This is a genomic window from Mycolicibacterium vulneris (assembly GCF_002104765.1).
Lineage (GTDB): Bacteria > Actinomycetota > Actinomycetes > Mycobacteriales > Mycobacteriaceae > Mycobacterium > Mycobacterium vulneris.
Window position 1 is genome coordinate 172,079 of the sequence record NZ_NCXM01000003.1, and the last position, 57,671, is coordinate 229,749.

Genomic DNA, 57,671 nt, shown 5'->3' on the forward strand with positions numbered 1-57,671 from the left:
GCCACGGTGATCGGGCGCATCACCTGATCGACGGAGTCGCTTCGCGTTGTACTCACCGCGTCGCCCGCCTCGACGAGCACCAGATCGTCCCCGACCGGAATGAGGAACAGATCGGCGTCTCGCTCCCCGAGGGTCGCGATTGCGTCAGCCGCGACTGCCGATCCGCTCAGCGCGGCATCACTGGTGGTGCCGACCGCGGCCACGACGTCGCCGGACACCAGCTTCGGGAGCCAATGTTGTCGTTGCTCCTCGGTGCCGACCTCGGCGATGACTGCCGAGACGGCCACCGTGGGCAAAAACGGTCCCGCAATCGCGGCGCGGCCGAGTTGTTCGAGCACAATGGTCAGCTCGGGTAGTCCGAAGCCCTGACCCCCGTAGCGTTCGTCGATGTGCAAACCAAGCCAGCCGGTGGAGACGATCTCCTTCCACAGGCCGTCGTTCTGCCACCAGCGCCCGCTGTCGTCCGCGTCGAGCAGGATGCGGCGCGCGGCTGCGGTTCCGCCGCGACCGGCGACCAGTGATTTGGCGACGTCGGCGAGTGCACCGTGGTCTTCGGTCAACGCCAAGGGCATGATGCGGCCTCACTCATCGGGACGAACAGCGAAAGGTCGTGAGTTCGAGCGGATCTCGCCCGCACGCGTGTCGCGTGGAACGGGGACCCAGCCGTCATGTCGCTACCCGGCGTTCGCCGCGGGGGGTCCAGCCGGTCAATGACACGGTGCTCAGGTCCAACGTCTCGCCCAGCGTCAACGTGCCCGCCATGACCCGCTTGAGGAACTCCGCCATGACGGCGTCGGGCTCGCGATCGAGTTCGTAGACCACGAGATAGCGGTGCGTCGGCGGCGGTAGCTGTGCGGGCAGGTCCTCGTCCTCAGGCACCTTGACCTCGGACAGGTCATAGCGCTGGGCGGCCACGACACCGGGAACGTCGAGAACCTCCGGCACGTGCGTGGAGTCGTACCACGCATTGAATGCGTCGTCTTGACCCTCGATGGGGTTGCTCAACACAAGGAACACGTTCTCCGCCACGCACACGCCTTTCGGGCCGATGGATTCGAAGCCTGGCTTCGTTAGCGAGAGTATGGCAGAGGACTGTCATAGTCAATGTACGGCTGCGGGCTCGGCGTCCGATCGACAGCGACCTGCGTCGCCAACCGTCGTGCGCGCCCCGGCGCGCGTGGCCTCCCTGCGCGCGTCGATGCCAGCGCACGGCTTGCGCGATGATGCGCGCGCTTCCCGGGATTGGTGGCGCCAAGCCGGTGAATAGCCTGTTAGGAACCGTTATTTGAATGCCTGGACCGGCCTGCATAGGGTTGCTTCGTCGCTACGCGCCGGCACGGCGCGATCACATTCTCCGATACCCCGCCCGCCGCCGGCACCGACAGCTGCGTGCAGTGCTTGTGATCCGGCTATCACCGCCAACCGTAGAGGATTTTGACAGTTCACTGTCATACTGTCGGAATAGACGAGGGCTTGCCCGTGGTGCGGGGATCCTTCGAGGCCACTGTCACCCAGACCCGCACATCGGCTTGAGGAGGTGCGCAGCGATGGTGCGCGGTGAACGCTCGCCCCGTGGCGATCACGCCGATCGGGTGCGTAGCACGCTGGTCGACGTCGCACTCGATCTCTTCAGCGCGCAGGGATACGACGCAACGACCACCGACGAGATCGCCAAGGCGGCCGGCGTGTCCACGCGAACGTTCTTCCGTTACTTCCCCACCAAGCAGTCCATCTTGTTCTTCGGAGCCTATGACTTCATCCAAGGATTCCGGGGGGTCTATCTCGCCCAACCGACGTCGGTGTCAGACCTCGACGCCATGACCGAGTCGTTCGCGTCGCTGGCAATCGGCCTGAAACGGATCCGCCGCCGCGTCTCGCTCTATCAGAAAGCGGTCGCCACCTCTGTGGTCCTGCGCGGTCAGGAACGCCAGGACCAGGATGGCAATGCACAGATCGTCGCGATGGCGGTCGCAGAGCGCCGCGGGCTTCCGACGCCGGATGCCGCGGCGGAGGTACTCGCCGGGGTCGGGCTGCTGCTGCTCGACCGTGCCGTCAAGCGGTGGGTATCGGGCCCCGATCACACCGTCGACGACCTCGTCCGGCACGAGTTCGCCGCGTTATCGGCCGCCTTGCGCTAGTTTCCTCGATGCCCCGAGGCCTGGCAGGTGACTGCCATATTGTCTTATCGGCGACGCGCTGGATTCAGCGTCGATTCGTGCCGTGGCGGTACGACGCCCGGCGATGCGGGTGATCAGTGAAGAACGTCGGACTGAAGACGTTGAACTGCGGCGATAATTCCTGTTTGGACAACGTGACAGGCCCGCCGCTCGATGGTGATCGGCGTCCTCGTGTTCTCTGCGGCTACCCGTGAGATTCGGCTGAGCTCCCGAGAAGCACCGTCTTGACCTTTGACACTTGGCTGCCATACTGTCGGTATCCCGCGGCGTGGGCTGCTGACAGCTGTCCACGCGGACCTCACTCCCAGCGAGGCGACATTGCGCGGCACAAGAGCGAAAAGGGTTGACGAGCATGGGTGTGTTGGACGGTCGGGTTGCTTTCATCACCGGCGCCGCGCGCGGGCAAGGACGTGCCCACGCGGTGCGGTTGGCTGCCGACGGCGCCGACATCATCGCGTTGGACATCTGTGCCGATATCGCGTCGATGGACTATCCCAACGCCACCCGGTCGGATTTGGACGAGACGGTCAAGCTGGTCGAGGGTGCCGGCCGGCGCATCGTGGCGCGTCAGGCCGATGTCCGCGACGGCGACGCGGTGGAGGCGGTCCTCGCCGACGGCCTCGCCGAATTCGGGCGCTTGGACATCGTGATCGCCAACGCCGGCATCATCCGGCTGTCCGGTGGTGGTGACGACCGGCAGGTGTTCCGTGACATCGTCGACGTCAACCTGACTGGGGTGTGGAACACCGTGCATGCCGCGATCCCGACCCTGATCGAGGGCGGGCGCGGCGGATCGATCGTCATCACCAGCTCCAGCGCCGGGCTCAAAGCCACCGGCACCGACCGGACCGGCGGTCAGGCCTATTCAGCCGCCAAGCGAGGACTCGTGGGTCTGATGCAGGTGTGGGCCAACGACCTGGGGAAACATTCCATCCGGGTGAACACCATCCACCCCACTGGGGTGGCGACCGGCATGGTCATGAACGAAGCGATGGGCAAACTGCTCGAGTCCGGGGACGTCGCGATCGAGGCGATGCAGAACGTGTTGCCGATCCCGATGCTGATGCCCGAAGACGTGGCGAACGCGGTGGCCTTCCTGGTCTCCGATGAAGCCAAGTTCATCACCGGAACGGCCTGGCCCCTTGATGCCGGCTTTGCCGTGCGCTGAACGCCGCGGCTACTCACTGAGCACGGCGCGACTGTTTTGGTGGCGCGTCGTGACTGATCTCTACGCCCTGACAGCGACCTTCGTCCGCGCCGGGCTTGTAACGGTCCTGCGCCCCGACAAATACCTTCGGATCCTCTCCGCGGTGCGGCGTGAAGGAATGTCGGCGACGGCGGGTTTTGCGATCGCCGCGGCGCGGTGTCCGCACCGGCCCGGTCTGATCGATGAACTCGGGACATTGAGCTGGCAAGAACTCGATCGGCGTTGCAGCGCGTTCGCGGCCGCCCTGCAAGCGCGGCGCAGCGGACCGCCGGCCACGATCGGCGTTATGTGCCGCAATCATCGTGGCTTCGTCGAAGCCGTCGTTGCGGCCAGCAGAATCGGCGCCGACGTTCTACTGCTGAATACGTCGTTCGCGGGCCCCGCCTTGGCTGAGGTCGTGGCGCGGGAACGCGTTGAGGTGGTTGTCTTCGACGAGGAGTTCACCGAGACGGTCGAGCACGCAATGGCGGCAGACCCCGACGTGCACCGCATCGTGGCGTGGACCGATGATCCCGCCGCTCACGAGGTGACGGTCGAGAAGATGATCACCGCCTATCGCGGGCAACGCCCCTGGCCGGCGACGCGCACCGGCAAACTGATCCTGCTGACCTCCGGGACGACGGGACTCCCCAAGGGCGCCAGGCATTCCGGTGGTGGGCTCCGGGCTGTCGAGGCGATCCTGAACCGGACGCCGTGGCGCGCTGAAGAGACGACCGTCGTGGCGGCACCGATGTTTCACGCCTGGGGTTTCGGGCAGTTGGTGCTCGCGGCGATGATGGCGTGCACCGTGGTTACGCGCCGCAAGTTCGATCCCGAGGCCACCCTGGACCTCGTCGACCGATACCGCGCCACCGGGCTGGCCGTGGTTCCGGTGATGTTGGACCGAATCATGGACCTGCCCGACGATGTCCGCAACCGCTACAGCGGGCGCTCGCTGCGGTTCGCTGCCGCATCCGGTTCACGGATGCGGCCTGATGTGGTGATCGCCTTCATGGACCAGTTCGGCGATGTCATCTACAACAACTACAACGCCACCGAAGCCGGCATGATCGCCACCGCCACCCCGGCGGATTTACGCGCGGCGCCCGATACCGCCGGCAGACCTGCTGAGGGCACCGAAATCCGGATCCTGGACGCCGATTTCACCGAATTGCCGACCGGTGAGGTGGGCGGCATCTACGTCCGCAACTCGACGCAGTTCGACGGCTACACCTCGGGGACCACCAAGGACTTTCATCAAGGATTCATGTCCTCCGGAGACGTCGGCTACCTCGACGAGGCAGGCCGGTTGTTCGTCGTCGGGCGCGACGACGAGATGATCGTCTCCGGAGGGGAGAACGTCTATCCGATCGAGGTGGAGCGAGCGTTGGCGCTACATCCCGCCGTGGAAGAGGTCTCGGTCATCGGTGTCGATGACGAGCAATACGGGCAACGTTTGGTCGCGTTCGTGGTGTTGGCCGAATCCGCGACAGTCACCACGGATGCACTCAAGCAGCACGTCCGCGACACCTTGGCCAACTACAAGGTGCCGCGTGAGATCGCTGTCCTGGCAGAGCTGCCGCGCAGCAGCACCGGCAAGATCCTGCGCGCCGAACTGCAAGCGCGCGTCTCCACCACCGACAGTGGGTGAACCCGACTCTGCAGCGGACCACCCTGCGGCAACCGTCACCCCGACACAGAACGGAACCCGTGGCAACGATCGAACGACGACTGAAGAGTTCTCGGCAACGACGTGACGGCACGCCATGGTGAAATATCCGTTGCCGACGGCGCCGCGACGCGACGCCGAAGGTGCCGAAATGATTTCGACCGACCGCGAGGGCACCACCCCGGGCCTGCGGTCAGTGGCCAAATGGGTCGTGCGCGCCCGCGCCACCGATTACATTGTGGCGCTGGCAACCTCGTATGGATCGATACCGATGATCGGCAGGTATTTTCAACCGTTCGGGGGCGCCGCCGCCGTGGGCGTGTGGGGGTATCGGCATGCCCCTGACTTCGTGTCCGCGGCGGTGCGGTCGCGGCTAGCGCCGGGGGCGGGCGAACTGCGCAAGCGGGAGCGCGATCAGACCAGAGAAGCCGCTGAAGCCGTCCTGGCCGACGTGACGCCCGACCGCACCTCCGTCGAGTGGCCCGCTCCCGAGCGAATTGCGCCGCTGTTCAAAGCCGGTCAGCAACGCAGAGATTATCTCTATCGACGGTCAGTCCCCTACGGCGAGAGCCCCGGCCAAGTCCTCGACGTGTGGCGGCGCCGCACCCTGCCGGCCGACCCTGCGCCGGTCCTGATCTTCGTGCCGGGCGGCGCATGGGTGTACGGCAGCCGCGTGATGCAGGGCTACGCACTGATGTCGCATCTGGCCGAACGGGGCTGGATCTGCCTATCGATCGATTACCGGGTTGCGCCCCAGCACCGCTGGCCAAGGCACCTACTCGACGTCAACGCCGCCGTGGCGTGGGCCCGCGCGAACGCCGACCAATTTGGCGGGGACACCGAGTTCGTCGCGATCGCAGGCTGTTCTGCCGGTGGTCACCTCTCGGCGCTGGCCGCCCTCAGCTGGGACGACCCCCGCTTTCGCGGTGACCTACCGCCGGGTGCCGAGACGTCGGTGGACGCGGTGGTGAGCATGTACGGCCGATACGATTGGGAGGACCGCTCGACACCGGAACGCGACAAGTTCGTGGACTTCCTTGAACGTGTGGTGGTGCGGCGTCGCTACACGCGCCACCGCAACATCTTCCGTAGCGCATCGCCGATCGCGCGCGTACGGCCCGACGCGCCGCCCTTCCTCGTGGTGCATGGCACGGCCGACACCGTGATCCCGGTCTGGCAGGCGCGGGCATTCGTCGACGCATTGCGCGCCACGTCACAAGCGGCTGTCGGCTACCTCGAGTTACCTGGCGGTCACCACGGATTCGACATGACCGACGCGACACGCACCGCCACAGCCGCAACCGTCATCGGCATCTTCCTCGACCAGGTCCGGCAAAGCCACGCCGAGCGGACAGCAAACCCGATATACAGGCACCACTGACCCTGCGATCGCCGCGGAGGTGTGAATTGTGAAGCGGCTCAACGGCTGGGATGCGCTGATGTTGTACAGCGAGACACCCAACATCCACATGCATACCCTCAAAGTCGCCGTCATCGACGCCTCCAACCATCCCGGCGACTACACCTTCGAACTGTTCCAACGGACACTGGGTCGCCGCCTGCACCTCCTGGAGCCACTGCGCTATCAGCTCGTCGACATGCCCTTCAAACTGCATCGCCCGATGTGGCTGGAAAACGCGCGAATCGACCTGGACTACCACGTGCGCCGCGCCCGGGTGGCAGCACCGGGAGGCCGCCGAGAACTCGACACCCTGATCGGCGAGATCACCGCTAGCCCCCTGGACCGCACCCGTCCGCTGTGGGAGTTCCACTTCGTCGAAGGCATGGCCGACAACCGCTTCGCGGTGATCGGCAAGGTGCACCACGCCCTGGCCGACGGGGTGGCCTCCGCCAACCTGATGGCACGGGCCATCGACACCCGCAGCACCAGCCGTAGCGAACGCGACAACGACGGCGGCAGCGTCCCACCATCCACGGGTGTCCTGCTGCGCGCCGCGGCCCGCGATCACCTCGACCAGATCCGTGAACTGCCCGCCCTGATCACCAGCACCGTTAACGGAATCACCCGCGTTCGCCGTCGATCTCGCGAACGCGATCACAACGCAACCATGGCCAAAAATTTCCGTCCTCCCCCGACATTCCTCAACCACCTCGTACCACCCGGCCGAACGTTCGCCAGCGCCACGCTGTCACTGGCTGACGTCAAGGCGACCAGTAAGCACTTCGGCGTCACGATCAACGATCTCGTTCTGGCGACCGCCGCGGGGGCACTGCGAGAACTGCTGCTGCGCTACGACGGTCGCGCTGCCGAGCCGATCATCGCGTCGGTGCCGGCCAGCCTCGACACCTCACCCGACCGCATCGTCGGCAACCAACTGGGGGCGATGCTGGTGTCGCTGCCAGTACACCTCGACGACCCGGTGGAACGGGTGACGCTCAGCCACGCCGCAGCCGGGATCGCCAAGGAGAACTTCCACCTGCTGGGGCCCGCGATCATGAGCCGGTGGTCGGCCTACCTGCCGCCGCCGGTCGCGCCCCGCGCATTCGCCTGGCTGGCCCGCCACGAAGCGCAGAACATGCTGATGAACGTGCCGATCTCCAACGTGCCCGGCCCCAGGGAACGGGGAACGATTGCTGGGGCACCGATGACAGAGATCTACTCCGTCGGACCAGTCATGAACGGCAGCGCAATGAACATGACGGTGTGGAGCTACGTCGACCAGTTCAACATCTCCGTGATCGCCGACGACCACACGTTTGCCGACACCCACGAGGTCACCGATGCAATGACTCGTTCCTTTGCCGAGATTCGCAGTGCTGCCGGGCTTTCCGGAGCGCTCACCGCAGTGGGTACGGCGATGGCTCATGTCACACCCGACGCTCAGCGACACCCTCGGTGAACTACCCGCTTTCCAGTGGCCTGCCGTGCTCATGGCCGGGCTCCTCGCTGAGCTGATCTGACCCTCGCGCCGAAGTGGTGCGTCCGTCGTCGGCACTGGGTGCCGGTGCTTAGCGCACCGCCGGCCGAGTGCCCCCGGCTGCAACGCGCTACTACATGGCGGTGTATCCGGCGTCGACGGGCAGGCACACCCCGGTGATGTAGCGGGCGTGGTCGCTGGCCAGCCACACCACTGCGTTGGTGACGTCCTGTGCCTCGATGAACGGGACCGGAAGCAGGTTGGTGGCCAGCTTCGCCGCCGACGGATGCTCGGTAAACACTTGCGCCATGTGCTCGTTGACCACCATTGGAGTGAAGACCCCGGTCGGGTGCACCGTGTTGACCCGAATGCTGTGCTCGGCGTAAGAGGTAGCCGCCACCCTCATCAGGCCGACGACACCATGCTTTGACGCGGCGTAGGCGAAGGCTGCCGCGCTGCCGTCCCCACCTCGGCCCACCAGTCCCTGCGTCGAACTGGTCAGGATGATGGAGCCGCCGCGTCCTTTTCGGATCATCGAGGGCACTGAGGCTACCAGGGTGTTCCAGACCCCGAACAGGTTCGTCTCCACGATGTCTCGGTAGAGGCCCTGGTCGGTGGGGTCGGTCTTGCCCGTGGCCACCACGCCGGCGTTGGCGACCACGATGTCGATGTCCCCGAGTTCGGTGATTCCGGTCTCGGCAGCCGCTCGCAGGTCGACTAGGTCGCGGACATCTACCACCGACGTGTGAATCCGCCTGCCCCGATCACGGACGAGTTGCGCGGTCTGCTCCAGATCGTCGCGGCTGGAAAAGGAGTAGGGGATGGAATCCATATCGGCGGCGCGGTCGACCGCGATGATGTCGGCGCCTTGCTCGGCCATCGCTACCGCGTGGCTGCGGCCTTGCCCACGCGCAGCACCGGTGATCAGTGCGACTTTGTTGTCGAGCAGTCCCATGTGTGCCCCTGTCCTAGTGTTCCGGCAGCGCGGTAGTGGCGGAGGGATCGAGTGCGCGGGCCCGCCTGGCCGCGCCCGGGAAGTCTATCTGACAGTGATGTGTCAATATTTTGTTCGCCAATGACAGAACGGCGGGCTCCGCATCGGTCAGGTTGCGGTGACCGGCGGACCCTGAACCAGGGATGTATTTCCTTGTGACAGTGCTATTGCCAACCCTCTGTTAGGCCACTGCGATACCTGTGCTCACGCCTCGAATCACGTGCGTTATCCGATGAAGTGGCACGGGACTGGCATATTTTGTCCCATCCCGGTCGCGAGCTGCCGCCGGATTTCGGGGAAGGACCTTGACCGCAGTTCCGCATCACCGCCGATGCCATCGTCGTGCACCTTCACGCACGGCCTTGGGGCGGGCGGCGCTGCTACGAGTGGGCGACGATGTCGCGGATACGTTTCTTGTCGATTTTGCCGCTGGGCAGTGCGGGCAGTTCGTCGACGATGGCCAGCCGGCGCGGCACTTTGTACCGGGCCAGGGTGTCGCGCAGGAAGTGCTGGATGCGATCCAGGGTCAGCTGCGCGCCGGGTCGCAGCACCACGACCGCGGTGACGGCTTCACCCCACCGGGGATCCGGTGTTCCGACGACCGCGCAGTCCGCGACCTCGTCGAGGCCGCGCAGCGCGAGCTCGACCTCTGGGGAGTACACGTTTTCCCCACCGCTGATGATCACGTCCTTCTTCCGGTCGACCAGATAGAGCAGCCCGTTTTTGTCGATGCGCCCGATATCGCCGGTGTGACACCATCCGTCGCGCAACGTCGCCAGCGTGGCGGCCTGGTCGTTCCAGTAGCCGCGAAACAGTGAGTCCGACTGAACGATGATCTCGCCCGGCTGGCCGGCGGGAACGTCGAGGCCGTCATCGTCGACGATGCGTATCGACACACCGGGAAAGGGGAATCCGACCGATCCGAGTCGGTGTGCCGCTGTGGGGTTGTCGAGGGTGTGCAGTTCCCGTGGTAGTCCCGACACGATGGCTTCGGTTTGCCCGTAGAGGTTGGTGAACCCGGCGTTGGGCATGGTCGTCAGCGCTTGGCGCAGGGTGTGCGGCGACATCGGCGCGGCGGAATAGACGACGGTGCGCACAGCGCCGAGGGCCTCGTGGGCGCCGGGTTCGTCCAGCAGGGCTTGGAGCATCACCGGGGCCAGATGCAGCAGGGTGATGCGTTCGGATGTAACCAACCGGAGGGCTTCTGCGGTGTCGAAATGTGCTTGGAGGACTGCGGTTCCGCCGCGAGCGTGCAGGGCGCTGATGATGGCCAAGGCGCCGAAGTGGAACATCGGCATGTTGATCAGCCCGCGGTCGTCGGAGCCGGTGCGCATCTCGACGTTGGCCGCGAAAGCGATTCGGCGCAGTTCGCGGTGTCCGAGCATGCAGCACTTCGAAGGACCCGTGGTGCCGCTGGTGAATAGCAGGCACGCAATGTCGTCGGGTCGTGCGGCGAACGGCAGCGCATCGGCGACACCCTGCGCAATGAAGGCGTCGAGCCGCGTCATTCCCGGCGGAGGGGACGTACCGAGGCAGACGATCTGCCGAACCCCGCTCAGCTGGGGCGCGAGTTTGCCCACGGTGGAAGCGAACTCGTCGTCGCAAAATATGATGGACGGCGTGACCCTGCGCAGGGCATCGAGGATTTCGGGTGCGGACAGCCGAAAGTTGATCGTTGCCATCATGATTCCGCTGAGCTGGGTGGCGGCCAACAACTCGCCGTATTCGATGCTGTTGCGACCGAGCACGGCGATGCGGTCTTGGCGGCGCAGTCCGCTCTGGGCCATCGCCGACGCCAACTTCACGCCGCGGTCACGCAACTGGCGATGGCTGATGACACGGGATCCGAGGCGGTAGGCCGCGACGTCAGGGAAGCGTTCGGCGTTGTCGATGACGATGTCACCCATCGTCATCGCCGCACCGCCGCCGGGGCGCGCAACAGTGGCCGATGCCCGTCGCGGCGGGGTGGTCGTGCCGTTATGCGGGGGTACCGGGGCAGTGTGGGGAGGTTGCGGCCGCGGCGTCTCCTCGGCGGGTCGCGTTGATTGAGTCGTGAGTGAGTCGTTGAGGATCGCCATGATCATGCCGGCGACGGTGGTGACCATGTCGTCGTCCTCCACCGGCAGGCCTTCCGGTCGCACGAAGTACCACGCGCGGTCCAGCAGGGCCAGCACCGCTAGCCCCAGAGTGTCGGTCGACGGAGTCGGCGATGATCGGCGTGCCTGCAGCGCGAGCCCCAGCGGGGCGGCCACGTGCATCTCCATCCGACGCGCGCCCTCCCGGAACGTGTCGCTGCTCGACGACCAACTGCTCGAGGACAGGACGAAAGCGCCGTGGACGTCCATGTAGGCGAAGTAGGCGCCCACCCATGACTTCACGTCATCCAGCGTCGGATGAGCGCCGAGCGTCTCCCACCCTCTGACCACGGTCTGGGCGTCGTGGTAGGCATTCTGACCAAGTGCGGCAAACACCTCGGCCTTGTCCTTGAAGTAGGTGTAAAAGCCGGCGCGGGAGATCCCGCACTTCTCGGTGATGTCGTTGATGCGGGTACCGGCGTAGCCGCGACTGAGGAACAGGCTGCGGGCCGCCTCCAATATTGAGTCCCGCGTCTGCATCGCGCGAGGACTCAATGGGATGTCGTTGTGCTGTTGGTCCACAGTCCCGTCGCGGTTTGGTAAGGCCCGTATCGTCGCCTGATGATACTGCACAAGGGCGGGCGACCTGGTCATGCAGATCGCTGAATCCGCGCCGTCGCACGGTATCGACGCAGTTCAAGACGCATTTACGAACTTGGCATTGTTGTCAACAATACTTGGCGTTTGCGTCAAGTAGCGCTAGGGTCGGGCCATGAGAAGCGGGTGTCACCCGCGTGGCGCCGCCGTGCACCTCGATCCGGTCGTGTGCCGTCGACACAATTAGGAGACCACTATGGCTGACGTCGTTGCCGATACGAGCCGAGCGGAGATGGTGGCGGCTCTGCTGCGTGACTTCTCCGGTGGTGACTTCGACACCGCGATGACGTTGTTCGCCGAGGAGATCGAGGTGCGGCTGCCGTTCCAGGATGAGCGCACCGGTTTTTGGTCTCACGTCAGGGGCAAGCGCGGTGTTCGGCAACTCTTCGAGGGGGTGGCCAAGCTGTTCGATCCGCACCCGCTACACCTCGACGAGGTGTTTTCCGCCACCGACGACAGGACTGTCGTGGCCCGCTATCACGGTGATTTCGTGGCCCGCGACACCGGAAAGCCCTACCAGAACACCTACATCGCCGTGTTCGAGTTCGACGGCCGCCTGATCAGGTCATGGACGGAATTTCACAACCCGATGGTGCTGGCCGAGGCGTTACGCCCCTAGATCAGCGCTCACCCTGCGCGCGCCTCGCGGGGCAACCCCAGGATCCGCTCGGCGATGATGTTGCGTTGAATCTCCGACGTGCCTGCGTAGATGGTGCCGGCCATCGCGTTGCACAGATGCACCGACAACCACGAGCTGGAATCGTTTGGCGCGCCGGCGTCATCGGCACGGAACCACCGCATGGGCATGTCACCGTCCCACGCCAGGGCATCCGTGCCCAGGATGTCGACGGCCAACCGCGTAGTGCTCTGGTGATACTCGCTCCAGTAGAGCTTGGCGACGGACGCCTCGGGCCCCAGCGACCCGTCGCGCATGTAGGCCGACAGGATCTTGTCGCCCAGCGCTTTCATCACCGCGACACCGAGATAGGCGCGTCCGAGCCGCTCACGGGTCACCGGTTGCCGGTCAGCGCCGCGATCCTTGGCCAGCGCGAAGACGCGTTCGAGTTCATGGGCGAACAGAATCGGGTTGACCGCCGCTTCCTCGCCCCGTTCGTGGCTGAGCAGCGAATTGGCAACCGCCCAGCCGTTGTTGACCTCCCCGACGACCAGACCGGCCTCGGTCCGGGCGTCATTGAGAAAGACCTCGCAAAAGTCTTCGGTGTTGTTGAGCATCGTGATCGGCCGGACGTCGACACCAGGCTGGTCCATCGGCATCAGCAGCATGCTGATGCCCTTGGACTTCGGCGCGTCCGGGTCGGTGCGGGCCAACAGGAACATCCAGTTGGCGTTTGTCGCGTTCGAGGTCCAGATCTTCTGGCCGTCGATGTGCCACTGGTCGCCTTCGCGTCGGGCACGGGTTCGCAGACCCGCGAGGTCTGAACCGGCCTCGGGCTCGGAGTAGCCCTGGCACCAGATGTCCTCGCCGCTGATGATGCGGGGCAGGAACCGCAGCTTCTGTTCGTGAGTTCCCCAGGCCGCCAACGTGTTCCCGAGCAGCTTCATCGACAGCGTGTCGCCCGGGCTGCCCACCGGCACCCTGGCGCGGGAGAACTCTTCGACCACCACCAGGTGGTCCAGTTTGGTCAGGCCCCGCCCGCCGTAGGCCACCGGCCACGTCACGCCGAGCATTCCGGCGTGCGCGCACAGGCGGCGCCACCGGTCGACGAACTCACGGCGCTGCGGCCCGGGCAGCGCGCCGGGACCCGACCAGTCGGCGGGGAGGTTGGCTCGAAGAAACGCCCTGACCTCATCACGGAACCCGGGCGTCTCGGCTGGTCCTGTCGCGGTCACAAGGCCACCCCCGGGCAATTGCCAAGAATCATATAGAGGATACTAATGTATTCGAAATCGAACTAATATGGTGCTTTGACTGGAGGGGGCCGAATGCCGTTGCTGACCGATGACGACCGGATGGAGTTCCGGATCTGGGTCCGCGACGGCCTGCAGCAGCACGCGCCATTGGCCCGGACGCGACAACTGGCCGAGTCGGGTCGCCGCGACGACCCGATTCTGTGCGGGAGCCTCGCGGAATTGGGGGTGTTCGGACTGGCGACGCCCGAGGAGTACGGCGGCGGTGACGTCGGTGCGGCAGGGTTGGCCATTTTCCTGATGGAGGCCGGCCGGTGCCTGTTGCCCGCGCCGTATCTGTCGACCGCCGTGCTGGCGCCGACAGCGATCCGGTGGGCCGGCGCCGAGGAACACTTCGCCGATCTACTCAAAGGCATCGTTCAGGGACAGGCGCGGGTGGCGCTGGCGTTGAGCCCGTTGGATGGCGCCGCGCCCCGCGCCACGCATGATGGACACACTTGGCGGGTCAGCGGCGCCGAACCGGCCGTGCTGGAAGCTGATGTGGCGGATTGGCTGATCGTGGCCGCCGAAACCGATACCGGGCCTGGGCTATTCGTGGTCGACGGGCACGACGCCGGGGTGTGCATCGAGGCGCTTCGCTCCGTCGATGCGACCCGGCCGGTTGCGGCTGTCACCTTCGACGCTGTACCGGCAGTCGCGCTGGGTGAGGTGGATGCCGCGGCGGCGCTGCGAGCCCGGCTGCAGGACCTCATTCGCTTGGCGATAGCCGCCGATGCGGTCGGGGGTGCTCAACGGCTGCTGGACATGTCGGTGGACTACGCCAAGACGCGGGTTCAGTTCGGCCGACCGATCGGCTCCTTTCAGGCGATCAAGCACCGCTGCGCCGACCTGTTCGTGGCGGTGCAGGCCGCCACCGCCGCGGTGGAGGCGGCGTTCGACCACCTCGATCAGCCACAGCCGATCCCGGTGTCGGCGGCGGTGGCCGCGGTCTGCGCGCACGAGGCGAACTGGCAGGCGGTCCGGACCGCCATGCAAATCCATGGTGGGCTCGCCTTGACGTGGGAGCACGAGGTGCAGCTCTATTTGAAACGCGCGACGGCATCCCAGCACCTGTTGGGCAATCCCGACCGGGAGCTGGCCCGGCTCACCGATCTGGTGCTCGCCGAGGGCTACGACGTGGCCCAAGAGATCATCGGATGAACCCCCGTCCAACGACCGTCACCTCAGAGGTGTACGCCGTCGGGTCAGCCGAGCATCTCCACCACCGTTTTGGCCAACGGGCGGGCGGTGTAGTGGTGCTCGATCTCGTCGAGGTGCTTGTTCCACAATTCAATCGCGGCATCGGTGTCGCGGCGTTCGATCAGCGTCACAAAATAAGCGTGCGTGCGATGCACTTCGCCGTACTCAACGCCCAACTCACCGGGCGCCAGCGCCTCGACGTAGCGGGTCCGCGCCGGCAGCAAGAGGTGGTACAGCACCTCCACGGTGGTGCGGACCGTCTCGTTGCCGGCGAGTTCGGCGACCAGCAGGTGAAAGTTGATGTCGTGGCGGGCATACTCGGCCGGGTTCGCGATGTGCGGTGTCGCCTCGGTGATCGCCTGGCTGAGCCGGGATACGTTCTGGCGACGTTTGTCTCGCGCGACCGCCTCGCCCAAGGGCCGTTCCAGCGCGCTACGCGCACGGTAGACATCAGCCATCGTGGTGCCGCGATATTGCAGCAGATATCCCAGATGACGCGCTGCCATGACGCCGTCGGGGGGCTTGACGCGTGCGCCGCCCAGGGCGCCGCGCCGCACGACGATCAACGCCTCGGACTCCAGGATGCGGAACGCTTCGCGCAGGGTGGGCCGGCTGACGTCGAACTGCTCCATCAATACGGCTTCGGCCGGCAGCAGCGCATCGGCCGGAAGTTCACCGGTGATGATCTGTCCGCGCAGACTGGCGGCGACCAGCTCGGCGGCCTTGGGAACCCGGACGGCACCAAAGGACGCTGCCGTCATCGTTTCCCCCTCCCGTGCGCTCTAGGTGTCGACATCGCGGCACCGGCGAGCGGTACCGCTCATCGTGTAGAACATTTTAATCCTCCAACTGTTTTATGGGATGGAGGCGCCCGGTGCACGTTCGGACCGTCACGGCCGCGCCGCCGCGCGTCCAATGACTGCACCCGCGCTGCGACATCGGTAACCCACATCAATTCAACGAAGGATGGATCGTGCGAAAGATAGAAGGCCCAGACGAATTGCGCGCACTGGTCGGCCAGGAGATCGGTGTCAGCGGCTGGAAGGCGGTGGATCAGGACCGCATCAACCTGTTCGCCGACGCCACCGACGACCACCAATGGATCCATGTCGACCCTGAGAAGGCCGCCCAGGGGCCCTTCGGGGCGCCGATCGCCCATGGATACCTCACCTTGTCGCTGCTGCCTCCGCTGATGAACGACGTCTTCGAAGTGGCCAACAAGCGCATGGGGATCAACTACGGCCTCAACAAGGTCCGCTTCCCCGCTCCCCTGCCGGTCGATTCCCGGGTGCGTGTTCGGCTCGGTATCGCCGCCGTGGACGACGTGCCGGACGGCGTCCAGGTGGTGTGGCTGGCCACGGTGGAGCGCGAGGGCGGTGACAAACCGGTCTGCGTCGCCGAGTCCATCACCCGCCTCTACTTCTGACGTGGCAGCGACGTTCGCGAACGGGAATGGACTGTGCTCAACGACAATGCTGGTGAGCGCTCAGCGCCGCGGTCGAGGGTGCGACAATGACGTGTCCGCGGACGCATTGATGTGCGCCGGGCACAATTCCGGGGCCGCTGACAGCGCGGAAGATCTTGCAGCCGTGCTACATCGCCGGCTCCGCGCCTACGGGTCGGCGCCCGTCATCGAGTTCGGCGGCACGTGGTTGCGCGGCGACGATCTCACCGGCTCCGTCGACGCCATCGACTCGCTCATCGGCGCGGCCGGCGTCGGCGAGCGCGACGCCATCGGACTGGTGGTCCGCAACCGACCCCACCACGCCGCCGCCATCGTCGGCCTGTTGGCGCGGCGGCGATCGTTTTCCCAGATCTACGCGTTCCAGTCCCCGGCCGCCATCGCTGCGGACATCGAGGCGCTGCGGCCCGGGATCGTCATCGCCGACCGCGACGACTGGACGGCGCCGGTGATCGCGGCCGCGGCGCGGGTCGGTTCGATCGGCATCGCCGTCCAATCGGCAGCGCCACACGTGGCGCTGCTGCCCGAACTGTCCGCCCGTGGCGAGCGCCGGTACGCCCAAGCGCCCCAAGACCCGGCGATCGGCGTGCTGACCAGCGGGACCACCGGCCCCCCCAAGCGCATCCACCTCCCCACCCCGGTATTGCAGCGTGCGGTGCTCAGCGCGACGGCGCTGTCGCCCGGGAATCCCGACGCTGCACCGGAACTCGTGTTCTGGCCGTTCGCCGGGATCGGCGGGATCGCCCAGCTTGTCGGTGCTATACACAGCGGCAAGCGGCTCGTCCTGCTGGAGAAGTTTACGGTCGATGACTGGGTCAGCGCGATCAAGCGGTACCAGATGCCCTACGTCGGTGTGCAGCCCGCCGTGGTGCGGATGGTGCTGGAGGCGAACGTGCCGCGCGGCGACCTGGCGTCGTTGAAGTTTCTGTTCGGTGGGTCGGGCCCGCTCGAGCCCGAGACCCGCCAGTCCTTCGAGAGCACGTACGGGGTTCCGGTCCTGTGGGCCTACGGGGCCACAGAATTCGCCGGCACCGTGGTCGCGTGGACACCGGCGCTCTACGAGGAATTCGGCCAGGTGAAACCGGCCGCGTCGGGCCGGCCCACCGCCGGCACCGAGGTGCGCGTCGTTGACGTTTCCACCGTCGCGCAGCTGCCCGACGGCCAGCAGGGCCTGCTGGAGGCCAGGGTTGGGGTGGTCAGCCCGGACTGGATCCGGACCACCGACCTCGCCTCGATCGACGCCGACGGCTTTGTCACCGTGCACGGCCGCGCCGACGGCGCGATCAACCGCGGTGGTTTCAAGGTCCTGCCCGAGACGGTTGTCAACGCCCTGTTGTGCCATCCCGCCGTCCGGGACGCGGCCGTCGTTGCAGTGCCCGATCCGCGTCTGGGCGAGATTCCCTTCGCCGTCGCCGAACTCCGCGCCGGCGCAACGGCCCCCGGCGTTGAGGACCTGAAGGCCTATCTGAGGCAACGGGTTCCCGCACATCACATCCCGGTGGACATTCGGATCGTCGAGCGGCTGCCCCGCACCCCGTCGCTGAAGGTGAGCTTGCGCGACGTCAAAGCCATGTACCGCCCCGACTCCGGCAGCCCGCCGCGGTCAGCGTCACACGCACCTACAGGAGGAAACACATGACCAATCCCGCACGACTGGCCGGCCGCGTCGCCGTCGTGACCGGCGCCGGCCAGGGACTGGGCCGGGCGATCGCCATCCGCTACGCCGCCGAAGGCGCACGAGTCGCCGTCGTCGACATCAACGCTGACACCGCGCACGCTGTCGCCGAGGAGATTACCGCCGCAGGCGGCACGGCGGCCGCAATCGCGTGTGATGTGTCCGATCGCGCGGCGGTCGACGACGCGGCAGCGCGCGCCGCCGCCGACTTGGGCCCCATCAATGTGCTGGTGAGCAATGCAGGCCTGACCCGCCCGGCGATGCTGTGGAAGATGACCGACGAGCAATGGTCAACCGTGCTGAATATCCACCTCAACGGAGCCTTTTACTGGCTGCAGGCGGTGGTGCCGGGAATGCAGGAAGCCAAGAAGGGCTCCATCATCTTCACGACCTCCTCAGCCGGGCTCAACGGCACCATCGGACAGATCAACTACGCGTCGGCCAAGGCGGCACTGCTTGGCATGACGCGCTCGGCCGCCCGCGAACTCGCCGGCTACAACATCGTGGTCAACGCCGTCGCCCCGGCCGCGGCCACGCCGATGACCGAAGGGTTGCGCAACAACGACAAGCTCAATGACAACTATTTGCAACGCATTCCGTTGAAGCGGTGGGCCGAACCCGAGGAGATCGCCGGCACCTACGTCTTTCTGGCCTCCGACGAGGCCACCTACATGACCGGACAGGTCTTGGCGATCGACGGCGGACTGGTGATGGTCCGGTGATGACCCGATGAGACTCCAGGCAACCGAACTCAGCACCGACGAACAACGGTTGCGAGACGACGTCCGGGCCTTCCTGGCCGACCGGCTTCCGCCGGGCAGCTATGAGGCCGGCCTAGGGTTCGCCGCCCCCAGCGATCCCGCGTTCTCCCGCGACCTGGGTGCGCAGGGGTGGCTCGGCATGGCGCTGCCGAAGGAGTATGGCGGCGGCGGACGCACCGCCGTGGAACGGCTCATCGTGGTCGAGGAGTTACTGGCCGTCGGAGCGCCGGTGGGCTGGCACTGGGTGGCCGACCGCCAATCCGGTCCCAATATCGCCGCGAACGGCACCGAAGAGCAGAAGCAATATTTCCTGCCGCGCATCGCCAGCGGCCAACTGTCGTTCGCGATTGGCATGAGCGAACCCGACGCCGGGTCGGACCTGGCTGCCGTGCGAACAAGGGCGGTCCAGGTCGACGATGGGTGGCTGCTCAACGGGACCAAGATCTGGACCTCCGGCGCCGCCGAGGCGACCCACCTATTGGGGCTGTTCCGCACCTCCGAGGACCGCTACCGCGGATTGACCCAGTTCATCGTGGACCGCCACGCCGATGGGCTGACCCCGTCGAAGATCACCTTCATCGACGGCACCCGCCACTTCTGCGAGGTCGCGTTCGACGACGTCTTCGTCCCGGACTCCAGGCGCCTGGGCGAGGTGGGTGCCGGCTGGGGACAGAACACCGCCGAACTCGTCCTCGAGCGCGGCGGGGTCGACCGGTGGATGTCGGTGATGCCGGTGCTGGACCACTGGGCCCGCACGCTTCACGGCGCCGCACCCGGTTGGGCGCAGACCGAACTCGGATCCGTCGCAGCGCGTTGCTGGGCGTTCCACGGCCTGTCCCTGTCGATCGCGCGGGCTGTCGACCGCGGCGACTCGCCGACGGTCGAGGCAGCGCTGGCCAAGGAAATGGCCACCCGATTCGAACAGGAGTGCATCGAAATCGTGCTCAGACACTTCGGCCGGACACCGGAACTGACCTCACCGGACCCGTATGAATCCCTGCTCGCCAGAGCAGTGCTGACCGGCCCGTCGTTCACCATCCGCGGCGGCACCACCGAAATCATGCGCAACATCATCGCCAAGGCGCTGATCGCATCATGACCGCACCCCAAGCTGACCCCGAGCTCGTCGGGCTGGTCCGGGACTACTTTTCCCAGACCTTCAGCGCCGATGTCATCGAAGCGGTGGAACGCGACGGCATGACCACCCCCTTGTGGCTCTCGGCAGCCGAACTCGGTTTACCCCTGGTCGGGATCGCCGAGGAGATGGGCGGGTCGGGCGGTTCGTTGCCGGATCTGCTCGCGGTCATGAAGGGCGCGGGCCGTCATGCGGTGCCCCTGCCGCTGGCCGAAACCAGCCTGGCCGGCTGGCTGCTGGCCCGCGCCGGAGCGAAGATACCGGCAGGCCCGCTGACCGTGGTACCTGACTCCAGCGGCTTGTCTCTCGACGGTGGCCAGTTGACCGGCACCGCGGCCCACGTGCCCTGGGTGCGGGGCGCCACCCACGTGGTGGCGGTGCTAGCGACCGGGGTGGTGGTGATTGACGTGGACCGCCTGCAGGTGACTGCGGGGGCGGATCTGTCGGGGATGCCCCGCGACACCATCACGGCGGACGGAACTGATGTCGACGTCTACCCCGCCGAGGTCAGCGCCGACGACGTGCTGCTGCGCGGCGCGCTACTGCGGTCCGCGCAGATATCCGGCGCCATCACCGGGGCGTTCGAACTGACCACGACCTACGTCGGGCAACGTGAACAGTTCGGCCGCCCGATCGGCAAGTTCCAGTCCGTGCAGGCTCACGTCGTCGAACTGGCGCAGCTGACCGCACTGACAGCGCTTTCGGTCGACCGCGCGGGCGCCGCCGCACTGCACGGCTCGGCTTCTTTCGAGATCGTCGCCGCCAAATCGGCGGCCAGCCGCAACGCCGGGCTGGCGGCGCGGGCCGCGCACCAGGCCCACGGCGCCATCGGCATGACACAGGAGTACGCCCTGCAGCTGCTGACCCGACGCCTACATACCTGGCGCGGCGACTTCGGCGACGAGGCATCGATGAACACAAGGCTCGGTGCGGCGATCGCCCGCGCCGGCAACATCACCACGGCCGTCACGGCCGTCGGATCAACGATCGGAGTATGAAGTGGCACAGAACATCAAGGTGAGCACCGCCAGCCACGTCAGCATTATCGAAATCACCCGCCCCCCGGCGAACTACTTCGACCGTCAGCTCATCAATGAGATCGTGGACGCCGCCGCCGAAGTGCACGCCCACGGGACGCGCGTCATCGTGCTGTGCTCAGACGGTAAGCACTTCTGCGCCGGGGCGAACTTCGCCCCGGGCGAGATGGGTGAGGACCGGGCCAGGTTCTCAGAACTGCTGTACCGCGAGGCGGTTCGGCTGTTCGACGTACCGGTGCCGATCATCGCCGCAGTTCAGGGTTCCGCTGTCGGGGGCGGTCTTGGTTTGGCGTGTGCGGCCGACTTTCGGGTCGCTGCACCGTCGAGCCGGTTTCACGCCAACTTCTCAAAGCTGGGGTTTCATCACGGATTCGGACTGAGCGTGACCCTGCCCGGCATCGTCGGCCAGCAACACGCCATGGACCTGCTCTACACCAGCCGGCGCATCGACGGTCAACGGGCCTTCGACATCGGGCTGGTCGACCGGCTCGTGCCCGAGGAGGACATCCGGGACGAGGCGCTGATCTGGGCGGTCGAGATCGCTGACGCCGCACCGCTTGCGGTGCAGTCGATCCGGCAGACCCTGCGTGCACCCCTGGTAAGCCAGGTCCGGGCGGTGCTGGACCGTGAGCTAGCCGAACAACGGACGCTGTGGGCCACCAAGGACAGCAAGATCGGGATCGCCGCCAACCTCGCCCGTGAGAGGCCGGTGTTCACCGGGCAATAGCGGCGCCGGACCGCTTACCTTGTCTCACACGGCGTCTCTTGAATCTCCGCTATCGCCCGGCAACGAGCCAATGGTTGGAACGATTGCGATCTTCTGCTCCGCACGCGTCAGCACGACCGGCCATGACCGTTGTTCGACTGTTGTCGGCAGGTCGAATGACATCCATTTGTTGACAAGTGGCGACTTCGCAAGCGCGGCACAACTGTTGTGGTCGCCAGCTCAGCCGGCCGAATGGGCGGTGTGCGCGTGCCCGGCACCGCTGCTGGGTGCGCCCACGACTCACGTCAGAAGATGTTGCCGGAATACAGTTGTAGAGAGTCGAATACGCTCTCGAACAGTCCGCTACTGAAAACTCCGTGATCGATTGCACCAATCCACGCGTCGAAGTTATTGATGTTGTCGCAGATGTCAACATAGGTGAGGTCGCCATCGGTCGAGGTGGTCGCGTCAGCGATTTGCGTCGGTGTCAACCCCAGGTATTCCACGTGCTGGACGACGATGGCGACCAACGAGTCCAGCAGGATTCAGATGCCGAAGGCATGTAGAACGCGTTCGTGGTAGACGGCGGGGCCGCCGAAGCACAGTTGGGATGCTTTGGCCCGCCGAAAGTACAAGTGCGCGGGGTGTTCCCAGGTGAATCCGATCCCGCCGTGCACCTGGATGTTTTCTGAGGCCACGAACATCAATGCCTCCGAGCAGACCGAATGCGCGACCGCGGCAGCAATTGCCAAAGGCGGTGCGTCCGGGGCACCATCGGCGGCGTCGGCCGCCTCGGCCGCGGCAGCGTCGGCCAGTGAGACCCTGGCCAGCATGTCGGCGCACTTGTGTTTGACGGCCTGAAAGCTGCCGATCGGGCGGCCAAATTGGGTGCGCTCCCGGGCGTAGTTGGTGGCTGCCTCCAGGCAGGCGCGGGCGGCGCCGCACTGCTCGGCGGCCAACGCAGTCGTGGCCAAATCGAGCACCCGCTCGACCACAGACGCGGCCTGACCGGGTTCGCCCACCAGTACCGCCGGGGTGTGGTCGAACGAGAGCGCCGCCTGGTGGCGCGTCATGTCCAGCGTGGTCATCGGCGTCCTGGTCAAATTCGCCGCCTCGGCCTCGACGGCGAACAGGCTCGGGCCGGTCTCGGTGGCGGCCACCACCAGGATCAGGTCGGCGCTCGCACCGTCGACGACGAATATCTTGCTGCCGCTGAGCGTCCAGCGGTTCTCGGCGAGGACGGCCCGGGTGTTGAACGCGTCGGTCCGCCAGAGCCCATCGCTTTCGGCCACCGCGAGGGTCGCGGTGATCTCCCCCGCAGCGATCTGTGGCAGGTACGTCGCGCACACGCCGGCGTCCCCGGCGGCGAGCAACGCCGAACCCGCCAGCACCACCGTCGAGAAGAATGGGGAGGGTAGAAGGGCCCGCCCCATTTCCTCGAGCACCACCCGAAGCTCACGGAACCCGTACCCGTCGCCGCCGTACTCGACCGGCAGGGCCATTGACTGCACACCGAGCTGGCTGGTCAGCAGCGACCACACCAAGGGATCCCAGCCCCGGGCTGACTCCATTGCCGACCGCAGCTGGTGGTCGGTGGATTTGGTGGCGAGGAAGTCGCGGACGCTGCTGCGTAGCTCGGCGAGGTCGTCCTGGCTGATGGTGTCGGTCATCGCGGGTTGTCCTTGCCCGGCGCGGGTTCCTTGGGTAGGCCCAGTACCCGCTCTCCGAGGATGTTCTTCATGATTTCCTCGGTGCCACCGAGGATCCGCAGGGCCGGCACCGACAACAGCAGCTCCGACCAGGCGTAGGTGCCCCACTCGCCGATGTCCGCGCTGATTTTGGGGCCGAGCACCTCAGCGGCGAAATGCGCTGCCCGCGTGAGATTCTGGGCGAACATCAGCTTGGAGACCGATCCCTCGGGGCCGGGATCCTGGCCGGCTTGAAGCCTCCGCAACGCCTGGTGGTTGAGGTACTGGCTGGCGGTCAGATCGGCGAGTAGCTTGGCGAGTTCGCGTCGCAGTGCACCGTCATCGAGGCGGCCGTTGACGTCCATCAGTTTGGTCAGAAAGGGTGGTGAGAGGGCGCGGGTCACCGAGTCGGAGCCCTCACCGCCAACGGTGGCGCGTTCGTTCATCAGGGTGGTCAGCGCGACGCGCCATCCGCCGTGCACCTCGCCGAGGCGGTGATCGTCGGGGACCCGCACGTCGGTGAGGAAGACCTCGTTGAAGTCTGCGCCGCCGGTCATCTGCCGCAGTGGCCGCACCTCGACACCGGGTGCGGACATGTCCACCAGAAACGCGGTGATCCCCTTGTGCTTGGGCGCTTCAGAATCGGTGCGGCACAACGCCATCCCGATCTGCGCGTGCTGGGCGATCGACGTCCAGACTTTTTGACCGTTGAGGACCCATTCCTCACCGTCGGGGACCGCTTTGGTCTGGACGCTGGCCAGGTCGGATCCCGCGGCGGGTTCGCTGAACAGTTGACATGCGATGACCTCGCCGGAGTACATGGCCGGCAGGTAGCGGTCCTTGATGTGGTCGCGGGCGTGCGCCAGGATCGTCGGACCGATCATGCCCAGACCGATGACCGCGAGCACCCCGGTGTCGGGGACGTCGTACTGCGCTTCGATGCCGTCGTAGACCAGATCGTGGACGGCGGTCAACCCCGCGCCGCCATATTCGCGGGGGCCTGTGATCCAGCCGAATCCGGCGTCGTAGCGCTGGCGCTGCCAGGCGCGGGCCGCCGCCACGTTGGCGTGATCGATCTCGGGCGGGTCGCTGCTGAAGTATGCGATCCGGTCAGGTCCGGAACCCCATTCCACCGTTGCAACTTCGTCAGGACGGCGTTGGGCGCTGCTCTGCAGGAACTGTCGCGCCGCCTCGGCGAACGAAGCCAGATCCGCTGCGGCATTCGGCGCCGTCGCCCCACCCGACTTTGGGGTCGTTGATGCGGTCATAACAACTCGAACGCCGAATCGGTCTCCTGGCCGTCGAGCACCGCACTGCCGATCACTTCGGTCAGCGCCTGGTGTCCCCCGAGCAGCGCATCCAGCGCCGCGGCCCGTTCCACGTAGCGGTGGATGTCGCTTTCCCTGGTCAGGCCGATCGCGCCGAACACCTGAACGGCATGGCGCATCAGGACGGCCTGGGCCTGACCGGCGCGGGCTTTGGCGACGATCGCCGCCCACGGGTCGCCGTCGTTGCCGGCGACCGCGTAGGCGTTGTCGAGTACCGACCGAGCGCCGGCCATGGCGACGTACGCTTCGGCGAGGCGGTGGCGGACCGCTTGAAACGAGCCGATAGGCCTGCCGAACTGGACCCGCGCGCTCGCGTGCGCGAGCACCAATTCCAGCGCGGCCTCACACACTCCGAGGATCTCGGCCGCGAGCGCACGCCGTCCTGCCGCCACGGCACGATCCCAGGTCTTTCCGGCTGGGACCGCGCCGGTGCCCGCCGGGTACGACCCGGCCACCGTCCGCCAGTCCAGGTCGCTGTCAAAGCCCCGGATCGGGCTCTGCGACACCGTGAATTCGTCGGTTCGCACCACAAGGTACGCGACCGCGCCGCCGTCGAGTGTCACCGGGATCACGGCGTCCTGTGCATCGCCGAGGGGACCCAGGACCAACCCGCGCAGCGGCTCGTCGCGGGACAAACTGACCAACCCATCCACCGGATGCGGATAGATGACGGCCCGATGCTGGCCACCGGCCACCGCAGCTGGCATCTCGGTGAGCACCACGTCGTCGAGCGCGCGCGAGGTGGCCAGTGCCCGACCGTGTTCGCCGAACAGCGTCATGAGTGCAAAGGCGGGGTCCTCGGCCAGAACGTCGGCCCACCCCAAATTCGCCAGCAACGGTGCCAAGTCCTGCCCGGCGCGGCGCCGACTGAACATCTCACGCAGGGATTTGGTGATCTCGGCTCGGGTCGCAGCGTCGAAACCCGTTTCCGTGTGGACGTTCACGCGGTGGTCTCCTTGGGCAGTCCCAGCACCCGGTCGGCGATGATGCCGCGCTGCACCTCCGCGGAGCCACCCATGATCGTCGAGGCCCTGCTGTACCACCAGTCGTCACGCCAATGCGCGGCTGCAGGTCCGTCTCCGAACAGGAACTCGCAAGGCATCAGGTCGCGGGCCAGGTCGTGTAGCGCGGTCTCCGCGGTCGCCAACAGAATCTTGTCGACGCTGGCCTCGGGCCCCACGGCTTCACCTGCGGCAAGCCGGCGCACGGTTTGCGCGCTGCGCGCTTTGAGGGTGACGATGTCGGCGTAACACTGGCCGAGCCGGCGCACACCGCCGTCGGGCAGTTCGGCCAGGGTGTCCCGCAGGTCCCGCAGCTTGCGTGCAGCGACCGTCGCGCTCAGCCACGCGTACATCGCCCGCTCGAACTGCAACAAGAACATCGCGACCTGCCAACCCTGCCCCTCGGCCCCGACCAGCCGTGACGCGGGCACCACGACGTCGTCGAAGAACACCTCCGACAACTCGTTTTGGCCGCTGGCCAACGTGATCGGGCGGATGGAAATCCCCGGGGTATCGGTGTCGATCATGATCATCGTCAGCCCGCGGTGGCGACTCTCCAGGGTGCCGGTCCGCAGCAGAGCGATCAGGCGGCGGGCCGTAACCCCGTGGCTGGTCCAGATCTTCTGGCCGGAAACGACGTAGGTGTCACCGTCTCGACGCGCGCGGCAGCGCAGTCCGGCGAGGTCACTGCCGGCGTCGGGCTCGGAGAACGACTGCGACCACCACTCCTCGCCTGCCAGGTAGGCCCGCAGGTATTCGGCCGCCAAGTCGGGGGCGAAATGCAACACAGCCGGCCCCAGCACCTCGAGCAGCATCTGTTGCTCGGGCACGTCGACTCCGGCGGCGCTGAGTTCGTCGTAGAGCACGGCGCGGTGTCGCTCGTCGCCACCGAAACCGCCGGCCGCCTGCGGCCAGCCGTACCTACTCCAGCCACTGGCAAAGAGCTGCGCCATCAGCGCCGCGTGCTCGGCCATGTGATCTTCGGTCGTGGGATAGTGGGTGCCGCGCCACCGCTGCAGTGCCGGCTCGCCGCGGACGTAGCTGCGCACCGCCTGCCGGTAGGCCCACAGGTCGTCGGTGAAGATCTGCTGCTCGGTAACACTCGGCGAACCGGTCGTCATGAGGGCGACTCTGCTTTGGCTGCCCTGGCTTTCGCGCGCTCCAAGAAGTTGGTGATCAGCGCCTGATGTTCCACGGTTTCGAAGGAGTCGAACTCCTCGGACAGCGCGTACTCCAGCACACCCGCGACGGCGCGCTTGATGTGCATGTTCAACGCCCGCTTGGTGCTCTGCACGGCTTGGGGCGGCAGAGTGGCGATCCGCTGTGCGACCGCCAGCGCCTCCTCCAACAGGTCAGTATCAGGCACCACTCGGTTGGCCAGACCGAGCGCCACCGCCTGCTCGGCGGGTATCCGCTCGCTGGTGAGCAGATACTCCTTGGCGCGCAGCATGCTCATCAGCAACGGCCACGTCGGCGCTCCGCCATCGGCGGCGGTCAGACCGACACTGACATGCGGGTCGGAAATATAGGCACTTTCCGCGATGAGCACGATGTCGCTGAGCACCGCCAGATTGCAGCCCAATCCGACCGCCGGACCATTGACCGCGGCCACCACCGGCAACGGAAAGTCAACCATCTCCGTCAGCAGACGCCGGGCACCGTCGATCTCGCGGCGGCGCCGCGGCCGGTCACCCCATAACTCCACGAAATGCTCGAAGTCTCCGCCGGCACTGAAGGCGCGACCCGCCCCGGTCAGCACGACCGCACGGGCTTCGCCGTCTTGGGCAAGGTGACCCCACACCGACTGCAAGGCGCTGTGCAGCGCCTCGTTTGTGGCGTTTAACGCCTCCGGCCGGTTCAAGGTGACGACACGGACCGCGCCGCGCGACTCGATCAGCAACTCGGGCTCGAAAGGATTCTGCATTGACTCCCCATCACTCGCGCATCGCGCACCCCGGCACAGCATCTGGCGGCGCCTCTCCCGCATCGTAACCCATTCGTTGACGAGTTTGTCAACCAGTGTTGGCACCTCTGCCGCCACCTTGAATCCGGTCGCTGTAATGCCAGCTCAGTGCCCTAGATCAGCTTCTTGACGGTTTTGTCAATTCGCTCTACCCTCAGCCAGACAACGTCTAACTCGAGGTGGAATCAAGCGTGGACAACTTCCCCAACGCCCCAATTTTCGATGCCGATCAGCACATGTACGAGACACCCGACGCGCTGACCAAGCACCTGCCCGAACGGTTCCGCAAGGCGGTGCAGTTCGTCCAGATCGGGCGGCACACCCGAATCTCCATCTTGGACAAGATCACCGACTTCATCCCCAACCCCACCTTTGACCGCGTCGCGGCCCCCGGAGCCCATGAGAAGTTTTACGCCGGAAACAACCCCGAGGGACTGAGCCTGCGGGAGATGACCGGAGAACCGATCGACTCGATCCCCGCCTTCCGCAACCCCGCCGCCCGGATCGACATGATGAACGCCCACGGCGTGGACGAAGCACTGGTCTACCCGACGCTGGCTAACCTCGTCGAGCACTCGGCCGCCGAGGACCCCGAACTCGTCGTTGCGATCATCCACGCCCTCAACCAGTGGATGCTCGAAACCTGGGGCTACACCTACGACAACCGGCTCTACATGACCCCGGTCATCACCGCAGCCCTCGTCGACGACGCGCGCCGCGAGCTGGCGTACGTCCTGGAAAACGGGGCCAAAGCGGTGCTGATGAAACCAGCACCAGTGAAGGGCTACCGAGGTTGGCGCTCGCCGGCTCTCCCCGAATTCGACCCGTTCTGGAGCGACGTCGAGCAAGCAGGCATACCCGTGGTGCTGCACGCCAGCCAACCCCCACTGGACAGCTACATCAAGCGGTGGGAACCGGCAGGCTCGGGCAGCTTCTTCGAAATGGGCGCCTTCCGCTGGATAGTGCTGGGCCACCGCGAAATCGCCGACATGCTGACCAGTCTCATCTGCCACGGCACCTTGACCCGCTTCCCGAAACTGCGGATCGCCAGCGTCGAGAACGGCAGCGCATGGATCCGCCAGCTGTTCGAGGACTTCGAGAGCATGTACGCCAAGATGCCCCAAGCCTTCGAAGAACACCCCCTGGAGGTGTTCCGCCGCAACATCTGGGTCAGTCCCTTCTGGGAGGGCTCCGTTGAAGACGTCGTCACCCGCGTCGGCTGGGACAGAGTGCTCTTTGGCTCCGATTACCCCCACCCCGAAGGGCTCGCCGAACCCAAGGACTACTACAGATACGCCGAAGGCATGGACGAACAGCGCACCCGAGACTTCATGGGAGACAATGCACGCCGACTCCTCGGCATCCCCATCCGCAACCCGCAACCCACCCGCACCCTCACAACCGCCTGATGTAAGTGGGCAAGTTGGTCGCCTCCTACAAGGGCTGGAACCTGCACGGGCCAATCTCCAATCCTTGTCGTGGTTGACCCTCAACGGCAGCAACCCAGAAACGGAGACGTCACAGTGAAGCAGGTACTCGTTATCGGCGCGGCGGGAGATGTCGGACGGGGGGTGGCGGGCGCACTCGCGGCGACCGGCTGGCAAGTACTCGGCGCCGGACGTTCAGCGGAAAAGCTCCGCGACCTTAGTGACGAGGTCCGCCGACTGACTCCGGATGCTCAACTGACCACCCTTGTTGGCGATTTGGCGACCGAAACTAGTACCCGAGGCCTAGCCGACGACGCCCGCGCCGACCAACTCGACGCCGTGGTGACCACGATCGGCGCACCGTGGCCGGCGAGACCCCTCACACAGTGCACCTTCGACGACATCGCTGAGTACTTTGATCGCTACTTGCGGTTACATTTCAATGCCGCGAAAGTGTTCCTGCCGCTGCTGAAGTCGAATGCGGTGTACCTGGCGGTCGGTGGAGGAATGGCCGATGCCGTGTTTCCCAATTTGGTGCCGCTATCGATGACCCAGGCGGCCCAACGATCCCTGATACGAGGCTTCGCCAAGGAATCCCGCGGATCCGGCGTGCATATCCGGGAGCTGATGATCGCCTCCCACGTCAACGGCCGATCGACGCGCGACGTCGCCGAGCCAGACTGGCTGACCGATCAGGAAATCGGATCCCGCGCGTTGGAAATCGTCTCTGACATCGATGCGTTTCCCGGAACAATCGTCACCATCTCCCCGCAAAATCGTGTGGCTCCCTAAGGAAAATCAGCTACACGCGCAACGCCAATGACCCGGTTGTCGAAATCGTTCCGCGACCCCACAGGAGCGGCGATCAGCGCGGGATTCACCGCTTAACCGGTTCGACGAGTGGACTCGATGCGCGCGAAAGGGATTCTCATGAGATCGAAGGTGTACAGCTCGGCCGCCGAGGCCGTCGTGGACATCACCGACGGTGCCACCCTGGCCGTCGGAGGATTCGGCCTGTGCGGCATCCCAGACCGGCTGATCGAGGCGATCGCGCAGTCCTCCGCGACCAACCTCGAGGTCTTCTCCAACAACTGCGGGGTCGACGGTGTTGGGCTGGGCGTCCTGCTCTGCCTCGGCCGGATCCGACGCGTCACCGCCTCCTACGTCGGCGAGAACAAAGAGTTCGCCCGCCAATACCTCGCCGGCGAACTCGAAGTCGAATTGACCCCGCAGGGCACCCTGGCCGAACGCCTGCGAGCCGGTGGTGCGGGCATCCCCGCGTTCTTCACGCCGGCAGGTGTGGGCAGCCCCGTATCCGACGGCGGGCTCCCCTGGCGCTACGCCGAGGACGGATCGGTCGCGGTCGCCTCACCCCCCAAGGAGGTTCGCGAGTTCGCCGGCAAGCGCTATGTCCTGGAGGAGTCGATCAACGCCGACTTCGCGCTCGTGCACGCCCTGCGCGGTGACACCGACGGCAACCTCGTCTTCAACAAGACGGCGATGAACTTCAACCCACTGGCCGCGATGGCCGGACGCATCACCATCGCCCAAGTCGAAGAGCTGGTGGCACCAGGTGAGATCGACCCGGCCGCAGTGCATCTGGCCGGCGTCTTCGTCCAGCGCATCGTGCACACCGGACCACAGCACAAAAAGATCGAGAAACGCACCGTGCGCGGGCCGCAAGGACCGGCCCAATGACCGACTCGACCCCCACCGGGTGGAACCGCAACGAGATGGCCGCCCGCGCCGCGGCGGAAATGGTCGACGGCGAGTACGTCAACCTCGGTATCGGTCTACCCACGCTCATTCCAGGCCACCTCAGCGGCGACGTCAACGTCACCCTGCACTCCGAGAACGGCATCCTGGGGACCGGCCCGTATCCAGAACAGGACGACGTCGACCCCGATCTGATCAACGCGGGCAAAGAGACCGTGACGGTCAATCCCGGTGCAGCGTATTTCGATTCAGCGCTCTCATTCGGGATGATCCGCGGCGGCCACATCGACACCGCGGTGCTCGGCGGCATGCAAGTGTCCAAAAACGGCGACCTGGCCAACTGGATGGTGCCCGGCAAGATGGTCAAAGGCATGGGCGGGGCGATGGACCTGGTTCACGGTGCAGCCCGGGTCATCGTCGTCATGGAGCACACCGACCGAGCGGGCAACCCGAAAATCGTCGAGACCTGCACCCTGCCGCTCACCGGTCAAGGCGTCGTCAATCGCATCATCACCAACCTCTGCGTCATCGACGTACCCGGCGACGGCACCCTGGTGCTGCGCGAACTGGCGCCCGGCGTCACCGAGACCGACGTCATCGCCGCAACCGGCGCCGACCTCGTCATCGACATCACCTAACGCGCCGCTGTCAAATCAGCCGAGACGCTCAACGACATCCGCAACGCCTGCGTCTGGGCGACCTGGGGCCACCCGGGCAAAGGCATTGCGGTCAAGCCTAGTTCGTGTCACCAACGCGCGGCCCCGGCGTGAACCTCACCGGCAGCTCCCGAACGGCGAAAACCTCCCCTGCGTCCTCAAACATCTTCGCCTCGCCCGCCAGTTCGAAGTCAGGCAACCGCTGCAGCACCTGCGTCGTCATGACCTCGAACATCATCTTGGCGTAGTGCGAGCCCAAACACCGGTGCATACCCACCCCGAACGCCATGTGCTTCTTGGCATTCGGCCGGGACAGGTCCAGGTCATCGGGGTTGGCGAACATCACCGGGTCCCGGTTGGCGGCCGCCCACATCAGGATCGCACGATCACCCTGGCATAGCGGCTGGCCGAAGAACTCGGCATCACGGGAGACCGTGCGCGCCAGGCCCAGAGTCGGCGTGTACAACCGCAGTAGCTCGTCGACGGATTTCTTCACCAGGTCCGGGTCGGCGATGAACTGCTGCCGCAATTCGGTGTCCGTGCACAGCCGCAACAGCACGTTGCCGGTGAAGCCGCTGGTAGTATCCATGCCGCCCAACATCATCAGCACCGTGTACATGGTGACCTGGGTATCGTCGAGCGGCTTGCCATCGACGGTGCCACGCAGGATGTCGCTGAACAGGTCGTCACCAAGGCCCTCGGCGCGCCGTTGCTCCATGTGAGTGACGATCTCGCCGAACATCTCCATGCCAGCCACCCCGGCCTTCTCCGGGTCATGGGCGCGATCATGCACCATCGAGTGCACCCAACGCACCCACTTCGAGTGCCGCGATTCGTCAAACTTCAACAGTCGCAGGATCAGTCGCGCCGGCAGCGGCGTCGTCAACTCACCGACGAGATCGGCGTGGCCACGCACGATGAAGGCGTCTATCGCCTCATTGGTCATCTCGATGGCAGCGTCGCGGAACCGCTCGGCGGACCCCGGAGAAAACCTTTTGAGAGTAACGTCGCGCAGCTTCTGGGTTTCCGGGGGGTCAGACTCGATCGGCAGGATCGGAAGGGGTAACTCGCTAGCAGGCACTGCGATCGAGGGGTAGGAATTGAACAGATCGTCGTTTCTGGCGGCCTCGAAAACCGAGGCATAGTCCACCAGCGCCCAGAAACCCTCATAGTGGTAGGAATGCGCGACCGGGCAACCCGACTCGCGCATCTCGCGAAACCTGCCGTGCGGATCCTCGCGAAACCCGGGCGAGTGGTGATCAAGGTCCACCTCGGCGCGCCAGCGTGGCTCGGACTCGGCTTTCGTGTCGGTCATCGGCATGAGTCCCATCGTTGGGCGATCTGCAAACGTCTGGCGGCACCGTCTCGCTGCATGCTAGCTTACCTCTTGACAGTTTTGTCAACTTCCTAAAGTGGCGTCCGACCGGCTGCGAACAATATCGCATCGTTGCAGCTGATCGACGCTAGCGATGCTTGTTGACGTGGTTGTCAAATGGTTTTCGGGGGCACGCCTGCGGACGTCTATATTCAGGTGACCGCAGCTCACACAGTTGAGCCACACCACCCGCGATTGCTTTAAAAGCCAACAAGAGGAGCTGGGACATCGTGGCCGATGAAAGCACCGCTACAGCTCAGCTCATCGATCTGATTCACGACGTTCATTTCAATGATTTACCGGCCCAGGTTGTCCACGACACCAAGCGTCTCATTGCCGACACGGTGGGGTGCGCCCTCGGCGCTCGCCAGCACGCGGCGGCGCAGATGGCCGTGGAGGTTGCGGCTGAGATGGGCGGCCCGGGCGTGGGTGGCCCAGCCACGGTGGTAGGCACCAGGGTGACGGCGGCTCCCGCCGTGGCTGCCGCGGCCAACATGTATCTGGGGAACTACCTCGACGCCGATGACACCTACCTGAGTTTCAGCCACCCGGGGGTGGCGGCTGTCTTCCCTGGCCTGGCATTCGCGGAAAGCTCGGAATTATCGGGTGAAGCGCTGATCGCGGCAGTAGCCCTTGGATATGAAGTCGGTTGCCGGGTCGGCGGAGCGTTAGAGTTCATGCGTGTGACAGCAACTGGTGACATCGAGGCGGTACCGGGATGTCTGGGCTGGTACGGCTTCATCGTCGCCGGCGCGGTCGGCAAGCTGTTGGACTTCGCACCCGACCAATACAACAACGCCTTCGGACTCGCGGGCTGGACAGCGCCGATCGAGACCGGACAATTCTTCGCGCCAGTCCTGCGACCCGGCAAGCACATGCTGAAGTACTCGCCCGTCAGCTCGATGGGCATCAACGGAGTGATGGCCGCGCAGCTCGCGCGCAAAGGTTTCGTAGGCGAACAGAACATCTTTGACGCCCCGGAAGAATTCTGGCGCGCGTTCGGGACCGTGGGCCTCAACCGGCAGCGCCTGCTCGACGGACTCGGGGAGACATGGCAGGTGTCACGAACCTCATTCAAACCCTACTCGGCATGCCGCTACGGCCATCCCGCAATATCCTTGTTCACCAGACTTATTCAGCGTCACGACCTCAAGCCCGACGATATCGATCGGGTCGTCGTTCGCACCTTCGAACGCGGCGTGGACTGGCTCGGACCCACCTACGCCCCCCAGACACCGTCGGATGTACAGTTCAGCATCCCGATGGCGCTGGGCGCTGCCGCTCACGGGTCCGACCTCGGGCCCTCCTGGCAGGACAACGAGAGCATCCACGACCCGCGATACCTCGCGTTCGCACGCAAGGTCGTCGTCGAAGGCCACCCCGACAGTGGCAAAGCCATCTTCGAGCAGATGCTGGCCGCAGGCCGCTTCACTCGCATCCCCAACGAGGTCGAGATCAGCGCCCGCGGAGAGCAATTCAGCGAAAGCTGCGAGTACGTATGGGGCGACCCGTGGTCGAACGACACCAGGATGACCGATGACCAGGTCAAGGACAAGTACCGCATCTACGCAGAAGCAGCCCTCTCGGCCGCCCAGGTCGAACAGTCACTCGACGTGTTGTTCACCCTCGAGGGCGTCACCAACGTAGCGAAGGAACTGGCGCCGCTGCTGCAGCAGGAGATCGCGTAAGCCCAACAAGCTAACCACTTTGGCGTTTTTGTCCGGCCACCTGACCGCTGGTAGAGACAACTGTCTAGTCCGTCGACTCCTTCGCGCCGGCTTTTCACAGTCCTTCGTTGCTTGCACAGCAACTGCCGATCGCACCGATAATGCGTGCATTTCTGCCGGGATCGCCTCACTCCAGTTAACTTCCGAAGAACCGGTAGGGTCTGCTCGATCGAGCGGCTGACTGTGGGCCACTAGCCGCCGCGACCTGTAAAGCCACCTGTCAGGCATAGGCTTGCGACCGTTGACCCTGAGCGTTGGGAATCATATGTCGGCTGACGAACTTGATGCACTGCTGCGGGACCGCTTGGATCTGAGTCGAGCGGAGTTCATTTCGGCGCTTAAGACCCTGCCGCCCCGTGACCAAGCACACGCCACGTTGAACGCCGATGAGGCGAAGCTGCTCGACCGCGTGGGCTTCGTGGCCGTTCCCGGGGCATACGCCGAATCCGTAGCCGCACTGGTTGCCGATACCGCACGGCTCATCGACACCTCTTACTCAGACGCCGAGGTCGCGGTGGGCCTTGGCGTCAGCGAATCCGTGGTTCGCCAAAGGCGCCGTGAGCGGACATTGTGGGCAATCGAGGTGGACGGCTTGTGGCGCTATCCAACTGCGCAGTTCATCCTCGTTGACGTCGAGGGAGGCTCGGCGTTGACACTGGTCCCCCACCTCGACCGGGTACTAGCGGTGCTGCCTCCCGATTTGCAGCCGACGGCCGTCGCGGGCTTCCTGATGACTCCCATGGACGCCTTACTCATCTCAGGACGTGGAACCACGGTCTTGGACTGGCTCACTAACGGCGGCGCGGTTGAGCCGGTGTTTGAGCTCATCGAGATCAGCTGGTGGGCGGCCAGCTAGGACCGGTCCTCGTCTGCAGCTGCAGCCGCAGCTAAAGCGTCTACTTCCGTTACGCGCACGGCGAACGTTGCGGGCCGCTAGGACCGCGCACCGAGCCCCGGGCGGACCGATACCCGCTTGGGTTGCTGAATCGTGGAGCCCGGGTCCGCGATCGCTCCGCTGTCGGTCCAACTCCTTGCGGTCGCATGCGCTCCCGGTGCGTATGCTGGGGCGGTGATGTCACAATACCGCGACATCCCTGTGGAAAGCTGTTGCGGGAGCGCATCTTTCCCACACCGAGAGATCCGCGTAGCCGGAGGTGTTTCCCCGATGGCCGCATGCATCGACGTTCTGACCTCATGATTTTTCACTACTAGTAGCGATGACTATTTTGCTGTGGCCGTGAGTACTTGTTGAGTGCCCACCCGTCCGAGCCAAACTGACCCCGCCAAGGCGGAAAATTGGGCTCGCCACAGGGCCGTGGTCGGCGCGAAAATCCATGCCCTCCGGCACGAACGCGGCCTCACGCTAGAAGAGCTCGCCCATAGTTCCGGCGTGAGCCTAAATGTGATCCTCCATGTCGAGCACGGCCGCCGCGGCCTTCTGTTCGAGCGGCTGTACGACATCGCCAAAGCGCTAGGCGTCGAAGCCCGTGAGCTACTGCCGCCAGAAGAACCGACCCGTCCTCGACGGCAGCGCAAGCAATAACTCCTCTTGCAAAATCAAAGGGCTGGTCGAGGCTGAAGAATTCGAATTATTCAGCAGGGACCAGACCTTCTAAAGGCAAGCTAGTGGATGAGCGGGGCGTTAAATCCTGACGACGTGCGTTTCCGAACTTTGGTAGGAAGTGATAATCCAACGTTATTAGGACCCAGAAATTTGCCGATAGTGCGAGCGGCCGGTCAATTTAAACCATCTATACCACCGAAACAATACGCATTTATTGGTCGGATTATAAATGCGGTTATCAATCTGCTTTCGGACTCGTTGTTCACTCGTTTAAAAACAAAATGTTCCATCACGGGTAACCCTCGCGGCTTCCGTACCACCGTCGTCCCGCTGCGCACCGCATACCGGTTCACATCGATCTTCGCCGCGTCTGAGGCCCTGGGCCGGCTGAACTACCACTCAACTAGGTTTAGATTGCATTTTGTAATCACTACTAGTAGTAATAAGTCATCCATCACACATAACAGTTGGAGTTGAGGTGCCCAAGAAGGACAAAGCATCATTACCAGCCATCAATCAATCGTCTTGCTCTCCGGTTGTCGCGTTCTTCGCTCACCGCTTGCAAGAGCTCACCGCGCGCCACCGTGTTCAGCGGGTCGATAAAAGGAGAAAGCCCAGAAAACTTACCCCTCTCACTGTTCATCAGCTGCTCGCACAGCAGTCTCCTGCAATTGCGCCGTCACGGACTCAGATTTACCGCTTATACCGAGCCGAAGCTGCGCCCACTATCGTGATGGTCGATCAGCTAGCCCGTTTGTTTGGCGTCTCGCCGCGGTCTTTCCTGCCTGAGAAGGCAACCCGGCCTCCGTGCGATCACCCCGTTCGGTCGTGAGCGGTCCTCGACCAAGCCGGAAAGCCGCGCCGGCGTATAACTCAGCGCCGCGGCAAGTCGCTGCGCTGGCGCCCGGAGTAGGCGGCTGTTGGCTCGTTGAGACTCAAGGCAGCACCCATGTATGGGATCTCGACGCGATGACCTACACGCGTTCGCCTGGTCCCCGCAGTCGTTCGGGATCATTCGATTACGACAACCAACCCATGCCGATTACCTGTGTCGAGCGTTGGCCGCGGGTCGGATCCACCTCACTGGTCTACCTTGTCGATCCCCACGAACCCGACCGGACAGAGCACTGGCGGCTCTCCTCCCAGATCGTGTCTATCAGCGAGATCGCCTGCCCGCCAAACTCGTAACCCCGACTACCGGATGATGTGTTAGCCAGTGCCCTGCGGGTCTGGCCGCATCGCGAAACCGATCCCACGATCTTTAGGAGCACATGAACTCCCGGAACTATGACCCGCGGGCCGTAGATACATCGGTTGACTTGCCAGAGCGGCGCCGGCCTGTCACCGATGTGGCCGAATGGCTACGTGGTCTCGATCCTGGCGTTGGTCAGGCACTGCATGCCCTCGGGGAGTTGTTGATCGGGGTCGGTGACCATGCCGAAACTACCGAGACAGCAGAAGAATTCGCACTGCGCTGCTTGTGTGTCATCGACGGCGGCCAGTTGCTCGATGAACAAAGCGCGCTTAACGCGGTATCACGGCTAACGACCGCGTTGGTGTTAGCGCAATGGATCGAGGACCACGGGTCATCCTGCGAGATCGGCTCTGGTGAACACACACAGCCACCATCGTGGACCCAGACGAAGGTCGGTGGGCGAATCTACCGCCACCCTCAATGCCTCCAGGTTCACTTCCCCGCTGGAACAATCGCTGCGATCGGATGCGTCATTGGGATCGAAACGCGCGACAGTGTTTTGCGAGCACCAGAAGTCAGCGTGTGCACGCTGCAGCGAGATCAAGCCGCTGCCCGCGAGATTCTGGACCGGCTGTCCGCTCGCGCCGCGGACTTCAACCCCTTTCGTGGTCGAGCAATCCGTGCGACCGCGGTCAAGGGCCTCAACTTCACGGTGATTGACCTGCCCGCCCTGGCAACCCGCGATCATGTGATCGTGCCAGAAACGGTCTGGACTGAAATCGATTTGGCGATCGCAGCAGTACGAGATCGCCACGAGCTCCTCAACGCCAGCGGCCTGGGGGCACGGCGCGGTGTCCTGCTGTGTGGCCCACCCGGCACTGGCAAGTCCGCGGTCAGCGCGGTAGTGGCGAAGGAAGTCGTCGGCGAGTTCACGGTCATCTACGTCGAGGCCAAGGCCGGCGTTCAACTGCTGACCGCCGTTGTCGAAGAAGCCCAACAACTCGGCGGCCCGGTACTGCTCATTCTCGAGGATGTCGATCTCTGGTGCCGAGACCGCGCGTCCGGTCCCGGCGCCGGACTGTCAGAATTACTCGGCGCCATGGATATTCGGCCCGAGTCACGAATCCTCACCCTCGCTTCTACTAACGACGCCGCAACCTTAGACAAAGCCGCGATACGAACCGGCCGCTTCGACTCTGTCATCGAGATCGGCTACCCCGACCGCAGCGCCTCCGCTCGCATCCTGACCGCGCTGCTCCGCGTTCTCCCCGGCGGCGGGGCCGTCGACAGCGGCACAGTTGCGGCCGCGCTACCCCAACACACCAGCGGAAGCGACATCCGCGAGCTTGTACGTCGGGCCGTACTCACCGGCGTTGAGCGACATGTCAGTACTGAGGCACTCCTCGCTGAAGTCGGACGCGGCCGCTACCGGGCTGAAACCCCGACTGGCACATACCTCTAACCAAAACCCGCGCGATACTGCACATTGAAGCGGCTGGACTAATTCACTACTAGTAGTATATTGGCTTTGAGCCTCGGGAGTGGCTTGACCAAAGAGCCGGCTCGACGGGTAATGGCCGGTCGCGCTGGAAGCGGAGCATGCCGCAAAAGAGTCGCCCCGACTTGCCCTCCCGGGGCTCACCGAAAGCCTGAGAACACTTCTGGGGCTGAACTTGAGCGGTGCGCGTCAACATGACGTAGCGCGAACATGGAACGCAACAGCAGTGTGGGTGATCCGATCGCACCGCAGGCCACGACGAACTCCTTGGCCAGCATCTCCTCGCCTGCAGGCAGATGCTTCTAAAACAGATCGGGTGTGCTACTAGTAGTGCATACCTCGAGTGTGCTGGGTCGGCGTGGTCGGCGAGATTTACATTTGCAGCCGGAGCGTAATGCCTGTGCCTCCAAATAACTGCGGCTGACATCGACTGCGGTGCAGAGACTTCAAGGCCTGCCGATGCCAGCGTCGACTGATTCGGCCGTATTCGCGACCCACCATTGGCGCATCGGGATCTGTGTTTAACGCGTCTGTGACCGCCGGTTGAACACGTGTGGTCTTTTCTCACTCTGGCGTTCGGGGTCTGATCGCTGACTCCTCGTTCGCCCGGTCTGGGTAGCCAGCGTTGCTTGCCGCTGACGGCTTCGGCGCAGCGGTATTCCCCATCCGTTGGCGAGCTTGCGCAAAGTCCCGTGGGAGACCTCGAAGTCCCGCTCCATGTCCCTCAGGCTGCGGTTTTTGGTTACGTACTCCGCATAAAACCGCTCCCGGGTGATAACTGACGTGGCGCGACGAGGTGGGTTGCGGCGCACGGGAATTCCGAGATTATGCGCTCGCCTGGCCAGGACTTGCCTGTCGACGCCCGCGTCGAGCGCCATGTCGGTTAGGCTGCGCTTGTTGACCATGTACTCCTGGTAGATCCAGGCCTCGGAAATGGGCGGCGTTACGCGGCGCTTGTGTATTCCGAGCTCGCTGGCTCTCGCGCGCAGTGTCCATGGACTGATGCCGACTTCGAGCGCGATGTCTTCCATCGTGCGTTCGTTGACGATGTACTCTCGGTACAGCCACTCGGCGTCCACGGGTTTCGGTAGCACCGAGACAAGATTAATGACAATGCCCTGCTCGACGGCCAGTTGTTTAACGACATCTGAATCGATGCCGAAATACTTTCCGATGGCGTAGAGCGACCATTTCTTCTGTTCGTGCAGTCGGGCGAGTTCAGCACCCGGTAGTCGAAGGCGTGCGCGGTCGAGGCGTGTGGGCTTCTTTGGCCGCTGTTGTCCTCGGCATACGGGTTGAGGCAGCGGCGACCTTTCCAGGAGGTGGCGAACTACCCTCGGCCGCACACCCATGCCTTCGGCAGCGCCACTGATCGATCGCGGTCCCGCGAGGATCGCTTGATGGAGTACTTCGATATTGAGCGCCTCGACGTCGGGTCCGGGCAGGTCGAGATCGGCGACCAATGATAGCGGCGGCGACCATGCGACGGGCTCATCAACGATCCTGTGCTGCTGGAGAAATCGTGATGCGATGGTGTCGAGCCGATCAGCAATTGGGGGTGCGAGCAATTCGATGGGTTCTAGGACATGGCCCGCCGGTTCAGGATTGCGTGCGGTGAAGGGGGACATGTCGGCGGGCAACATGCTGATCCGTTCGAACATCCAGTTCCGGACTCGTTGTCCAGTGTGGGCGCAGTCCAGGTTCCCGAAATCGGTCGACGCGAATATTTCCCGCCAATCGTTGTCTGGCAAGAGTTTTCGGTAGTCCAGACGCCGTCGCGTCGCATAGTCGATCGGGCTCGGGTGATCAGCCAGATGGTCGGCCAGCCTCGTCAGTGCTGTCGCGACGTTAGGCCACCACCCGTGGTCACGCAGGAGCAATCTGACACGAATCCAAGGGTTTTCAGCATGTTTGGCTGCTAATCGCGCGATCGCGAGGTTCTTTGCCATCTCGGGTTCGGAAGCGCGATTGCCCACCGCGAGCAGCAGCATGGCCAGGCCCGCTCGTGTGGCGCCGCGCCGCCCGGTCCTTCGGTCCGGGGGCAGCAGCCGAATCGCCCAGTCGCTCCACAGGCAGGTAGGGATACTGCGTAGGGCTGACGCATCTAGTTTACGTGACCATCGCGGTAACGGCTCCCACGCTCGGTATCGCAGTTGGTCCAACGGGCCCATTGAATCCCGAAGTGCCCGCACCGTTACCGCGTCGATGACGGGATTGCGGTTTCTCGTGGTCAAAGCCCCGTTGTAAACGCTGTTGCCGGCTTGGCGGCGCGTGGCCAGCAATGGCTGCATCCGGGTGGCGGCCTCGTCCACGCTGCGACACAGCAGGACCTCAAGCGCGGAAGTGATTCCCACCGCGGCTATCAGCGCCGGCACCGTGCGACGCGTCTTCGGCGAGGCGCGCCACCGCCGGACCTCCACGCTGTCCCACACGGCGACGAGGTCGCTGCCCGGATGCAGCGACGTGATGACCGTGCGCTCACGCGGATCGATTGCCTCAGCAAACCGCATCGCCAACAGCCGCAGGTCCGCGAGGAACTGTTTCGTCGACGCCGGCATCGTTCCGTATAAGCCCGCAGCTACCGTCGCGTCGGAGAGAATGTTGGATAGCGCCGCCTGCGCTTTGAGGAACGGATGTCCTTTCGTCAGAGCACTGGTTGATGTTGCCGACAGAAGATGTCCACAACGACTTCCGTCCGGTGCAGTTGCACGACACAGTTCGGGAGCAGGGACGAGATCGCCCCTGAGCCAGCCGCGGCTGGTGCGTTGGGTATGTCCGCACGCCGGGCAGCTATCAGCGAGCAAGCGGAAATGCTTCTGGCAGGCAAACACCCACGGCAGTCGCCACTCCAGCTGCCAACGTCCGTGCGAATCGGCCACACACTCCGGACAGAATCGGAACCGGCGGAAGGGCCAGCTCATCTTCATCTGCCGTTGGGCGACATCGACGGTGCCTACCAGGCCGTCGAATCGCCGCCACGTCAACGCCTCGATGAAGGCGGCGTCAACACCCGTCGCCGCGGAGATGGATCGCAGTTCCGCTTCCGTGAGGTGTGCGGTGAGGTCCAGCCGACCCAGCGAGTGCGGCCTTGGCACGAGGCTCCGGGGAAGAATCACGCTGAGAAACTTGCCCCACTGAAGATCGAGGCACTGTGCCAGTGCCGCCAACCACGACTCGAGTGCCTCCCCGGGCACCGGCATGATACCCAGCGGGAGCGTTCGCGGACCCAGCCGCGCTCCCGACATCTCGACCGCCGTTGCCATAGAGATCAATCCGGGCGAGTTTGACGATCCCGGTGTGATGAGTGCGCTTGCGGAGCCATCAAATCGCAGATGGACACCTGCAAAGCGTCGGCGATGTCAAAGAGTCGCTCGTAGAGCAGCCCGCGGCGGCCGAATTCCACGTCGATAAGCACGTTGCGTGTCACACCGGACCTCAGCGCGAGGGTTTCCTGCGTCATGCCCTGTTCAGTACGCACCCTGCGGATGTTGGCCCCGACGTGTAGTCGGGATTGCTCCCATTGCGCCACGCGTTCCGGAGTGTTCTGATTCGGACGAGTGGGCACCGCTTCAGTTATCGGCGAACCCCGCCCGATGTCTGCCCTACTAGTAGTACATTGACGTGGTGGTTGCTGACTGTGCCGGCGGTGCTGCGTTCAGCTGGCTCTGGCAGCGGGTCCGCTGTCGAACGGGGCTGACTGGGCGTTGTCATGTTGGAACTGTTGCCGAGTCGCCCTGCGCTACACCCGGCTGAAGCGCTGGACGGCTACCTCGAGCGGCTCGCCGAGGCGAACGGGCTCTCCACCGCGACCTTGCACAAGCTCATGCGTGAGGCGCTTGGCACAGACCCAATGGCGTTGGTGTTTCTGATGATCAAGCCTCAGCGCGCCGCCGTCGAAGCGATTGCCGATCTTGGCGGGGCTGACCGCGCGGCGCTCACTGCAGCCACGCTGGTGCGTTATGGCGACGGGCTGCCGCTCCATCTGGAGGGGCTTGATCCCAGCCGGCGGCACACGTACCGCAGCCTCGTCGCACAGGGCTGGTTCCCCCCGCATGGCTCCCAAGCCTGCCCCATATGCCTGGCACGTGACGGGATATGGAGGTTGGAGTGGCGGCTGCCTCTGGTCGCGGTATGCAGGATTCACGATGTGGAACTGCTCACCCAATGCGCTGCGTGCCAACGGCGTTTCCGGATACGGAGGCACTCCCCCATGCGCCCGTCGGTAGGTCCAGACCAGCTGTGCGGCAACCCGATCGGACTTCAGCGCCACTGCGCGTGGCCGATCGTGAACCAAAGAACCCGACGTGCAGCACCGGCAGCAGTCGCCGCCGTGAACATGGTTGCGCTGGCGCTGGCGGGTCGGCGCGTCGACATGCTGGGCCGCGAAGTCGATCCTCGAATCTTTCTCGCCGAATTGCGGCACGTCGCGACGATGCTGCTCCACCTCCTTACTACCGCCCGCGATTCTGCATCACCCGAATGGTCACGCCTCATCCACAACGAATCCGCCTCACGTACGGCAGAACTGCGCAACCCCCGGTGGGGAATCAGTCCGCCCAGGAGCTCTGCATTACGCGGACACGTTCTCGCAGAAGCCAACGCCATCCTCGGTCAGTCCACGCTCACCAACGCCGGAGCGCGCCTCGCGACATGGCTGGCGCCGATCTCGGGCGTCGCCAACGGACCGAATAACTGGCTGCTCAATCGCACCACCCGCACCGCGACGACCCACGAGTTGATCATTGCAGCCCTTTCGGGGCGACATCACGTTGGCCGCCGGCTCAACGGGATGAGGGTCCGGCAGCTGCCACCGATCTGCGCGGTCCCTCAACTGCTCGATCTCGAGCTGTTCGTCGAGTTCTTCGACGACATGCTTGGCGGCTATCAATGGACGGGCCGGCTCTACGTCTCGCTGTGCCTGGCGCGATCGGTCACCGCGGCACAGAACTGGCCGGCAGCCGCAACACAGCTCGGACTAGATCCAGCGATCGGCTGGCGAACGGCACGAGCCGCGAGCGGTCGAATGCGTGCGACACCGGAGGTATTCGCCGATGCGGTGCGCCGAACCCTGCGTGTGCTGCCGCGGGACCGCAACTTCCGTCAGCGTGAAACTCGCGTTGCGGCCCTCGCCTCCGACCCCAGTGCCTGGTTCGACCGCTGGCGCACATCATCTCGGCCCGATCGTCGCCCGGCATCGTTGCTGTATGCCATCACCTGGATGTGGTGTGAGCCGGCTCAGGGATGGCTCGGGGCAAGCCCTGCTTGGCAGAACTCCGTGACTGCGCGCGCTAAGGCTAGCTACCGCGAGTTTTCGGAGCGGCTCGCGCCCGCCGCTGAGGCAGGCCTGCGGTCACTGGTGCTCGACGAGCGCCCTGGCTGACCGGACCGGCGATTCTCGCTTCGTTTCAATGAGGGCGGGACGTCCTCGGCAGTAGATGATGTCTTAGCGGTCCGCGTCTTTGATCCTGCATTCTTCTTGACCGCCTTGAGGAGACCTTCTCGATCCATCATTTCGCGCCGCCTCAATTCAGCCCGATCACTGAGGGTCACTGCATCGAGGTGGGCGCGCACGATCCTGTGGGTGCCGTCGTCGGTCGCCGCGAGCGTCGCTTCGCAGATCAATTCTTTGAGATCTTGAAAGTAGCCTTGCGTGCGAAACCATATTTCCCCCGCAAGGTCTCGGTACAGCATCCCCGGCCTGCCCGCTGGTAGATGGGGAAGAAGTTGCTTCTCGATGTCTCGGATTACGCGCTGCCATGCGCGCTGCTCATCGGGTTCGTCTATCTCGTATTGGGTTACCAAGATTGTTTTCGACCTGCCCTGGATCTGCGGATCATTCAATAGCCCACCCCCTAATAGGTTGGCCCCAACCAACACAAGGCTCGCATTGGTTTCACCCAGGACGGTGTTGAGAAATTTGATGTGGTCAAGAACAGGACGCGTTCTGCCCCACTCGGTCCTCAGCAGATTGACATCATCGATCACCACCACTTGAGCCCGGTGACGGATGACCGCCTTGATCGCGCTCCTAGTGGTGGCATGGGCGGTGCTATCGCTGGGCAAGCGGTGAAAGTCCAAGACTTGTGATTCAAGCGCCTTCACCTGAGCGTCTTCTTGGAGGTTGAAAATCACTACTGGGCACAGGTCACATTCAACGTCCGGCGTCGGATACCACACCGGGTAGCCCCCGGCAGCTACGCTAGCGTGTTCAGTCCAGCCGAGGTAGCACTGCCGTGCCCAGTTCATGACAAATGCGCTCTTGCCGATCGTGTTCGGCCCGGTGATGACCGCAATCTGCTTAGCGCCGGGCAGCGTTTCACTGTTGAATTCCACGATCGCGTTTAATCGCTTAGTTACCGCGTTGAATTGAGTGGTCTCGAAGTAACACTGACGAAGCCACCGCCTCAACTGCTTGATATGGGATCTGCGCGGCGCATCGCCGAGGGCGTTCCACTGCTTGAGTGTCAGCGGCGCCGGTTCGGCTGGTGGAGCAGAGATGCACCAGTCATGCCAGCAGCGAGAGTCCACGTGTAATCAGTCCTCGGTCAATAGGTCCGGCCACCGCGTACGGATCGATACATCGCGCGACACGGCCGTCGCGGTCGGATCGTCTATGTGTTTCTTCAGCGGATACTCATGGATGGCGCGTTGCGCTTCGTTGTGATCCCGGCGTGCTTGTTCAACGCGAAGTGTCGCCGCCACAACAGGATTCCAGTCCCCGGACGGTTTAGTGACCCGAGACAGCTCCGTTAATTCGTCGAGGATCTGGCGCGTCGCGGAATTTCTGTTGAGAACCGTGTTGCCGCCTCGATCACGGACCCGGCGGCAGGCGGTGGCGACGATGCGGGCAGTCATCGGGGCATCCGTGCACATAGCGCCGCGCCATAGCACAGGATCCACCCGGTCGGTCACGGGGTCGCGAAACCAGATACGCGACACATCGTGCGGATCGACGTGAAACGGTGCCGCACGATCGCCATCGCGGAAGTAACCGACAGGTACAGTTCGGTAGTCGTTGAGCACCGGCGAGTCGTAAACCAAGTTGGCGCACTCGACGCCCTGATGACTGATGGTCAGCCATTTCACAGGTAAGAATTGGTAAATCAGATCGGGTGTTTGCGGCACGTCGATTCGGCCCGTGGCCTCTGTACATGCATCCCACATCTCCAGTGGACACATCCTCGCTCCCGGCTCGCCGTCAAGGATCATGCCGGTGTGCCAGTCACGGTGATAGTCCAGCGCGACGAACCGCCGTAAGTGGTCTTGCAGCTGCTGAGCTGTCATCAACGGTTCTTTAGACACCAACCGCCCGCGTTCAGAAGTGTTGCGTCCCTTATAACCTGGGTACTGCTGCAGAGCTCGCTGCAACGTTTCATGCCAGCGTTCGACGTGAGGATTATCCGTTGGATGACCGCCACGGCTTAACAGCAAGTCAATCCCAAGGGTACGAAGCAGCGCCCGAAACAGCCTGCAAACAAAGATCGCGCCTTGATCGGCATGGATCGCGTCCGGACGTACCGAAGGAATATGGTGCGCACCCTGCAACGTCGTAAAATCTGGCGCGAACAGCTGGCGTCCAACACGTACTGAAATGTGAGACAAGTCGAGGTGCTCCGGCAAGCCGACCCATCGCCAATCAGTCATCGTGGTCCCCCGCACGACGGCAGAAAATGGACGACAGATGTCGTAGACCATCAGCCCAGCGTCTACGCCGTCAGCGCTTCGCGGTGTCACACGCAGCGCCACAACGACCCGCGTGCAGACATCTATCGCCGTCAAAATCTCGACGCTATAAGGCTTTCCGCTCAGCGGCGAATAGACCAAATTGTCCGCCCTCGTTGCGTCAATAGCGACCACCTGGCCGGGGCGGATGGCGGGAAAATGTTGCGTGCCCGATGTCTCCCGCAAACGGTTGCTGCGCTGAGCGCGCGGCGTCGCCCCTCGCTGCTTCCTTAGCTGTGAAATAAACTCGCCAGAGAGTCTCTGTGGGATCACCAGATCCTTGGCGCCGTCATCTTTGAGTCGCACGAGCGCCCGCCGATGGATCTCTGCGTCCGCTACCGTCGACTTATCACCGTCGAGGGCGTCGACCTCTTGCACAGCTGCTTCTCGATATCGCAGATCTATCAGATCCCACGACTTCCGGCCACGCAGGCTGCGACCGTCGATGAGCGCCCTTAGCCCACCGTCCTTCCATCCCCGCAGCCATTTCCTGATCGTGCTGGGATTCGTTGTGATGGCGCGTATCTCGCCATCCTGAACGCGCCGCTGGACAGCCCGGTCACGAACGAGTTCCTCTGCGAGAACGCCGGCCATGACCTCGCACCGCCGAGTTTCAGAAACCCCGAACCCGGGCCCGAACGGATATCGCGGCTCACCCTCGCGCGCAAGTTCACGATGACCTTCCCGGTAACCGGTAAAAATCTCTTGCACCACCTCCAAGCGGTCCAACGCCGTAGTCCTAGCATTCTCATCAATGGCATCCCAGAGGGGTCGCAGCGCATCGGCCATCGGTGCAACTTCGCCCGCCCGAACTTCACGCACCGCAATCACGTCTAAGTACCCGATGACCTCAAGACCGCCGAAGGCGTCCCTGATCGTCCACCCCGACACCCCGATCGACACCACCACCCCCGTGCCTCGACCCGTGAGTACGCGTGCCCCCTCGGTAAGGGCCGTACGCCCATCAGACATCCCACAACTCCTCATCCACAGCGACAAAAGAATCGTCATCAATCGGCGCCATGAGGTCGACGCTGAGCGCGCCGAGCCAAATAAGGTGCCATACAACCGATTTCAGCTCACCTGAGCCGTCATCAAACGCAAATAAGTCTCCAAGAGAGATACCATCGGCGCCGGCAACACGTCGGATCAGGCCAATCTGCCGGGGCAGCCAATCGGGACGTCGCCTGAAACCGTGCAGCCACAATAGGTTCAAGCGTTCAACCGTGGCTAGTCCATTGAAGACCTCATACCGCCAGCCGACCGTCTCACAACATTTACGCGTAACCTCGGCCTGAAACGAGAAGGTCTCGTCCTGCTCGTCAAGCCGCCGAGCATCCCAGACAGTGACGTCGTCCTCAGCCGAGAGACTGAGCAAGTCCGGCGTGTGACGGCCGGGCGTCGGTCCACCCCACGACAGTCGAAATGGCTGTGAGACCAGCCAACTGACGCGCGGATCGCGATCACATTTACGCAGTAGATCGTGCTCGAGACCGGACTCCAACCAGACGTGGTCATCGTTGCTCATCGAGAACGCCGACACCGGAATGTGCCGCGCGTGCCACGAGGCACGAGTTTCACGGACGGGTTGCAGCGAACGCAGCGGCGGACTGTTGCGCGCTTGCCAGTCCCAGATCACCTCTTCGCGGACCCCCGACCGGAACGTCCACCTGACTGCGCCAACGGCTTCTAGCTGAAAAACTTCCGCGCCTCGCCGACTCGCTGCAACAGGCCTCGAATCTCCGCCGCTACCAAAGTGGTCGGAGCCGGACGATATCCCGCCTCGAGGAGACGCATAGGGGCGCCGACCTGCACCAGATCGACCACCGCTCCCCGGACTATTTGCGCGAGACGCCCTAGCGGCCACATCCGCGCCGATGACCGGCGGTGGACACGCATAAACGGTAACAACGCCGGCACGCCGACACAAGACATCAACTTGACATAAATGTTGACGGTGGCTCCGATATCGGAGCCAAAACACTCATTCGTGCGGCTTTGACACCTGCCCTACGACTCCCGAAGGCCGGCAAAATCGCAGGTGATGACGGGTGCAGCAATGCTCTAGCGGCTAGATAATCTGGCAGAGCCTATTCGCTAATCTTCGTTGCATCTCGACAACTACCTACAGTCACCGCGCCATGTTGGTGAACCGCGACAGGTGCAGCTGGTGCGCAACCGTCACCGTCTTGGTGGGGCCGTTGCGGTGCTTGGCGAGAATGAAATCCGCCTCACCCCCGCGCGGGTCGTCGCGCTCGAATGCGTCCGGCCGGTTCAGCAGGATCACCATGTCGGCGTCCTGCTCCAGCGATCCCGACTCACGCAGGTCCGACAGCATCGGCTTCTTGTCGGTGCGCTGCTCGGGACCGCGGTTGAGCTGGCTGATCGCGACGACGGGAACCTCGAGCTCCTTGGCCAAAAGCTTGAGGTGGCGCGAGAATTCGGATACCTCGAGCTGCCGTGACTCGACCTTCTTACCCGACGACATCAGCTGCAGATAATCGACCACGACCAGACGCAGGTCGGATTTCTGCCGCAACCGGCGCGCCTTGGCGCGGATCTCCATCATCGTCAGGTTCGGCGAGTCGTCGATATACAGTGGCGCCTCGCTGATTTCGCTCATCCGCCGCGCCAGCCGCGTCCAGTCCTCATCGCTCATGCGACCGGACCGCATGTCCGCGAGCTTGATCTTCGCTTCCGCCGACAGCAGCCGCATCACGATCTCGGACTTGCTCATCTCCAGCGAGAAGATGACGCTCGCCATGCGGTGCTTGATCGAGCACGACCGCAAAAAATCGAGGCCCAGTGTCGATTTCCCGACTCCAGGCCTGGCCGCCACGATGATCATCTGCCCGGCATGCAGACCGTTGGTCACCTCGTCGAGCTCGGTGAAACCGGTCGGCACGCCGCGAGCGACGCCACCGTTCGAGGCGATGGCGTCGATCTCGTCCATGGTCGGCTGCAGCAGATCCTCGAGGGGGACGAAATCCTCCGACGTCCGGCGCTCGGCCACCTCGTAGATTTCGGCCTGCGCGCGGTCGACCACCTCGGCCACGTCGGCTCCCTCGGCGCCCGCGTAGCCGTATTGCACGACTCGTGTGCCGGCCTCCACGAGGCGCCGCAGGAGCGCCTTCTCGGCCACGATGGTCGCGTAGTAGCTCGCGTTGGCCGCGGTCGGCACCGTCGAGATCAGCGTGTGTAGATACGGTGCTCCGCCGATGCGGCGCAGCAGGTTGCGGCGGTCCAGCTCCGCGGCGACCGTCACCGCGTCAGCCGGCTCGCCACGCCCATAAAGGTCGAGGATCGCGTCGTAAACGTTCTGGTGAGCGGGGCGGTAGAAGTCGCCGGGCCGCAGCCGTTCCAGCACATCGGCGATGGCGTCCTTGCTCAGCAGCATGCCGCCCAGCACCGCCTGTTCGGCCGCCAGGTCCTGCGGTGGCTGCCGGCCGAAGTCCTCGCTCGGCGGCGAGGAATCCATGCCCGACGCCAAGTCATCGACGACCGCCACGGATTCCCTCCTCCCCTGATTCACGCATCCGAACATACATTCGATAGTTGACTCGAGCGTAAGTCAAGGTGCTGACAACCTGCGCCCGATGGCACCCGCAAGCCCGGCGCCGGGACGACGTTAAACGTTGCTGGCTACTAGGCAAAGGGGGTGTTGTTTATGAAGCTGTGCATCGTGTGTGCATAGCCGTCGACACCTGTGTTGAGGGGGGTGTGGAGAACCTGTGGATTAATGCAAAGGGTTAGGACATCACTGCAGATACCGGCCATACAACGCCATGGAATTCGTGTGGACAAGAATCTCTACGGCGTGTCGGGCCAGGTTACTGCCCCGGGCGTGTTGGCTTTCGGCCGCGTTTTCCCAGCGTTACGGGCCGGTAAAGCGCCCCGGCGAAATACACCCCAGAAATAGTTCGCCGGGGAGCACGTCCGCGATCGCTGCCAGCGGAGTGTGGCCGCGTGCCAACAGCACAACGAAGCCCGGCGGCAGCCGATCAGGCCATCGCCGGGCTCCGAGCAAATGTGGGGCGCTTAGCTCTGCGCGACGACCTCGAGCGCGACCTCGACGTCGACCTCGGGGTGCAGGTGCACCGCCACCGGGTGCGTCCCGACGGCCTTGATGTGCGATTTGGGCAGCCGCACGATCCGCTTGTCCAAGTTGGGGCCGCCGGCCTTCTTGATCGCCGCGACGACATCGCCGGCCGTCACCGAGCCGAACAGCTTTCCGGAATCGGCCGCGGTCTTCACCGGCAGCGAGACCGGGCCGAGCGCCTCGATCGCCGTCTTGAGTTCGTTGGCGTGCCCGAGGTCGCGGACCGCCTTGGTTTCGCGGGCGCGACGGATATCGTCGGCCTGCCTCTGCGCGCCGCGGGAGGCCACGATCGCCAAACCGCGCGGGAGCAGGAAGTTACGGCCGTAACCGTCCTTGACCTCGACAGTGTCGCCGACGGTACCAAGGTGGTCGACGTCAGCCGTCAGAATCAGCTTCATCGTTTTCGTACTTTCGGTAGGCCTGCGGCGACTATCGCGCCGAGGAGGTAAAGGGCAGCAGCGCCACTTCGCGGGCGTTCTTCACCGCGATGGCGATGTCACGCTGGTGCTGCACGCAATTGCCGGTGACGCGACGCGCACGGATCTTGCCGCGCTCGCTGATGTACGTACGCAGCAGCGCGGTGTCCTTGTAGTCGATCGCTTGACCCTTTTTGGCGCAGAAGACACATTTCCGTGCCTTGACCGGCTTTTCCGGAGCCGGCCGCCGCTTGTTGGACTTGGCCATGTCTGTTTTTCTTTCCGTTCTCTATTACTGAAGTTTTTTCAAATCAGAAGGGCGGTTCGTCGTCCCCGCCGCCGAACGAGCCCGACGCGGGGGCGCTGCCCCACGGGTCGTCCGCGGGTGCGCTGCTCGCCGGCGCCGACTGCTGGCGGGATCCGCCACCGCCGCCACCGCCGAAGCCGCCGCCACCACCGCCACCGCCGCTGCGGCTGGCCTTGTTGACCTTGGCCGTGGCATACCGCAGCGAAGGGCCGATCTCGTCGACCTCGACCTCGAAGACGGTGCGCTTCTCACCTTCACGAGTCTCAAAAGAGCGTTGCTTGAGCCGGCCCGTGACAATCACCCGGGCACCACGCGTGAGGCTTTCCGCGACATTCTCGGCGGCTTCCCGCCAGATGTTGCATCGCAGGAACAGCGCCTCACCGTCTTTCCATTCCCCGCCTTGGCGGTCATAGATCCGGGGGGTCGACGCCACGGTGAAGTTCGCGACGGCGGCACCCGACGGGGTAAAGCGCAATTCGGGGTCGGCGGTCAGGTTTCCAACAACGGTGATAGTGGTGTCACCAGCCACAATTTCCTCCTCGTTCCGACCTGTTTCTCGCCGCTCGGGTGGTGGGTGTCATGAGCGTACTTTCGCTGAGCTCTCCACAGCCTAAGCAGGTGCGCCGACGAGAAGCACGCGACGCAGCCAAGGCTGTTAGTGCTTGTCGGTGCGCATCACCTTGGTGCGCAGTACCGACTCGTTGAGGCTCAGCTGGCGGTCGAGCTCGGACACCGTCGCCGGCTCAGCCTTCAGGTCGACGACGACGTAGATGCCTTCGGCGTGCTTGGCGATCTCGTAGGCCAGACGGCGCCGGCCCCAAATGTCGACCTTGTCGACGGATCCGCCATCCTTGCGGACGACGTTGAGGAACGTCTCCAAGGACGGGGCAACGGTGCGCTCGTCGAGCGTGGGGTCAAGAATGACCATGATTTCGTATGGACGCATGGAAACCTCACCACCTCCTCTGGTCTGTGCGGCCACGGACGTTCCGTGGCAGGAGGGTCGCCTGCGTCGGCAACCGCATCAGGCTACCGGATGCCTGACCAGGACCCAAAACGGCTGCTGTCCGCCCTCAGAAGCCCGCGCTCGGCGAAATCCCCTGATCGCGAACGGCGTCGAGGCAACCCTGCCGGTACACGGCCGCATCGTCGAAGCTGTAGTTCTGACCCAATTTGTCTGATTGCTGGCTGTCGCTGCACGCCATGATGGGAAGTTCGCCGTCCTGCTTTATCAACCGCAGAACGTGAGCGCCGTGACCGGCGTCGTAGCCGCGCTGGTAGGCGACGGGCGGCTTTTGGTTGGCGGGGGCGCAGCCAACGATGCTTATTGCCGCCAGAGCGACGGCGAAACTGCCGCAGCTCCAACGCCCGCGCCTGATTCTCATAGCGATCGGCACAACCGAACGATACAACTGTGTGTTGATAACCGCCGGTCAAGGCCACCCGCCTGGTCCGCATCTCGCCCAGCGCCCCGCCCCAGCCTTTGCCGGTAGGGGTTGATCACCTCCGGGATTGCGCGTATTCGCGCGCCCTGGCCCCGGTCGCGGTCAGTCCGTCCAGCAGGCCGGCCGCGGCCAGCAGCAGCGCGCCGGTGCACACCGAGGTGGTGAACCGGGTATTCGGATGCACCCGCTGCAACCAGGCGCGGATCGCTTCGTCCTCAATCAGCCCGCGGGTACCGATGCCGCCGGGGACCACCACGACGTCGGGCGCACCGATTTCGTCGAATGCGGTATCGCAGGTGACACCCAGCATCCGTTTTCGGTACGCACCTCACCACGCCGGTGCCCCACGAAAATCACGTCGACCGACGGAATGCGTTGCAGCACCTCATAGGGTCCGACGGCATCGAGTGCGGTGAACTGCGGGAACAACGGGATGGCGACGAGCATCACGCCGACACCTCCGCGAGCGGCGATTCGGTCGCCGGAGCCGATCGCCGCAGCGCCACGGGGCGCAGCCAATCCGGCACCCACCCGGGTGGCGCGTCAGGAGCGCGGTCGAATGGGCCGCCCGCCGGATCGTCCACCCGCCCGCCCCAGCGCACCAAGTCCTCACCGGGCCGATAGATCTGGCGAATCACCAACGCGCACAACACGATAACCGCGACATCCCGCAGCAGCACGGTCGTGGTGAAGAACTGTTCGGGCAACGAACGGTTGGGGTTGCCGTACAGGTAATACATCCGCGGCACCCACACCAGTGCGTCGACGGTCATCCACGCCAGCAGTAGCCGGCGATGCGGCAGCGCGAGCACCGCCAGCGGCACCAGCCACAGCGAGAACTGCGGGCTCCACACCTTATTGGTCAGCAGGAAAGCGGCGACCACCAGGAAAAGCAGTTGCGGCAATCGTGGCCGTTGCGGGGCGGTCAGCACGATGAATGCGATTGCCGCACAACACGCCACGAACAGCACCGCGACGACGGTGTTGAGCACCGTCGGCGGCTGCCAGAACCCGAGCTTGGGATCAAACCCCCGCCAGCCGGTGAACGACTTGATCACGTTGTACACCGAGTCCATGTCGTCGCCGCGACGGGTGTTGAGCCGGAAGAACTCCGACCAGCCACGCGGAAAGAACACCAGCACGGGCAGGTTCACCAGCAGCCAGGTCACTCCCGCCGCGACCGTGGTGCGGGCCCACGCACGCAGACGTCCGGTCCGGATTCCCAGCAGCAGCATCGGGCCCAGGAACAGCAGCGGATATAGCTTCGCCGCGGCGCCCACGCCGATCAGCACCCCGGCCAGCACCGGTTTTCGCCGCGCCCAGGCCAGGAGCCCGGCCATCGCGAAAGCCGTTGCCAGCGCATCGAAGTTGGTGAATATCTGAAAGATCAGTATTGGGGAGCCGGCCACCAGGGCCGCATCCCAGATCCGCCGCCCGGCCAGGCCGGCGCTCGCCCAAACGGTGGCCAGCCAGGCCAGTGCCAGCCCGAAAGCCGCGACATCGAAGAACATCACCACCTCGGCGACCACCGGAAGCGGGACGAGCTTGCTCAACGCGGTATAGGTCTTGGCCAGGGCCATCGACACATACTGATAGATCCCGGTCAGCACCGGATACTCCATGTAGCGCACCGCGGGCTGGCCGTCGTAACGGATCTGCTGGGCGCCGCTCGAGTCGGTCTCGACCCAGCTCGACTTGTAGGGAAACTTGCCCTGGCTCAACAACTCCGCGCCGTAGAGCGGCACGGTGTCGGAGTAACACAACTCGTAGTAGGCGCGCTGGTTGTCCCAGTTGGCCACCCGCTGGTCGGCGGCCCCGGTGCCGGTGCTCTGCAGACAGGCCGCCTTCGTCGACCAGCCGAGCGCCAGGAACACCAGCGCGATCAAGAACATCACCCGCAGCGGGGTCATCAGCCGGGAGCGGCCGATCAGAGCGTGCCGACCGACCGGTCCGCCGACGACGTCGGCGAGCGCAGCACCCAGAAAGTCGTTGCGGCTCGGGCAATCTCGGTTGTCGGCGCTGCGCAGATCCGGGGCGAGCCGCTGCGGTGAGGTCGTCGCGCCGTGCTCCGCGGCGTCGGTCACGGTGGCGGCGCTTGGGGTCCACCCGGCGGCACGCCACCACCCGGGACGCCACCACCCGGGACGCCACCACCCGGCGGGCCACCAAAGGGGCCACCAGGCGGGCCACCCGGCTCCAGGCCACCACCTGGCGGACCGCCGGGTGCCGGTGGCGCCACGGTGATCGTCGTGGGCGGACCGACCGGAATGGTGATGCCCGGCGCCACTTCGATGGTGGGCTGGATGACGGTCTCCGACGGCGGCGGAGGCGGCGGGGGCGCGACGGGCACGCCCGCGTAACCGCCGATCTCGGTCGGCTTGGGGAAGGATTCGTTGGACGTGCCCTTGAGTGCGCCGTCCATGGTGGACTTCCAGATGTCCGACGGCAGCCCCGAGCCGTAAACCGGTCCTCCCGAAGCCGTTACCAGCGGGCTATCGCCTTTGGCCGTGCCCACCCACACCGCGGTGGACAGCGAGGGTGTATAGCCCACCATCCAGGCGTCCTTGTTCGAGGTGGTGTCACCGAGCTGGGTGGTGCCCGTCTTGGCGGCCGACGGCCGACCGCCGGACAGGGCGTGGCCGCGCGAATAGGCGGCGATCGGCACCATAGCCGCGGTGGTGTTGTCGGCGACGGCCTTGGGGATGCGCTGTTCGCTCTTGTTGTCGGAGTTCGCGGCGTCGAACAGGACCTGGCCGTCGGAGTTGACGACCTTCTGCACGAAGTGCGGGCGGTGATAGACGCCGGAGGCCGCGAGCGTGGCGTACGCCGAGGCCATGTCGAACACCCGGGTTTGATACTGGCCCAGCACAACTCCGTTGTTGGGTGGTCCGCCCTTGCCGTCCTCGGAGAGGGTGTGGGCGACGCCGGGGAAGCTGGTCGCGATGCCGGCTTGGTGCGCGGCGTCGGCGACGGCCTGCGGGCCGCCCTTGAGCTTGAGCATCAGCCGGTAGTAGGAGGTGTTCAACGACATCTTGAGCGCCTGGGCGATGTTGCAGGTCCCGCAGCTCTCGCCCTCGACGTTGGTGATCTTGATGCCATCGACGGTCAGCGGTGAGCTGTCCACCTGGAAGCCCAGGCCGATCCCCTGCTCGAGCGCGGCGATGAGGCAGAACACTTTGAACGACGACCCGGTCTGCAGGCCGGCCTGAGCAAAGTCGAACCCGTTGGCGTCGGTGCCGCCGAAGTAGGCGCGTATCGCGCCGTCGTGCGGATCGACCGAGACTGCGGCCGAACGCATATCGGGGTCTTGTCCGTCGAGGTACTTCGACACGGCCTTCTCCGCCGCCTGCTGGGCCTTCGGGTCGATGGTGGTGGTGACCTGCAGGCCCTGGGTGTTCAGGGTGCGCTCGTCGATGTTGAACAGCTCCATCAACTCTTTCGTCACCTGACGCTCGATCAACCCGTTGGGCCCGGTCGTCTGGTTCTGCGCGCGCGCCTCATCCGGCGGCACGGTCGGCGGGAACTCCTGCGCGGAACGATCACTCGGAGACAGCGCCTTGGTTTCCACCATGCCGTCGAGCACCCACGCCCAGCGGGCACGGGCGCCCTGCGGATCGATCGCCGGGTCCAGCGAGGACGGCCGGCGGATCAGCGCCGCCAGCAGTGCGCCCTCGGAAACCGTGAGCTGCTCGACGGGTTTGTTGAAATAGGCCTTGGCGGCGGCCGAAATCCCGTAGGCGCCCCGCCCGAAGTAGATGATGTTCAGATAGGCCTGCAGCACATCGTCTTTTGACCACTCCCCCGACATCTTGGTGGCGATGACGAGTTCCTTGGCCTTTCGCATCAGGCCGCTGACCCCGTGCTGGGCCGAACCGACCAGCGCGTTCTTCACATACTGCTGGGTGATCGTCGACCCACCCTGCAGATCACCGCTGCCGAAGAGGTTGTTGTTCACCGCGCGCGCGAAACCGCTGAAATCGAATCCCGGGTTCGAGTAGAAATTGCGGTCTTCGGCGGCGATCACCGCCTGGCGCACATGCACCGGAACTTGGTTGATGTTGACGTCGACCCGATTGCCCTCAGGCGGGATGATCTTGGCGATCTCCGAGCCGTCGCTGGCCAAAATCGTCGAAACCTGGTTGGTGCGAAGGTCACCCGGTTTGGGGATGTCGACGATGAAGTAGGCCATCGCGAAGGTGACGATCGGCAACAGCACCAGCACCGCCGCGCAGATGTACGCCCCTCGCCGTACCCACAGCCAGTTGATCTGCTCGGTCCAGGCCCAGTCGCGCCAGGGTGGGATGGGCAGCCCGCCGGGACCGGCGGGTCCTCCCGGGCGTCCGGGTCGTCTGGGCGGCGGGGGCGGCCCGGCCGGCGGGCCACCGCCGAGGCCGGCCCGCTCTTGCCGGCCGGACGTCGGGTCCCGGCCGTCGAGTGCGGCCTTCACCTCGTCGAGCGCGTCCCGTCGTGACGGCGTCGACGGGGAGCCGGCCAGCGCGGCTTTGACTTCCTCGATGGGGTCGGAGCGCCGGGGCGCCCCGTCGTCTTGGACCGGCGGCAGGATCGTCGTCAGCCGATCGTCCGGCGGGGCTTTACGGCGGCGGTTGATCGTCGGCGGCGCCTCCCGGCGTTCGGGATCCCGACGGCCGGCGTCCGGACGGTCGGGCTCCGGGCGCTTGTCAGAACTCTGATTGCCTCCATGCTCAGTCGCGGGCCCACGTTGGTCACCGGACGACTGGCTGTGGCGTCCTTCGTTATTCAATGGCCGTGCGGGCGTTGTTGCGCGCCGTCCGCGTGCGGCCGGTGCCCCTGGGAGGAGGTGCCGTGCGCGCCGCTCCGAGCACATAGGACTTGACGAGATGGTTCCAGCTGCAGGTCCGGCACACCTCGACCACGTGGACGGCGAACTCCTCGAAGCGGGTTGCCAGCATCACCAGTTCTTCGGCCGTGCGCGCCGAGCCCGACACCGCACCGAGGTGCTCACCAAACACCCAAGACACCAGCGTCAGCTGCTCCTTGCGGC

49 protein-coding genes and 2 pseudogenes (2 of these 51 running past the window's edge) are annotated in these 57,671 nt (G+C 64.7%); 22 read left to right on the forward strand and 29 right to left on the reverse strand.

The features are described from left to right. A protein-coding gene (locus tag B8W69_RS04120) for an acyl-CoA dehydrogenase family protein (protein ID WP_085288699.1) crosses the window boundary here: on the reverse strand, window positions 1-572 show its 5' portion. The gene continues 1,636 nt to the left of window position 1, outside the view; 572 of the gene's 2,208 nt are visible here — the first part of the coding sequence; its start codon is at window positions 570-572; the stop codon falls past the left edge of the window. Between the two features lie 94 nt (window positions 573-666). Continuing rightward, window positions 667-1,029, reverse strand: coding sequence for a DUF4286 family protein (locus B8W69_RS04125; RefSeq protein ID WP_062886387.1), 363 nt, complete (start codon window positions 1,027-1,029; stop codon window positions 667-669). A 518-nt stretch (window positions 1,030-1,547) separates the two neighbouring features. On the opposite strand from B8W69_RS04125, the gene B8W69_RS04130 reads away from it, so the two are divergent. From B8W69_RS04130 to B8W69_RS04150, 5 genes are all read left to right on the forward strand, one after another. Next, window positions 1,548-2,138 (forward strand): TetR family transcriptional regulator, encoded by a 591-nt coding sequence (locus tag B8W69_RS04130; protein WP_085288700.1) that lies wholly within the window; start codon window positions 1,548-1,550, stop codon window positions 2,136-2,138. A 391-nt stretch (window positions 2,139-2,529) separates the two neighbouring features. Continuing rightward, window positions 2,530-3,345, forward strand: coding sequence for a mycofactocin-coupled SDR family oxidoreductase (locus B8W69_RS04135; protein WP_062886349.1), 816 nt, complete (start codon window positions 2,530-2,532; stop codon window positions 3,343-3,345). 49 nt (window positions 3,346-3,394) lie between these two features. After that, the gene (gene fadD12, locus B8W69_RS04140) at window positions 3,395-5,014 is read left to right on the forward strand and encodes an acyl-CoA ligase FadD12 (protein WP_245843102.1); all 1,620 of its coding nucleotides are present in this window, start codon (window positions 3,395-3,397) and stop codon (window positions 5,012-5,014) included. Window positions 5,015-5,183: 169 nt separating this feature from the next. Further along, window positions 5,184-6,413 (forward strand): alpha/beta hydrolase, encoded by a 1,230-nt coding sequence (locus tag B8W69_RS04145; RefSeq protein WP_165762545.1) that lies wholly within the window; start codon window positions 5,184-5,186, stop codon window positions 6,411-6,413. Window positions 6,414-6,441: 28 nt separating this feature from the next. Continuing rightward, complete coding sequence (locus B8W69_RS04150; RefSeq protein ID WP_085288702.1) at window positions 6,442-7,893, forward strand: WS/DGAT/MGAT family O-acyltransferase; 1,452 nt, start codon at window positions 6,442-6,444, stop codon at window positions 7,891-7,893. Between the two features lie 151 nt (window positions 7,894-8,044). Here B8W69_RS04150 and B8W69_RS04155 read toward each other — a convergent pair whose 3' ends face one another. From B8W69_RS04155 to B8W69_RS32175, 3 genes and pseudogenes are all read right to left on the reverse strand, one after another. Further along, window positions 8,045-8,866, reverse strand: coding sequence for a mycofactocin-coupled SDR family oxidoreductase (locus B8W69_RS04155; protein ID WP_085288703.1), 822 nt, complete (start codon window positions 8,864-8,866; stop codon window positions 8,045-8,047). 419 nt (window positions 8,867-9,285) lie between these two features. After that, complete coding sequence (locus B8W69_RS04160; RefSeq protein ID WP_165762552.1) at window positions 9,286-10,818, reverse strand: AMP-binding protein; 1,533 nt, start codon at window positions 10,816-10,818, stop codon at window positions 9,286-9,288. 555 nt (window positions 10,819-11,373) lie between these two features. After that, window positions 11,374-11,634: pseudogene (locus B8W69_RS32175) on the reverse strand (TetR/AcrR family transcriptional regulator); the annotation flags it as partial. Window positions 11,635-11,833: 199 nt separating this feature from the next. Between B8W69_RS32175 and B8W69_RS04165 the strand changes: the two are divergent. Then, the gene (locus tag B8W69_RS04165; protein ID WP_081293487.1) at window positions 11,834-12,256 is read left to right on the forward strand and encodes a nuclear transport factor 2 family protein; all 423 of its coding nucleotides are present in this window, start codon (window positions 11,834-11,836) and stop codon (window positions 12,254-12,256) included. Between the two features lie 8 nt (window positions 12,257-12,264). Here the strand turns inward: B8W69_RS04165 and B8W69_RS04170 are convergent, their stop codons facing one another. Beyond that, on the reverse strand, window positions 12,265-13,488 hold the full coding sequence (locus B8W69_RS04170; RefSeq protein ID WP_062886290.1) for an acyl-CoA dehydrogenase family protein: 1,224 nt from the start codon (window positions 13,486-13,488) through the stop codon (window positions 12,265-12,267). Window positions 13,489-13,581: 93 nt separating this feature from the next. Here B8W69_RS04170 and B8W69_RS04175 point away from each other — a divergent pair, with 93 nt between their 5' ends. After that, a complete protein-coding gene (locus B8W69_RS04175; protein ID WP_085288705.1) occupies window positions 13,582-14,706 on the forward strand; it encodes an acyl-CoA dehydrogenase family protein in 1,125 nt (374 codons plus the stop codon). Between the two features lie 44 nt (window positions 14,707-14,750). Here B8W69_RS04175 and B8W69_RS04180 read toward each other — a convergent pair whose 3' ends face one another. Beyond that, window positions 14,751-15,506 carry a FadR/GntR family transcriptional regulator gene (locus B8W69_RS04180; RefSeq protein ID WP_085288706.1) on the reverse strand — a complete coding sequence of 252 codons (756 nt, stop codon included), beginning with the start codon at window positions 15,504-15,506 and terminating at the stop codon, window positions 14,751-14,753. 212 nt (window positions 15,507-15,718) lie between these two features. Between B8W69_RS04180 and B8W69_RS04185 the strand changes: the two genes are divergently transcribed. From B8W69_RS04185 to B8W69_RS04210, 6 genes are all read left to right on the forward strand, one after another. Continuing rightward, complete coding sequence (locus B8W69_RS04185; RefSeq protein WP_076221269.1) at window positions 15,719-16,171, forward strand: MaoC family dehydratase; 453 nt, start codon at window positions 15,719-15,721, stop codon at window positions 16,169-16,171. 91 nt (window positions 16,172-16,262) lie between these two features. Further along, window positions 16,263-17,846 (forward strand): class I adenylate-forming enzyme family protein, encoded by a 1,584-nt coding sequence (locus B8W69_RS04190; RefSeq protein ID WP_245843104.1) that lies wholly within the window; start codon window positions 16,263-16,265, stop codon window positions 17,844-17,846. After that, on the forward strand, window positions 17,843-18,604 hold the full coding sequence (locus B8W69_RS04195; protein WP_085288707.1) for an SDR family NAD(P)-dependent oxidoreductase: 762 nt from the start codon (window positions 17,843-17,845) through the stop codon (window positions 18,602-18,604). Before B8W69_RS04190 ends, B8W69_RS04195 begins: the two co-directional genes overlap by 4 nt. Before the next feature lie 7 nt (window positions 18,605-18,611). After that, entirely contained in the window at window positions 18,612-19,742 is a 1,131-nt protein-coding gene (locus B8W69_RS04200; RefSeq protein ID WP_085288708.1) for an acyl-CoA dehydrogenase family protein, read from the forward strand. Beyond that, window positions 19,739-20,776, forward strand: a complete 1,038-nt coding sequence (locus tag B8W69_RS04205) for an acyl-CoA dehydrogenase family protein (protein WP_085288709.1) — start codon at window positions 19,739-19,741, stop codon at window positions 20,774-20,776. Before B8W69_RS04200 ends, B8W69_RS04205 begins: the two co-directional genes overlap by 4 nt. Before the next feature lies 1 nt (window position 20,777). Beyond that, complete coding sequence (locus B8W69_RS04210) at window positions 20,778-21,542, forward strand: enoyl-CoA hydratase/isomerase family protein (RefSeq protein WP_085288710.1); 765 nt, start codon at window positions 20,778-20,780, stop codon at window positions 21,540-21,542. 284 nt (window positions 21,543-21,826) lie between these two features. On the opposite strand, the gene B8W69_RS04215 is transcribed toward B8W69_RS04210, so the two are convergent. The 6 genes from B8W69_RS04215 to B8W69_RS04240 are packed head-to-tail and all read right to left on the reverse strand — an operon-like array spanning window position 21,827 to window position 27,462. Continuing rightward, window positions 21,827-22,051, reverse strand: coding sequence for a hypothetical protein (locus B8W69_RS04215; protein WP_085288711.1), 225 nt, complete (start codon window positions 22,049-22,051; stop codon window positions 21,827-21,829). Between the two features lie 15 nt (window positions 22,052-22,066). Continuing rightward, window positions 22,067-23,191, reverse strand: a complete 1,125-nt coding sequence (locus B8W69_RS04220; RefSeq protein WP_085288712.1) for an acyl-CoA dehydrogenase family protein — start codon at window positions 23,189-23,191, stop codon at window positions 22,067-22,069. Beyond that, a complete protein-coding gene (locus B8W69_RS04225; protein WP_085288713.1) occupies window positions 23,188-24,477 on the reverse strand; it encodes an acyl-CoA dehydrogenase family protein in 1,290 nt (429 codons plus the stop codon). The genes B8W69_RS04220 and B8W69_RS04225 overlap by 4 nt, the downstream gene beginning before the upstream one ends. After that, a complete protein-coding gene (locus B8W69_RS04230) occupies window positions 24,474-25,481 on the reverse strand; it encodes an acyl-CoA dehydrogenase family protein (RefSeq protein WP_220084543.1) in 1,008 nt (335 codons plus the stop codon). Before B8W69_RS04230 ends, B8W69_RS04225 begins: the two co-directional genes overlap by 4 nt. Next, a complete protein-coding gene (locus B8W69_RS04235) occupies window positions 25,478-26,659 on the reverse strand; it encodes an acyl-CoA dehydrogenase family protein (RefSeq protein ID WP_085288714.1) in 1,182 nt (393 codons plus the stop codon). The genes B8W69_RS04230 and B8W69_RS04235 overlap by 4 nt, the downstream gene beginning before the upstream one ends. Next, entirely contained in the window at window positions 26,656-27,462 is an 807-nt protein-coding gene (locus tag B8W69_RS04240) for an enoyl-CoA hydratase/isomerase family protein (protein WP_062886280.1), read from the reverse strand. Before B8W69_RS04240 ends, B8W69_RS04235 begins: the two co-directional genes overlap by 4 nt. Before the next feature lie 275 nt (window positions 27,463-27,737). On the opposite strand from B8W69_RS04240, the gene B8W69_RS04245 reads away from it, so the two are divergent. The 4 genes from B8W69_RS04245 (at window position 27,738) to B8W69_RS04260 (ending at window position 31,282) form a co-directional block, all read left to right on the forward strand. Next, window positions 27,738-28,910 carry an amidohydrolase family protein gene (locus B8W69_RS04245; RefSeq protein WP_062886295.1) on the forward strand — a complete coding sequence of 391 codons (1,173 nt, stop codon included), beginning with the start codon at window positions 27,738-27,740 and terminating at the stop codon, window positions 28,908-28,910. 114 nt (window positions 28,911-29,024) lie between these two features. Then, a complete protein-coding gene (locus B8W69_RS04250; RefSeq protein ID WP_165762546.1) occupies window positions 29,025-29,720 on the forward strand; it encodes an SDR family oxidoreductase in 696 nt (231 codons plus the stop codon). A 138-nt stretch (window positions 29,721-29,858) separates the two neighbouring features. Next, the gene (locus B8W69_RS04255; RefSeq protein ID WP_062886278.1) at window positions 29,859-30,626 is read left to right on the forward strand and encodes a CoA transferase subunit A; all 768 of its coding nucleotides are present in this window, start codon (window positions 29,859-29,861) and stop codon (window positions 30,624-30,626) included. Next, complete coding sequence (locus tag B8W69_RS04260) at window positions 30,623-31,282, forward strand: 3-oxoacid CoA-transferase subunit B (RefSeq protein WP_062886277.1); 660 nt, start codon at window positions 30,623-30,625, stop codon at window positions 31,280-31,282. The genes B8W69_RS04255 and B8W69_RS04260 overlap by 4 nt, the downstream gene beginning before the upstream one ends. A gap of 97 nt (window positions 31,283-31,379) precedes the next feature. Here B8W69_RS04260 and B8W69_RS04265 read toward each other — a convergent pair whose 3' ends face one another. After that, on the reverse strand, window positions 31,380-32,615 hold the full coding sequence (locus B8W69_RS04265; RefSeq protein WP_085288811.1) for a cytochrome P450: 1,236 nt from the start codon (window positions 32,613-32,615) through the stop codon (window positions 31,380-31,382). 290 nt (window positions 32,616-32,905) lie between these two features. On the opposite strand from B8W69_RS04265, the gene B8W69_RS04270 reads away from it, so the two are divergent. The 4 genes from B8W69_RS04270 (at window position 32,906) to B8W69_RS04290 (ending at window position 38,623) form a co-directional block, all read left to right on the forward strand. Further along, a complete protein-coding gene (locus B8W69_RS04270; RefSeq protein ID WP_165762547.1) occupies window positions 32,906-34,363 on the forward strand; it encodes an MmgE/PrpD family protein in 1,458 nt (485 codons plus the stop codon). A 304-nt stretch (window positions 34,364-34,667) separates the two neighbouring features. Then, complete coding sequence (locus B8W69_RS04275) at window positions 34,668-35,258, forward strand: hypothetical protein (protein WP_085288717.1); 591 nt, start codon at window positions 34,668-34,670, stop codon at window positions 35,256-35,258. Between the two features lie 396 nt (window positions 35,259-35,654). Next, window positions 35,655-35,945 carry a helix-turn-helix domain-containing protein gene (locus tag B8W69_RS04280; RefSeq protein ID WP_085288718.1) on the forward strand — a complete coding sequence of 97 codons (291 nt, stop codon included), beginning with the start codon at window positions 35,655-35,657 and terminating at the stop codon, window positions 35,943-35,945. A 1,292-nt stretch (window positions 35,946-37,237) separates the two neighbouring features. After that, on the forward strand, window positions 37,238-38,623 hold the full coding sequence (locus B8W69_RS04290) for an AAA family ATPase (protein ID WP_085288719.1): 1,386 nt from the start codon (window positions 37,238-37,240) through the stop codon (window positions 38,621-38,623). Between the two features lie 557 nt (window positions 38,624-39,180). Here B8W69_RS04290 and B8W69_RS04295 read toward each other — a convergent pair. Together B8W69_RS04295 and B8W69_RS04300 are read right to left on the reverse strand one after the other, a co-directional pair. Then, window positions 39,181-41,922, reverse strand: a complete 2,742-nt coding sequence (locus B8W69_RS04295) for a TniQ family protein (protein WP_085288720.1) — start codon at window positions 41,920-41,922, stop codon at window positions 39,181-39,183. Between the two features lie 5 nt (window positions 41,923-41,927). Beyond that, on the reverse strand, window positions 41,928-42,224 hold the full coding sequence (locus B8W69_RS04300; protein ID WP_062886270.1) for a helix-turn-helix domain-containing protein: 297 nt from the start codon (window positions 42,222-42,224) through the stop codon (window positions 41,928-41,930). 144 nt (window positions 42,225-42,368) lie between these two features. On the opposite strand from B8W69_RS04300, the gene B8W69_RS04305 reads away from it, so the two are divergent. Continuing rightward, entirely contained in the window at window positions 42,369-44,039 is a 1,671-nt protein-coding gene (locus B8W69_RS04305) for a TniQ family protein (protein ID WP_085288721.1), read from the forward strand. Here the strand turns inward: B8W69_RS04305 and B8W69_RS04310 are convergent. From B8W69_RS04310 to B8W69_RS04375, 13 genes and pseudogenes are all read right to left on the reverse strand, one after another. Beyond that, window positions 43,958-45,187, reverse strand: a complete 1,230-nt coding sequence (locus tag B8W69_RS04310; RefSeq protein WP_085288722.1) for a TniB family NTP-binding protein — start codon at window positions 45,185-45,187, stop codon at window positions 43,958-43,960. The two genes, B8W69_RS04305 and B8W69_RS04310, sit on opposite strands and share 82 nt — an antisense overlap. Before the next feature lie 6 nt (window positions 45,188-45,193). Then, window positions 45,194-47,290, reverse strand: a complete 2,097-nt coding sequence (locus tag B8W69_RS04315) for an integrase (protein ID WP_220084544.1) — start codon at window positions 47,288-47,290, stop codon at window positions 45,194-45,196. A gap of 55 nt (window positions 47,291-47,345) precedes the next feature. Beyond that, window positions 47,346-48,365: a TnsA-like heteromeric transposase endonuclease subunit gene (locus B8W69_RS04320; protein WP_110881829.1), complete on the reverse strand. Its 1,020-nt coding sequence runs from the start codon at window positions 48,363-48,365 to the stop codon at window positions 47,346-47,348. A 147-nt stretch (window positions 48,366-48,512) separates the two neighbouring features. After that, a complete protein-coding gene (dnaB, locus tag B8W69_RS04325) occupies window positions 48,513-49,889 on the reverse strand; it encodes a replicative DNA helicase (RefSeq protein ID WP_007771724.1) in 1,377 nt (458 codons plus the stop codon). A 530-nt stretch (window positions 49,890-50,419) separates the two neighbouring features. Continuing rightward, window positions 50,420-50,878: a 50S ribosomal protein L9 gene (gene rplI, locus B8W69_RS04335; RefSeq protein ID WP_065029504.1), complete on the reverse strand. Its 459-nt coding sequence runs from the start codon at window positions 50,876-50,878 to the stop codon at window positions 50,420-50,422. Between the two features lie 31 nt (window positions 50,879-50,909). After that, window positions 50,910-51,164 (reverse strand): 30S ribosomal protein S18, encoded by a 255-nt coding sequence (gene rpsR, locus B8W69_RS04340; RefSeq protein ID WP_064883223.1) that lies wholly within the window; start codon window positions 51,162-51,164, stop codon window positions 50,910-50,912. Window positions 51,165-51,207: 43 nt separating this feature from the next. After that, window positions 51,208-51,732 carry a single-stranded DNA-binding protein gene (locus tag B8W69_RS04345; RefSeq protein WP_085288723.1) on the reverse strand — a complete coding sequence of 175 codons (525 nt, stop codon included), beginning with the start codon at window positions 51,730-51,732 and terminating at the stop codon, window positions 51,208-51,210. Window positions 51,733-51,858: 126 nt separating this feature from the next. Next, window positions 51,859-52,149 (reverse strand): 30S ribosomal protein S6, encoded by a 291-nt coding sequence (gene rpsF, locus B8W69_RS04350; protein WP_007771721.1) that lies wholly within the window; start codon window positions 52,147-52,149, stop codon window positions 51,859-51,861. A 127-nt stretch (window positions 52,150-52,276) separates the two neighbouring features. Beyond that, entirely contained in the window at window positions 52,277-52,600 is a 324-nt protein-coding gene (locus tag B8W69_RS04355; RefSeq protein ID WP_133057972.1) for a hypothetical protein, read from the reverse strand. Between the two features lie 142 nt (window positions 52,601-52,742). Next, a pseudogene (locus B8W69_RS04360) lies at window positions 52,743-53,095 on the reverse strand (DJ-1/PfpI family protein); the annotation flags it as partial. Then, window positions 53,095-54,732 (reverse strand): glycosyltransferase family 87 protein, encoded by a 1,638-nt coding sequence (locus B8W69_RS04365; RefSeq protein ID WP_085288725.1) that lies wholly within the window; start codon window positions 54,730-54,732, stop codon window positions 53,095-53,097. The pseudogene B8W69_RS04360 and the gene B8W69_RS04365, both read right to left, overlap by 1 nt. Then, complete coding sequence (locus B8W69_RS04370; protein WP_085288814.1) at window positions 54,729-57,257, reverse strand: transglycosylase domain-containing protein; 2,529 nt, start codon at window positions 57,255-57,257, stop codon at window positions 54,729-54,731. The genes B8W69_RS04365 and B8W69_RS04370 overlap by 4 nt, the downstream gene beginning before the upstream one ends. Window positions 57,258-57,402: 145 nt before the next feature. Continuing rightward, window positions 57,403-57,671, reverse strand: partial view of a DUF5318 family protein gene (locus B8W69_RS04375; protein ID WP_065029591.1) — the 3' portion only. 166 nt of this gene lie beyond the right edge of the window; only the last 269 of its 435 coding nucleotides appear in the window; the start codon falls outside the window, past its right edge — the gene reads right to left on this strand; it ends in the stop codon at window positions 57,403-57,405.

Excerpts from the sequence above, each read along its gene's own strand:
- B8W69_RS04130 (WP_085288700.1), top strand. The coding sequence starts at position 1,548 with ATGGTGCGCGGTGAACGCTCGCCCCGTGGCGATCACGCCGATCGGGTG.
- B8W69_RS04135 (WP_062886349.1), top strand. The coding sequence starts at position 2,530 with ATGGGTGTGTTGGACGGTCGGGTTGCTTTCATCACCGGCGCCGCGCGC.
- B8W69_RS04145 (WP_165762545.1), top strand. The coding sequence starts at position 5,184 with ATGATTTCGACCGACCGCGAGGGCACCACCCCGGGCCTGCGGTCAGTG.
- B8W69_RS04155 (WP_085288703.1), bottom strand. The coding sequence starts at position 8,866 with ATGGGACTGCTCGACAACAAAGTCGCACTGATCACCGGTGCTGCGCGT.
- B8W69_RS04160 (WP_165762552.1), bottom strand. The coding sequence starts at position 10,818 with ATGACGATGGGTGACATCGTCATCGACAACGCCGAACGCTTCCCTGAC.
- B8W69_RS04165 (WP_081293487.1), top strand. The coding sequence starts at position 11,834 with ATGGCTGACGTCGTTGCCGATACGAGCCGAGCGGAGATGGTGGCGGCT.
- B8W69_RS04175 (WP_085288705.1), top strand. The coding sequence starts at position 13,582 with ATGCCGTTGCTGACCGATGACGACCGGATGGAGTTCCGGATCTGGGTC.
- B8W69_RS04180 (WP_085288706.1), bottom strand. The coding sequence starts at position 15,506 with ATGACGGCAGCGTCCTTTGGTGCCGTCCGGGTTCCCAAGGCCGCCGAG.
- B8W69_RS04195 (WP_085288707.1), top strand. The coding sequence starts at position 17,843 with ATGACCAATCCCGCACGACTGGCCGGCCGCGTCGCCGTCGTGACCGGC.
- B8W69_RS04200 (WP_085288708.1), top strand. The coding sequence starts at position 18,612 with ATGAGACTCCAGGCAACCGAACTCAGCACCGACGAACAACGGTTGCGA.
- B8W69_RS04205 (WP_085288709.1), top strand. The coding sequence starts at position 19,739 with ATGACCGCACCCCAAGCTGACCCCGAGCTCGTCGGGCTGGTCCGGGAC.
- B8W69_RS04220 (WP_085288712.1), bottom strand. The coding sequence starts at position 23,191 with ATGACCGACACCATCAGCCAGGACGACCTCGCCGAGCTACGCAGCAGC.
- B8W69_RS04225 (WP_085288713.1), bottom strand. The coding sequence starts at position 24,477 with ATGACCGCATCAACGACCCCAAAGTCGGGTGGGGCGACGGCGCCGAAT.
- B8W69_RS04235 (WP_085288714.1), bottom strand. The coding sequence starts at position 26,659 with ATGACGACCGGTTCGCCGAGTGTTACCGAGCAGCAGATCTTCACCGAC.
- B8W69_RS04240 (WP_062886280.1), bottom strand. The coding sequence starts at position 27,462 with ATGCAGAATCCTTTCGAGCCCGAGTTGCTGATCGAGTCGCGCGGCGCG.
- B8W69_RS04245 (WP_062886295.1), top strand. The coding sequence starts at position 27,738 with ATGTACGAGACACCCGACGCGCTGACCAAGCACCTGCCCGAACGGTTC.
- B8W69_RS04255 (WP_062886278.1), top strand. The coding sequence starts at position 29,859 with ATGAGATCGAAGGTGTACAGCTCGGCCGCCGAGGCCGTCGTGGACATC.
- B8W69_RS04260 (WP_062886277.1), top strand. The coding sequence starts at position 30,623 with ATGACCGACTCGACCCCCACCGGGTGGAACCGCAACGAGATGGCCGCC.
- B8W69_RS04265 (WP_085288811.1), bottom strand. The coding sequence starts at position 32,615 with ATGACCGACACGAAAGCCGAGTCCGAGCCACGCTGGCGCGCCGAGGTG.
- B8W69_RS04275 (WP_085288717.1), top strand. The coding sequence starts at position 34,668 with ATGTCGGCTGACGAACTTGATGCACTGCTGCGGGACCGCTTGGATCTG.
- B8W69_RS04290 (WP_085288719.1), top strand. The coding sequence starts at position 37,238 with ATGAACTCCCGGAACTATGACCCGCGGGCCGTAGATACATCGGTTGAC.
- B8W69_RS04295 (WP_085288720.1), bottom strand. The coding sequence starts at position 41,922 with ATGGCAACGGCGGTCGAGATGTCGGGAGCGCGGCTGGGTCCGCGAACG.
- B8W69_RS04305 (WP_085288721.1), top strand. The coding sequence starts at position 42,369 with ATGTTGGAACTGTTGCCGAGTCGCCCTGCGCTACACCCGGCTGAAGCG.
- rplI (WP_065029504.1), bottom strand. The coding sequence starts at position 50,878 with ATGAAGCTGATTCTGACGGCTGACGTCGACCACCTTGGTACCGTCGGC.
- rpsR (WP_064883223.1), bottom strand. The coding sequence starts at position 51,164 with ATGGCCAAGTCCAACAAGCGGCGGCCGGCTCCGGAAAAGCCGGTCAAG.
- rpsF (WP_007771721.1), bottom strand. The coding sequence starts at position 52,149 with ATGCGTCCATACGAAATCATGGTCATTCTTGACCCCACGCTCGACGAG.